This is a genomic window from Sessilibacter sp. MAH1 (genome assembly GCF_054658315.1).
The window spans coordinates 1-57671 of record NZ_BAAGIC010000005.1 but is presented as its reverse complement, the minus strand read 5'-3'; the positions used below and the strand labels follow the sequence as shown (position 1 = coordinate 57671).

Genomic DNA, 57671 nt, shown 5'->3' with positions numbered 1-57671 from the left:
GTTTTGCTGTGCATTAACGCGAATCACAAACGGTGGATGGGCATTATTCGCCGCAAACACTTCCTCGGCTTCATTCGGCCAAAATTTGGTAACGGCTTTTATTAACCAATTAGGATGCGCGTACAAACCCTGCTCGTTAAAGTCTATCGCCTGCTGGTTAAGCGCATCTTTTTCGCGCTGATAACGACGCAAAAGTGCGTTAATTAATTTAACCGCCCAATGTTTCTGCAATTTTTTAACAGCGTCCACCGTTTCGCTGATTGCTGCATGTTCGGCAATTTCGCTATAACCCAGCTGATAAATACCGATGTACATCAGCATTTCCAGATCGGTATCCTTTTCTTTGAAAGGCTTATCCATCATCTGTAAGTACACTTGCTTGATACGCGGATACCAGCGGCAAGTACCAAAACAGAGATCTTGTAATAAAGCACGATCAACGTCGGCAACTTGTTTGCTGGCATTAGGTAACAACTGGGCTAGCGTTTCTTGATCACGAGCGAGTCTGGTTAGAGTAAGCGCAGCGATTTGACGAACATTGGTCATTGGCGAAGTAATTTTATCAGTGGACTAAAACGGCAACCGCCAGAAATCACCGACGGTTGGTAAATGTTGAATTGGCTTATCAAAGCCTAGGTTAAAGCGCCGATTTAAAAACAAATCCCGGCTGAAATTTATCGCTGTAACCATTAAGTAGATCGGCAATTGCCATAGGTTTTTTGCCAGGAATCTGAATTCTCGATAACGCCAGCGCACCTTCACCGCAAGCTACGGTAATTCCAGACTTATCCACCGCAAGAATTTCCCCTGGGCTGTTGGCTTTTGACGAGGTAGCAACCGCAGCATCAAACAACTTAATACGGTCGCCGTTAAGATCGCTGAAGCACACCGGAAATGGATTAAACGCGCGGATTTTACGCTCGATAACGTCGGCTGATTCCTGCCAGTTTATATCCAAATCGGGCTTTTCAATTTTAGAAGCATAGTTGGCCGCATCGTGATCTTGAACCTCGGGCACAGCCTTACCTAACGCGAGGTCATCCAAAGCTTTAATTAACGCAGGAGATCCCATATTCATGAGTTTATCGTGCAAACTGCCGCCGGTTTCAGTCGCGGTTATCTCGCACTTAACCACTTCCAACATGGGACCGGTATCAAGCCCCTTCTCCATTTGCATAATGGTCACGCCGCTTTCTGCGTCACCGGCCTCAACCGCACGTTGAATCGGCGCAGCACCTCGCCAGCGCGGCAAAAGTGATGCGTGCACGTTTACACAACCTAAGCGTGGTGTTTCTAGTACCGCTACAGGGAGAATTAAACCGTAGGCCACAACCACCATAATATCGGCACTTAATGCCGCCAACTGATCGCGATCTTCTTGCGCTTTAAAATTCAGGGGCTGGTAAACCGGTAAATTGTAAGCTTCGGCGACTTGCTTAACCGCGCTCTTTTGCAACTTTTTACCACGTCCCGCCGGACGATCGGGTTGTGTGTAAACGGCAATAACCTTGTGATGGCTTTCTAGAAGAGCTTGCAAATGTGCAGCGGCAAAATCCGGTGTTCCGGCAAAAACAATATTCAAAGAAGATTGGGTCACGTTAGATCTCAGAAATTTTGTGTGTAAGCACTCACATCTTAGCTATGTTTGGCTTAAAAGCGGCGATTATAACGATTCACCAGGAAAGATGAAAAACGAGAAGTCTGAAAAAAGAAAACCAATTTAGCGCGGTAGTGATGTGTAAGGTATCGCAACCGAACCGCGACACCTAAAAACAAAACAGAGTCTTTGAATAAAAAACTCGTTAATGCAGAGCTCCGTTATATAAGAATCTTTGTGTTTAAGAAGCTTGCATGCGATGCTGTTTTTCGAGTTTTTTGCGAATGCGATCACGCTTCATGGGCGAAATGTAATCAACAAATAACTTACCCGACAAATGATCCATTTCATGCTGAATACACACCGCTAGCAAACCTTCTGGATGTATCTCGAAGGCTTCACCGTTACGATCAAGCGCTTTTACGGTCACATGCTTAGGGCGCTCAACGGTTTCGTAAAATCCCGGTACAGAAAGGCAACCTTCGTCGTAGCTGAACAAGTCTTGATCAACAACTTGAATTTCTGGATTGATAAATACCCGTGGTTCACTTTGGTCTTCTGAGACATCAATAACGATAATTTGGCGGTGAATATTGACCTGCGTCGCCGCAAGGCCGATGCCTGGCGCGTTGTACATGGTCTCGAACATATCATCAATGATTTTACGTATACCATCATCCACTTCTTTGACAGGTTCAGCCACCTTGCGCAAACGTGGATCTGGAAACTCTAAAATCTCTAACAATGCCATACTTTTATACCAATGATATTCAGGATTAAACGGATTTGACCGATGCCTTTGTGACAAACCTCTAGCAAATACGCAACAACCGCTGCTAACATTATGATCAGGCTCGGATTTTTACTGCAGAAAAGTCTCAGTTTTTAGTCTCGCGACTAAAAATACGCGGTGTCTCACCGCAAATTATCGACCAGAATGCAAAAAGCGTCGATTTTCTGCCGTATGTCAAAGCAAATATTGTGACTAAGTCTTGTTTTGCAACATTGGCCGATCAACCTGCTGGGTTATTTGGCTAAAATATCACAGTCGTTATAGATGCGGCTATTGCCAAAGGACTTTCGTGCTTAGAGACTTAGCTCTTTAAGCCCTTGCAAATACCCAAACGAACTTGGTTAAACCAAGTGCATAGGATCGCGTTCCATGAAAATTCGCTTCAAAAAGCTCGTTTTTTCAGCTATCACCAGTGCTATTTTAAGCTTTTCGTTCAGTGTTGATGCCCTAGCACAGGCGCAATTACGCCAGAACCACCCCGACGAATACATCGTTGTTGAAGGCGACACGCTCTGGGATATCTCAGCAACCTTCCTCGAAAATCCTTGGATGTGGCCAGAAATTTGGCATGTAAACCCGCAAATCAACAACCCTCACCTTATTTTCCCTGGTGATGTGGTTCGCTTGGTTTATCTCGATGGTCAACCTCGCCTAACTATCGACAAGCGCACGCAACGCCTAACCCCCAGACGCTCCGTTGGCGGCGATCCCAATACCGTTAAATTAGCGCCTGCGGTACGCGTAATTCCGCTGGAAGAAGCCATTCCTGCCATTCCGTTAGACGTTATCAACGCATTCTTAAATCAGAATCGTGTGTTAGAAAAGCCAACCTTTGAACACGCCCCATATGTGCTCGGCGGCCAAGAAAAACGCATCCTGCTCGGTGCTGGCGACAAGGTCTACGCTCGGGGTGAGTTTAATCCCGATATTTCTGCTTACAACCTTTACCGTCTGGGCGATGAATACGTCGATCCATTAACCAAAGAAGTATTGGGCTATCGATCTAAAGATGTTGGCAGCGCCCGGTTAAATGCCTTACAAGGCGAAGTTGCTACCATGCAGATTAACCGTATGGCCGCTGAAATTACCGTTGGTGATCGCTTATTACCCAACGAAGAACGCGCTATCGATCCAACCTTTTTCCCATCAGCTCCTGATGATGAGAACTTCCAGGGTCTAATCCTAGAAGTTCAAGACGGCCTAACCCACGCTGGTAAGTTTGATGTGTTAGTGCTGAATAAAGGCGTTCGCGAGCAACTTGAGCCCGGTGATGTGCTAGCCATCTATAAAGAAGGCGAAACCATTCGCGACCGCATCGCTGATTCCATTGTGCAATTGCCAGAAGAGCGTGTTGGTATCGCCATGGTGTTTAGAACCTTCGAGAAAGTCAGCTACGCATTAATTTTAGAGGCCGAGCGCCCCATTAACGTAAACGACAAGCTTTACAGCCCGGTACGCAACTTCTAAAAAACGCACCGCATATCGGAGCTTAACGCCAAGGAGGGCGTGTGATTCAACCAACTATCAATCTTCGCGATTACTTTCCTGAAAGCTCCTTTTCTAACTCGCAACTTGCGGCACTTTTGTTAGAGCAACTCTCGTTTAAATCGCCAACTGAGTTGATCAAACAACTTTGCGCTCACCAAAATGCCGAGCAGCTTCTCAAGCATCCCAATGACGTTTTTCAACTGCTAAAACCCGACTCTGCGGCCTTATTTAAGGCTTATATCAACCACCCAGAAAACTCAGAACTACTACAATGTTTGAGTAAAACCGCTCTGCGACTGCAAGATTTAAACGCCAATGTGATTGAATTTGGCAGTAATAATTACCCAAGATTATTAGCGCAGATATCCAGCCCTCCCCCGGTTCTTTACACCAAAGGTGACACCACCGCTTTGCATCTACCCAATCTCGCAATTGTTGGTGGTCGTAACTGCTCAGAACAAGGCACACAAAACGCACGCGCATTTGCCAAACACCTTGCCACCAATGGCTTTGTGATTACCAGCGGCTTAGCACTTGGAATCGATAGCGCCGCGCATCTTGGCGCGATGGATGGCTTGGGTAAAACCATTGCTGTTATGGCAACGGGAATTGACAAAATTTACCCGGCGTCTAACCGAGCATTGGCCGAACAAATTATTAACAGAGGTGGTTGTTTAATCACAGAATTCCCTCTCGGCGCCAAACCACTCAGATCGAGTTTTCCAAAACGCAACAGAATTATTTCCGGCTTAAGCCTCGGCACCTTGGTGGTAGAAGCAAAAATTCAAAGTGGCTCACTGATTACCGCCAACACCGCTCTCAAACAAAACCGCGAAGTTTTCGCCATACCTGGATCCATTCATAATCCACTTGCAAAAGGCTGCCACCAACTCATAAAACAAGGCGCAAAACTGGTTGAAAGCAGCCAAGACATTATTGATGAACTGAGCGGGTTATTAGCCGAAAAACACCAAGAATTAATCGAGCTACAGCAGCTAAATGGTAATGACCCAGCGCCTCAGCAGCCTCTAACACCCGAGCAAAAATTACTTCTCTACACCATCGGCTTCGAAAGCATTAGCATCGACCTATTGGCAGAAAAAACTCAAATCCCCGTTGAGCAACTATTAGTAGAAATTTTAAATCTAGAACTGGATGGATTAATTAGCCATATCGACGGAAGGGTAGAAAGAATAATTCTCTAATGAAATTATTCTTTCTAAAAAACTCTGATTAAATCAACTATTCTGCAATACCAATTTGGTAAATATTACTCAAACCAACTTCGGTGCAACCGTTTAATTCCGTTGTTCCGGGATTTTCAGCAGAGGCATACCAAATATTTATTTTTTTACCGGAAAGCTTAGTGGCAAGTAACATACTTAAAATATTTTTACCGCCATCGGTAGTTGCTACAAACCGAAAATTTCTTTTATGAAAAGAACAAGTATCTTCAGGCGGATTATCGATACCAAATTGAATTGAATTTGCGCCGTAAATATTTTTTGGTTCTACATTAGGAATAAATCCAGCATTCGCAGTTGCAGAAAAAATACCTAGCAGCAAAAATAAAGTCACACCTTTTTTCATAACACAACCTCTTAATAATTTTTCGAGATTGTAGACAATATATTTTTTTGATCCGTTATCTTTACCCAAATTTACCTGCAAAACAACTAAAGTGTTAGATTTATTAGTATAAAAAGGTTACAGCTCATCAACCACTCTATTCCATACATCCTCAAAACCTTGTTGCTCTATAAAGCCAGAAATAGACAACATTAATTTCTCATTCCAAAACTCGTTCGATTCTTCAAATAGTGAAGTTCCGGTATGGTTCTCTAGCTCAATAGACATATCAACCATGCGCCAAAAGAAACGGCTGAGGTATTCGGCATCTTCGTGCGAAATAGAATTATCCGCTGTAATTAACTCTATGATTTTTTGATCATTTAATAGGTTAGCGAAATGCAATAAATAATCATATTCGACCGGGAACTTAAACGTGATCGTAATACTTTTTCTCCGTCGTAAATAATCGTCACCTTTTGATTATTAATTTTTTGTCTATTAATATCTTAATTTTAAAATCAAGATATTCGCTAAAACTTGAAATTCAAAAGCAGTCGAAGTTTCCTGTAGTTTTTAACTTAATTTATAGAGACCTTTGATTAACTCTTCTAAAAATTAATCAAATGCGATTTCTAATTTGTCACAAATCTAATCACCTACAACTCGTAAAATTAATGACGTTTCTTTGTATCACGAGAAATTTCTAGGTAAATCAAAGTTTATTAAGCATTATTTCGCCGTTCTGCTTGTGCTATTATTTTTCATATTTTTGACGTTTATCAATTGAGCTTTTTATTGTGAATCAATGGCTTTTAAATTCTAAGGTTATTCAAGCAACCCAAGCCTTAAACCGTGGCGAGGTCATCGCCTACCCCACCGAGGCCGTTTGGGGTTTGGGTTGTGATCCGTTTGATGAGCAGGCGGTGTTTAAAATTCTGCATTTAAAACAAAGACCCTATAAAAAAGGTGTTATTTTAGTTGCCGCTAATATTGAGCAATTATTACCGTTTTTGAAAGGTCTTTCTAATGAACATTTACACACATTAGAGCAGTCTTGGCCGGGGCCAAATACTTGGGTGATTCCCCATAACGGTACTGCACCGCCTTGGGTTCGTGGTGTGCATCAGTCACTAGCTGTGCGCGTAAGCGATCACCCGGTTGTACAGGCGCTGTGTACTCGTTTTGGCGGGCCGATTGTGTCTACCTCCGCCAATCCCGGCGGCTTACCCGCGGCAAAAACCCAACTGCAAGTGCGTAAATATTTCCCCGCCGAACCTTTATATTATGCACCGGGCCAAGTTGGTAATTTGCAATCTCCCACTCAAATTCGCGACCTTTTAAGCGGTGCTGTCTTGCGTTGCGCTTGATTTATCTCATTTATTCCATACTCTTGCTTGTTACACTGCGCGCGTTCGGTTGGGATACCAACACGCAAGTTTTCTAACGTCTAGGGACGAAATAAAGAGGCATAAAACAATGAGCACCGTGGACAAAGCCGCTGTTAAAGCGTATTTACTTAAGGTACAAGACGAAATTTGCAGCGCTTTAGAAAAAGTAGATGGCAAGGCAAAATTTGTTGAAGAGAACTGGGAGCGCCCTGAGGGCGGCGGCGGTCGTACTCGTGTCATCGCCAACGGAGGTGTTATTGAAAAAGGCGGCGTTAACTTTTCTCATGTCACCGGTGCTCAAATGCCAGCCTCTGCTACGGCTCATCGCCCGGAACTTGCCGGGCGCAATTTTGAAGCCATGGGTGTGTCACTGGTTATTCATCCAGAAAACCCATTTGCACCTACGAGCCACGCAAACGTGCGTTTCTTTATTGCCGAAAAAGAAGGCGAAGAACCCGTTTGGTGGTTTGGCGGCGGTTATGACCTAACCCCTTATTACGGTTTTGAAGAAGACTGTGTTTATTGGCACCAAACCGCGAAAAACGCCTGTGAGCCTTTTGGCGAAGAAACCTTCCCACGCTTCAAAAAATGGTGTGATGAATATTTCCATTTAAAACATCGTGGCGAACCACGCGGTATTGGTGGTTTATTCTTTGATGATTTAAACGAGTGGGGTTTTGAGAAATCCTTCGCGTTTATGCAATCGGTAGGTAGCAGCTACGCCGAAGCCATTTGCCCTATTTTAGAAAAACGTAAAAACACACCTTACGAACAAAAACACAAAGACTTCCAATTATTCCGTCGCGGTCGCTACGTTGAATTTAACCTTGTGTTTGACCGAGGCACCTTGTTTGGTTTGCAAACCGGCGGCCGCACCGAATCTATTTTAATGTCTCTACCGCCTCTAGTACGCTGGGAATACAACTACTCTCCGGAGCCTGGTAGTGAAGAAGCACGCTTAACGGAATATTTTTTACAAGATCGCGACTGGGTTTGATATTGATTAAATGGTTAGACAAACAAATCCTTAAAATTTGTTTACGGTTAGATGGTAGTTAACTTGTGGTTCAACTAGATTGAAAGAGGCTTACGTTTTAATTAATGGGATTTATTCCTTTTAATTAAAACGTGTTTTTTAGTTGAACCCATTGCCCGAAGTTGACTTAGATTGCATATTGAAAATATACGATCGCTACCGTTTGATGTTTCTTTGTTGTAAAAACTGCCTAATCCATCATTAATAGCCCGGGCCCACCGGGCTTTTTTATTCCGGTTTATCAAAACAGCTCGTTGATATTTTCTAAAACCCGAAATCGATTTTGAGAAAAATAATTATTTTTCCAACACTTCAGACAAATCGTCTTAATTTTTAATACTAACGCAAGAATTATCTTTGACGACTAATTACCAGGCTAATTTATATAAAAATAACTAAATAATTCCTACAGTTCTTCTTAACAGATAATTTATTTGTATAGACCAGAAATAAAAAAACCAGGCATTACACCTGGTTTTTTATATTTATTGATTGAATATAGTTGGTTGGTCTGCGTATTCCTCTGGGTAGTCTATAGCAAGATCAATGACTTGAAGAACATTAATTCGAGGAGGAATTAAAACGTTACCGGACAAGCCGTCTGCCTCTAGAAAAACTCTTTCTAATACAACTGCTCGCTTTAATTCGGCATTATAGTTGATAATGTCCCATATCCGTTCTCTTCTTGTTATTCCAGATGGATCTATTGAATCCACTTCCGTTAATGTTATTCTATTGCCATCAACGTCAATTCTACGTCTATCTATTACCTCTATACACTGAAAATCATCTCTAGATAAACAACGATCTCGCTCTTCATTTGAAAAAATATTTGAAACCAATCTACTTACAAAATTATTTTCGTTAGTTGTAAATGCATATCCGAACAATCTTAGAAAGTTAATAACGTTCGTGTCACTAAAATCCTCCGGTGAAAATATAAAATGTCTACCAGAAAACCAAAACAAGCCCTGTGATTCCGTTATCTGCGGCAGTATAAAATCTTCACTAAAAGCATTTACATCACTGTCTATCTGTTTGGTTAAATATCCAGGCGTTACAGACCGAGTCCCATCAATTAACTCTCGTTCTGCAATAACATAGATATCATCTTGAGTTTCGATTAATGGCGTTAATTTTATGTTATTTTCTAAAGTGCTAAATTCTAGGCTGCCATCATTTATTGACCATCTAGCAGACTCTCCACCTAGTAACGAAAGATTCGTGGTACCATCCGCGTTGAAAAAATAAAGGTCGTGAGTTAAATCATCTAAACCTACCCCATTACCAATTAATTCACCAAAATTCTCCTGTGCAGGTATCACCCAACTTTGCTCTGAAAAATCAGATTCTGAGAAGTCTATCTTGGATTCTAGTATAGTATTAGTACCATTTAGATTTCCTATTCGATTAATTCTGGGCAAATCTCCAACATACCCGAAACTCAGTAACAAAGTATCAATGGCTACTGTCTGTGTATGAACAATATTGGTCGTTATTGATGCCTCGTTTATTGAAATTAATTCTAATTCTACAAATTCATCAATAAAATCAAGTTCAACAACAATATTCCCAAAGATTCCATTGTTCGCTAAGAAATTTTCTATTTCAGAATCTAATTCTAAATCTACCACTCTTAATCGAGCATTATCTACTATTGAGCCTCCCGCTCCGTTAATAATTAATCTGCCTTCGGATGTAAGTCTCCACTCAATGGGACTACTTTCGCTCTCACCGATGAATTTATTGTAAAAGACTCCTGTTCCGTCCGAATTGAAATCTGCAGCGCTGGCGGAAACACTTGGGTGACTGCCAACCACAAAAGGCGTTGTAAAGAGTACAGATCGATCTACAAATTTCGACATATTAGCTGAATTAAAAGATATAACGTTAATTCTGGATTGCTCTATTTCTTCAAGGAGATTTTTTATTTCTGGCAGCAAATTATTATCGCTATTTAGAAAACCATTAAATTGAAACACCTCATTTAATATATTTTCTATACTAGCTGCATCAACTGTAAAAGCTTCAAGTAATGTAGCACCACTCTCGTATAAAGCGTTTAATTCCGTCAACAAAAAAATATTATTTGCTAAACTTAAAATTTCTTCTGCACTTAAACCGAATTCCAACGCTTGAATTTCATCCCAATCTTGAGACAACACATTATTGTTTCTGTCTCTCGCCCTCAATGCTAATGCCGTGGAAAGTGGCGAGATATTAATTCTTGATAATTCATCTACAGTTAATTGAAAATCATCGCCAGCACTTTCTAATAAGAAGTCGATATCGCCAACTTGGCTTAACAGTTCGATATTATCTTGATCGCCTACACCACGAGCGGTTATTTCTACAAGTTCTTCACCGGTAAATTCACCGGAGATTAGTAAGACATCAAATTGGAAGTTACCATTCTCGTCGCTTGATGTAGTAATTGTGGTATCTACAATTTTTTCGGATGTTGCATCTTGAGAGGTTAATTTATTTTTTTGAGAAAAGCCGAGTTTCGTTGTAAGTTGCGACTTATTATTTTGTGGAGCTGCAAATTGCGGGACAACAAAACTAACTGAGATTTCTGCATTAGGTAAATCCACATTAGACACAGAACCAAACACCGTCAGGGTTTCGGTTTGGATTACCTCAAGATCTAAGCTGGTATTCGCGCTCGCCTCGCCATCGCTTACTGTTAAAGTAATACCTTGAGTTATACCAACATCTTGTCGCTCCGGTGTTCCGCTTAGTAAACCGGTAGAAGCGTTTATTGATAACCACTCCGGTAATCCTGTTGCCGAATAAGTAAGTGTATCGCCATCGGTATCTGTTGCCGACAAGGCTAGGCTAAACGCTTGGTCTTCTAGCGCTGTTGCGGGTGTTGGAGCTGAAAATACAGGCGCCGAGTTTTCACCGCCTGAGCCAGAACCACCACCCCCACCGCAGGCCGTTAACATCGCCGCAGTAAATAAAATACTAAAACTCGATAGCTTTAGATTTTTCATCCAAATTCTTCCCTAAGTATTGTTTTAAGTGACGTTGGATATTAGCAATACAGGTAGTAAACTTTTGGATGATCTGAACACAGACTGTGGATAATAATCATGCAATTGTGTCTGATGCGAATGCCGTTAACGTTATCTATTTAGTGGACACGCTGATTAGATTTATCGTGCCGTTTAAACTTAAGCTAAGCGTTGATATTCGGTTAGAATTACGACTTGAAATTGCTATCTACGCTCATGAAGAAAAGGCTTTCCAATGACAGACAATTACGCGGTTTTCGGCAATCCCATTGCTCATTCCAAATCTCCGGATATTCATCGCTTATTCGCCGAGCAAACACAGCAAGCTATGAGTTACACAAAGCAGTTGGTTGAGCTAGATGAGTTTGAAAAAACGGTTACTGAGTTTGCCAGTCAAGGTGGTTGTGGTTTAAACATTACGGTACCGTTTAAATTGGAAGCCTTTGACTTTGCCGATGAATTAACTTCACGAGCACAAAATGCTGGTGCCGTTAATACGCTGTTATTTAAAGACAATAAGGTGATTGGCGATAATACCGACGGTTTTGGCTTAGTTTACGATATTACCGAAAATTTGGGCTGGTCTTTTTCTGGTAAAAAGGTTTTGATTCTTGGCGCCGGAGGTGCGGTTCGCGGTATTTTGCAGCCCATATTGGAACAACATCCTAATAACGTTTGCGTCGCAAATCGTACCGCCAGCAAAGCGGTTGAATTAGCAGAGCATTTTTCTAAATTTGGTTCTATTACGGGTTGCGGTTTTTCTGAAATCGAAGACTCATCGTTTGATATTATTATTAATGGCACATCCGCAAGTATTTCTGGAGATTTACCGCCATTACCTGAAAAGGTCGCAGATAACACTACTCACGCTTACGATTTAATGTACGGCAAAGAACCTACGGTCTTTATGAAGTGGGCAGCCTCTAAAAATTGCACTGCAATTGCCGACGGTTTAGGAATGTTGGTTTGCCAAGCGGCGGAATCGTTTTATTTGTGGCGCGGTGTACGACCAGAAACAAAACCTGTGATTACTTATTTACGTAATGCGTTAAATAGTTGATTGAATAACTTGTTCCGTTGAATTAACAACTATAAATCGTATTGGTAATTTATAGTTGTTAATTTTAACCATTCTATTCGTTAGGTTCTGCTAAGTACTCGTCTTTCAATTTTGCGTAATTTCCGGCGGTATATTTAAAGAAGGCTTTTTCTTTATCTTTTAACGGTCTTACTTGTTTGGCTGGCGAGCCCATGTACATGTAGCCGCTCTCCAATCGTTTTCCCGGTGGTACCAAAGAACCGGCACCAATAATGACTTGGCTTTCAACTATGGCACCGTCTAACACGGTGCAACCAATACCAATTAAGACTTCGTTGTGAATGGTACAACCGTGCAGGGTTGCACCATGACCAATGGTTACGTCATCACCAATAATCAGTGGCCAGCCGTCTTCGTTAAAAGGCCCGGCGTGGGTGATGTGTAAGGTGCTGTTGTCTTGCACGCTGGTGCGCGCGCCAATGCGAATTCTGTGCATATCACCGCGAATAACGGCGCACGGCCAAACTGAGCTGTCGTCGCCCAGCTCTACATCGCCAATAACCACGGCGGAATCATCAACAAAAACGCGTTCACCCAATTTTGGCGTTTTTCCTGCCAGAGTACGGATTGATCTTGGCATAGGTCACCCCCAACTTAGTTACATTCGATCATGGACTTTGAACGCTAGCATACTTCGCACTTTAGATTGCGTCGATTACCGTATAGTCTTATTCGCAATGTCAATCTTGAGGATTCACAATGAATAACCCAGCCAATACTGACAACCCTTTACTCAGTAATGCCGTTTTGCCACCGTTTGCGGATATCAAAGCCGAACACGTAGTCGAGGCAATCGATACGCTCATCACCCGTAACAAGGCATGTTTAGAAGATTTGTTGGCCGCTAACGACACACCCACCTGGGAAGGTTTGTTCGCAAAAATTGAATCCTTTGAAGATGACTTGAGTAAGGCTTGGTCACCCATCAGTCACTTAAATGGTGTGAAAAACAGCGCCGAGCTGCGTGAGGTTTACAATCAAGCATTAATGAAGCTCACCGAATACGGTACCGAGCTGGGCCAACATCAAGGCTTGTACGACGCCTATAAAAAGTTATCCACAAGTGATGCTTTTAATGCTCTCTCTAAAGCTCATCAAAAAGCTGTAGAAAACAGCTTACGTGATTTTACTCTGTCTGGAATTGGTTTACCCAAGCAGCAACAAGAGGCATTTGCCAACAACAGCAAACGTCTTTCGGAGTTATCCACACAGTTTTCTAATAACGTCTTAGATGCCACCCAAGCGTGGTTTAAACAATTAACCTCGGCAGAACAGCTCGCGGGTTTACCTGAATCTGCACTGGAACTCGCCAAGCAGGCCGCCAGCAGTAAATCGTTGGAGGGCTATGTGATTACACTCGATATTCCTTCTTACCTAGCGGTAATGACCTACGCAGACGATCGCGCGTTGCGTGAAGAGATTTATACGGCCTACTGCACCCGTGCGTCGGAGCTGGGCAAAAAGGCCGATGGCACCAGCGCCGCCGAATTTGATAACACCAACCTTATTTTAGAGACCTTAAAGCTCCGCCAAGAACGCGCTGAACTTCTAGGTTTTAGCAACTACGCGGAGCTTTCTTTAGCGCGCAAAATGGCGCAAACGCCCGAACAGGTTGAAGCGTTTTTATTAGACTTGGCCGATCGCAGCAAAGCCATGGCCGAACAAGAACTGCAAGAGCTGCGCGACTATGCGAGCAAGTCCGGTGTGAGCGAGCTGAAGCCTTGGGATGCGCCCTACTACAGTGAAAAACTCAAGCACGAACAACACGAAATATCCCAAGAAGCCTTGCGTCCGTATTTTCCAGCAGAGAACGTTATTAAGGGACTGTTTACCGTCAGTCAAAAGCTGTTTGGCTTAGAAATTCAAGAAGATAATACTGTTGCAACTTGGCATCCAGATGCCCGGTTTTACCGTGTTTATCGCAACATTGATGGAAAACCGCAAAACATCGCTGGTTTTTACCTAGACATCTATGCCCGTGAAAATAAACGTGGCGGCGCTTGGATGGACGAATGCCGAGTGCGACGCCACACTGGCGATGGCGTGCAACTGCCGGTTGCTTATCTAACCTGTAACTTCAACCCGCCCACGGCTAAGTTGCCGTCTCTGCTCACCCACGACGAGGTAACAACTCTGTTCCATGAATTCGGCCACGGCTTACACCATATGCTGACCGAAATTGATGTGGCCGCAGTGAGCGGCATTAATGGTGTTGCTTGGGATGCCGTAGAATTACCCAGCCAATTTTTGGAAAACTGGTGCTGGCACCCAGAAGTTATCGGTTTATTATCGGGACACTATGAAACCGGCGAACCCTTACCCAAAGATTTGCTCGACAAGATGCTCGCTGCGAAAAACTTCCAATCGGGTATGCAAATGCTGCGTCAAATCGAGTTTGCGCTGTTCGATTTACGACTACACTGGCATTACCCCGAACTGAACCCAGTTGATGTCGCAAGCGTATTAAACGCTGTACGTGATCGTGTTGCGGTGATGAAACCACCAGCATTTAACCGCTTCGAAAACAGTTTTAGCCACATATTTGCAGGTGGCTACGCCGCTGGTTACTACAGCTACAAATGGGCCGAAGTATTATCGGCAGATGCCTTTAGCCTGTTTGAAGAAAACGGTATTTTCGACTTTGAAAGCGGCCAACGCTTTTTAACGGAAATTCTGCAAAAAGGTGGCAGCGAAGACGCCAATACTTTATTTGTGCAATTTAGAGGTCGCGAACCTAATACAGATGCATTATTGCGGCACAGTGGCATAAAATAATAACTCTAGGAACCTCGGATTGCCTCATCCATGACGTAATCCGAGGACAGAAATTGAAAATGCGATTTCCAATTTTTTCACAATTTCAATGATTTGCAGTTCTTGAAATTAACGACACATCCTTGTGTCGCGGGCAACTCTAGGTTAATCAGAGTTGCCTCTATCAAAACGTGGGTCACTAGTTTTAAACGCTCGCTCTATAAGCAATATTTTTTTGGATGTAACCGTGGAAGAAAAACCTGTAAAACGATTTATTGCTGGCGCCGTTTGCCCAAAATGCGCGCAAATGGATCGCATTGTTATGTATAAAAAAGACGGCGGAGATTTTCGTGAGTGTGTTGAGTGCGGCTTTAACGACGAGCTACACATTCAACCGCAAGTTAGAGAGCTGGAAACCCGCGTAAATATCAGTAAAGAAACCATCGAGGCCGAAACTCAAGTCCTACAGTTTAAGCCAATTGCAAAAAACAAAGACGACTAAAACTATTTAGATGTGATAAAAAACCTCGATAATGGTTTTATCAGTAACATTGCACATTTTATAAAAAGCAGCGCACGATAAAAAATCGTCGCTGCTTTTTTATAATGTTTTAGATAAACAACTTTTGAAAAGTTAAACGCTAACAATTTCAAAAGTTTCTATTTTAAATTTAAACGTATTAGAAAATATTCATTAACCTAAACTTTCTATCGACACCTGAATATATCGGCGATTTAAAGAACGTTAGGTGATTGAAATTGTGAAGAAGTCGGAAAAGACTTTGTCAATTTCCGTCCTCTGATTAAATTGCGAACGCATTAATCAGAGGTTCCTTTAGTACGTAGTGTGGATATTTAATTTAGTACAAATATTTAATTTGTACCGAAAGGTCATCACCAAGACGTGGCCATTTATCAACGGCTTCGGCCAAAATATCTACAGGTACCGGCTGTAGTCGAGACACCGCCTCGCGCTCCAACTCGTGTTTACTCTCAAGGGCATAGTGCACCGCAAAATCCAGCTCATTGGCAAAGTCTTCGCCTAATAAATGATGAACGATTAAATTCGCCATCATCGTATCGGCTGGAATTAAGGGCTGCCCAACGTAACCGCAACAGCGATCGTTTAATTCTTCGAGTGTGCGATACGCTAAATAAGTTTGTGCCAATACCGAAACTAATTTACTGTCGGGATCGGTTACAAAATCGTCTTGCGTTAAAAAGTCTACGGCGATATTTAATAAAATACCCGTATACTCGTACACGTTAATACTTGAACTGATGTCGATGAACGCTTCTATACAACTGGGTAAAAATTCAAAGTACTGATCAACAAATTCCACCAGAGCTCGCTGCTGTTGCCCCTTCGGAATGTGAATCATCTTGTGCAAATTCTTACTGTGCTCAATTACCCACTGACCGAAAATTTTATCCGAGCCGACCTCAGAGCGAGCTTCACTCAACTTTTTGCGAAGATGAATTAATTTATCTTGATCCATAACAGCAACTACATGACCACCTTCTTGCCCTAAAAATAAATCTCCCTTTACGACGTAAAAGGTACACCCGGAAATAGACTTCTTATGATAACCAGTTCTCTTTATTTTCAAAGTTAAAGTCTTTTTATATAATTAAGGTGTTACTAATAGATTTTTTGGATCGTTCCTAAATTTATAGTTCACAAATCCCAATAAAGATATGCCTCTGAACACATTGAATAATAAAAATGCTAACCACAATCCATGATTGCCCAGTTCCCGACTTAACCACCACGCTGGAATAAAAATACAAAACGTACAAAATAGCATGCTGTTACGCATGGCGCCTGTTTTCCCCCAACCAATTAAAATACCATCCAAATGATAGGCTAAGAAAGAAAAAACGGCGAACAACAACAGCCACTGGTAATATTCATCTAATAGAATTAACACATCATTAATATTCGTAAAAAAATGTACGATAGGAATTTTTAGCAGCCATAACATCAGCGAAAAGAATAAAGCGGTCGCCAGCGCCCAAAAACCTGTTTTTAAACAGGCTTCTTTAAAAAGCTTAAGATTATTAGCACCAGTGGCACGACCAACCAATGCTTGAGCAGCGTGTGCGAATCCATCCAAACCGTAAGAAATAATGGCTACAATTTGCATAAGAATTGCGTTAGCTGCTAGGTAATATTCACCGAGACGAGCTCCTTGCGAAGTGAAAAATGTTATTACACCGAGCAAACACGCTGTTCGTATAAACAATTGTGAGTTTATTTGAATCAACTCAAAATATTTTTTTTGCACCGATAAGGCTTTTATCGATACAAACAATCTATTTGATATATTTAACCGTTTTAATACCGTGTAAATATAAATCAGGCCGAGTAAAAACCCGAGCACATCAGCAATGACACTTGCCCAGGCTGCACCTGTACTTTTTAGATCGAAACCAATAACAAAAATGTAATCAAATAAAATATTGATTAGGTTGATAAACACCATCAAAACTAAAGGCGTTTTGGTATTTTGAAATCCAATAAACCAACCAACTATCACAAAATTCATTAAAGTAAACGGAGCTGCCAATAACCGAATACTGGTGTATTCGAAAGCCCATTGGTAACTGTCTGGATTGGGATTAATTAACAACAACGCTGTCGGTAAAAAAGCCCACTGTAGTATCCAAATTAAAACAGAAAGGCCAATTGCTAAAACCGAACTTTGTAGTAAACAATCTAAAGCTGAATTTAAATTTTTGCTGCCGACGCTACGGGCCACTATGCCCGTTGTTCCCATCTTTAAAAAGCCAAAGCTCCACAGCAAAAATGTCAACAAGGTGGTGCCGCCGGCTACCGCGGCTAAATAGACAGGATCACCCAAATGACCAAGGATTGCCGTATCAACCACACCCAGCATGGGAATAGTTAGGTTACTTAAAATCATCGGCCATGCCAGCGACATAACTTGCCGGTGAGTGATACCAGATTCTTTCTCATTTAGCATCGCTTAGTTTGCATCTCGGTCGGTTATTTGATCCACATCAGATAATTTATCAGACAAAGGAATAAGACCCTTCATTTTCACCCAATTGGTAGATGACTCATTATGAGGTAGGCTTTGAGAGTTATTATCAAGCAATATTTTTGATATTGGAAGAATGAACTATAAATTAAATTTTTAATATCTTAATGGTATTAAAATAATCAACGTCAAGGATCAGAGACGTTTTTAACACTCAGAATAGATCTATATTGCTGACGATTGATTAAAATAAATAGTCATTTTAAAAAAGATTGCTTATAGCAAAAAATGATATGGAGATTCTGTTGCATTGCCGACTATTACTTTTTTATCAATAAAATTCTCTATAACTTCTTGAATAATGTCGGCAAATCATCAATAGCAAGATGCCTTGGAATTCTGTGATTAGCCCTTTCAAGATGTAATCGCAAGTTCATTGATTCTTCGATCAAAAGCTCATCTTATGACACTCAGCCTAATACTTATTACGCTGATATAATACTGAGTTATCTTCAATATCGCGCGTAGAGTAAAACGTGTAAATATTTACAACACGATTGCTTTTACTCCTTTATTTTTACCGTAAAACCGTTACAGGAATCTAGGATTTATTTTTCTATAATTTAACCGGAACACAGAGATTGATAATGCGACTATTAATTTCTTCACAATTTCAATCACTTACCTTATTTAAAATTGATAATTCGCAGGGTGTTGTTAAAAACGCGGCGTTAATCGGCGCACTCTTTACTTATTGGATGCTTAGCAGGATAAATTAGAAAAATGCTTTTCTAATAAACGTCTATATTAGAAAAGCAAATAATAATTTTTCTTTAATTTTATGATCGTTCGTTACTGTGATGGAAATATTTGTAATCATCCAATTATGTAGTAATCTATTATTTGAAGTAAGCGGAACTAAAACTATAGAAACCTCGGATTAACGAATTTATTGATTATTTAATCTGAGCGTAAATTTTCTAATACCATTATTTGTGAATTCGTTTTACTTTGAGTCTAAGGGCTCCGTGTTGCGATAACAGAACGTCAGCTGCTAAAACTAATGTGCATCTTGTTATTTTTGATCACATTTTTTGAAGATTAAAGACCTGAACACCCTATAAATATAAAGTAGGTAAGATAGGCTTGTGCCAAATAACAACAAACCTACTAAGATATTTCATAAAGCTGACCAATAAAGCGAAAATCTACGATATATAAGATTGAATCGCCGACTCTTTTAACCATAAAGAGAGCAACATCCTGCCTGCATTCGACTCAGCGGTAGATCACCAAAACATTCGATAATAATCAATTATAAAGTTGATGGAGATCTTGGCATGTTGCACATCGGGCCAAATAATCCGGCAAAGGCTTTTCATGCTTTTTATTTAGGAATAGCCGTTTCCACTCTTTGTTTTACTCAAAATGCGTTTTCATCCTCCTTAAATATGACCGAAGGTGTGACGTCGGTTAGTAAAGAAATATATTCATTGCACATGAATATATTTTGGTGGTGTGTTGCAATTGGTGTGGTGGTTTTTGGGGTGATGTTTTACACCATGATTGCACATCGTAAAGAACATGGTGCCAAAGCATCGAATTTCCATGAAAGTACATTTTTAGAAGTTCTTTGGACTCTCATTCCTTTTGTCATATTAATTGCTATGGCGGTTCCGGCTACCAGTAGTTTGGTAAAAATTTACGATACCGAAGAAGCCGATATCGATATTTTAATTACTGGCTATCAATGGAAGTGGAAATACGAATATTTGGGCGAAGATCTGAGTTTTTTCTCTAACTTATCAACGCCTAACAACGAAATTTATAATCGCTTAGAAAAAAATCCCAATTATTTATTGGAAGTCGATAATCCTCTTGTAATACCTACCGGTAAAAAAGTTCGCTTCTTATTAACATCGAACGACGTCATTCATTCTTGGTGGGTTCCCGATTTTGCCGTAAAAAAGGACGCTATTCCTGGTTTTATTAACGAAGCTTGGACTATTGTTGACGCTCCCGGAATATTTCGCGGCCAGTGCGCAGAGTTATGCGGAAAAAATCACGGTTTTATGCCAATTGTTGTCGAGGTAAAACCAGAAAATGAATTCAATCAATGGTTGAGTGAGCAGAAAGCTGTCGCAGCTAAATTAGAGGAATTGAATTCCACCACATTTACTTTTGAAGATTTGGTAACGCGCGGCGAGCAAGTGTATTTGAATAATTGCGCCGCTTGTCATCAAGCCAATGGCAAAGGTGTTCCCGGTGCATTTCCATCAATTGCCGGAAGTAAAATCGCCACCGGTGCGTTATCCGATCATCTCAATATCGTTATTTTTGGTAGTCAAAAAAACCCGGCAATGCAAGCTTTTGGTGCGCAACTCTCAGAAGCCGATTTAGCCGCGGTTATTACTTATCAACGCAACGCCTTTGGTAACAACATGGGCGATTCCGTTCAGCCAAAAGAAATTTTAGCGTTTAAACAAAATAATAAATAACACGCAAAAAATTGGAGAAAGTTCATGTCTCACGGTCCCGCAAAAGGCATTGGGCGCTGGCTCTTTACCACTAATCACAAGGATATTGGCACACTTTATTTGTGGTTTAGCTTTTCGATGTTTTTTATCGGTGGTTTTTTTGCTCTGGTCATTCGCGCCGAATTATTTGAACCCGGTTTACAAATAGTCGAGCCAGAATTTTTTAATCAAATGACCACGCTTCATGGCTTAATCATGGTCTTTGGTGCGGTGATGCCAGCCTTTGTGGGACTCGCCAATTGGATGATTCCCATCATGATTGGTGCACCCGACATGGCGCTGCCCAGAATGAACAACTGGTCGTTCTGGATTTTACCCTTCGCGTTTGCCATCTTGTTATCAACGTTATTTATGGAAGGTGGCGGCCCCAATTTTGGTTGGACCTTTTACGCACCGCTTTCTACGACCTACGCGCCACCAAGTGTAACCTTCTTTATTTTCGCCATTCATATTATGGGCGCGAGCTCCATTATGGGTGCCATTAATATTATCGCGACCATTTTAAATATGCGCGCGCCAGGCATGACGTTAATGAAAATGCCGTTGTTTGTTTGGACTTGGTTAATTACGGCGTATTTATTAATTGCTGTTATGCCGGTGCTAGCGGCTGTGGTTACCATGATGTTGATGGATATTCATTTTGGTACCAGCTTTTTTGATGCTGCCGGTGGCGGCGATCCGGTATTGTTTCAACACGTCTTTTGGTTTTTTGGCCACCCAGAAGTGTACATTATGATTTTACCGGCCTTCGGTATTATCAGTGCCATTATTCCAACCTTTGCTCGCAAACCTCTTTTTGGCTATGCATCAATGGTGTATGCCACCGCGTCTATCGCGTTGTTGAGCTTTATCGTTTGGGCACACCACATGTTTACTGTTGGTATTCCATTGGTTGGCGAATTATTCTTTATGTACGCCACCATGCTGATTGCCGTTCCCACCGGTGTAAAAGTCTTTAACTGGGTGACGACCATGTTTCGCGGGTCATTAACCTTCGAAACGCCTATGCTGTTTGCCGTCGCCTTTGTGATTTTGTTTACCATTGGTGGATTTTCTGGATTGATGCTCGCCATCGCACCGGCGGATTTCCAATATCACGATACCTATTTTGTGGTGGCTCACTTCCACTATGTTTTAGTGCCCGGCGCTATTTTCTCAATAACCGCTGGCGTTTATTACTGGTTACCCAAATGGACCGGGCATATGTACAACGAGCTGATGGGCAAAACCCATTTCTGGTTGGCATTTATTGGTTTGAATTTAACGTTCTTTCCAATGCATTTTGTTGGTTTAGCGGGAATGCCACGTCGTATTCCCGATTACGCATTGCAATTTGCCGATTTTAATATGATATCGAGTTGCGGCGCGTTCTTGTTTGGTGCCGCGCAGGTGGTGTTTTTATTTAACGTTGTAAGAACCATCTTCAGTAAATCCAAAGCCAGCGCCGAAGTTTGGGAAAAACCCACCGGGTTGGAATGGCAGCTTCCGTCACCAGCGCCCTATCACACCTTTACTAAACCACCTGTTATTCAATAGTACTTGGAGGTGACCACGGTGGATACACGCACAAAAATACTACTACTAAAAATAAATACCGCTGTAGTGGCAAGTTTTGTTTTTGCGTTTTTTGTGCTGCCGCCTTTATACGATGTATTTTGTGATATTACCGGCTTAAATGGTAAAACTGCCGGTCGCTATACAGTTGAAGACGACCGTTTTAATCAAATTGAAGATGCCAGAAATATTCATGTGCAATTTATTGCTAATAACAATGAATCTATGCCGTGGATTTTTAAACCGAGAGATTTTCAGGTTGAAACCATTGTTGGTAAATCAAAAACGGTTTTTTATTTTGCACAAAACCCTACCCTTAACGATATGGTTGGTCAGGCAATTCCAAGTATTTCACCTGCCGAGGCCGCCCGCTATTTTCATAAAACAGAGTGCTTTTGTTTTAACAATCAACCATTAATTGCGGGTGAGTCCACAGACCTTGCTTTGCAGTTTATCGTTGATCCCGATCTGCCCAAACATATTAAAACCATTACCTTGTCTTACACGATGTTTGACATTACTCCCGAGAAAAGGACGCAACTAACGTACAACTCTAATTAAGTGAGATTCCTATGGCTGTCACTAGCGTGAATTCTCCGTCCGATATCTATTACGTTCCAGAGCAAAGTAAGCTTCCTATCTTTGCATCTATGGGTCTTGCCAGCAGTGTGATTGGCTTGGCCTTGATTCTCAACGGCCATTCGGCCGGAACCATGGTACTGATGTGCGGTTTTACCGTTTTTGCCTTCGTATTGTGGTGCTGGTTTCAAGCCGTCATCACAGAAAATCTGGCCGGGCTGAATAACGATCAACTGAAATCTTCTTACGTTTGGGGAATGGGTTGGTTTATTTTCAGTGAGGTTATGTTTTTTGCGGCTTTTTTTGGCACCTTGTTTTATGTTCGTAATTTCGCCGTACCTTGGCTAGCGGGCGATGGCACTCACGATAATTTCACGAATTCCATTCTCTGGCCCGGCTTTGAACACACTTGGCCGCTAATGCAAACCCCAGACAGCGCAGTAAATGGCGATGCCGCCGCTATGCAAGGGCCGGATCAAAACATGGGATTATCCAGCGCCGGATCTATTTGGGGTTGGTTACCTTTTTGGAATACGGTTGTACTTTTGACATCAAGCATTACCGTACACATGGCTCACACCGCCCTAAAGTTTGGGCATCGTAAACCTTTTTATTTATGGCTGGGCGCTACCGTTGTCTTGGGCGTAGTTTTTTTAATATTGCAAGCAGAGGAGTATATAGAAGCTTATCACCACATGGGTTTGACACTTAGTTCCGGTATTTATGGCGCCACCTTTTTTATGTTAACGGGGTTTCACGGCGCTCACGTCTTTTTAGGCACGTTTATGTTGTTGGTCATGTTTTTGCGTGCAACTCTAAAAAATCATTTTGACGCCAATAATTGTTTTGGTTTTGAAGCTGCAAGTTGGTATTGGCATTTTGTCGATGTGGTTTGGCTGTGTTTATTTATTTTTGTTTACGTGCTGGCTTAATTTTTGATGGTACTTTCATTAACCGGTTTAATTTCCCACGGAGCATGGCTATTTAAACGCCCCGTGTAATAACCAATAAATACTGTCACTAATAAAGCAATTGTTAATACTAATCGGATTGCCAAAGTAAAAAGTACTCGCTTTCTTTCGGGAAAATGACGATCGATGAAAAGCGACATCAAAGCTTTGGACAAGCTTAAAACAATAAGAAATAACAGCACAACGATGATTAACTTAAATGGATTCATTAGTAATTACTTTTCGTTAATTTTTAATATTTATCGTCAGAAATTGAAGTTCTTAGCATTTTTTTACGATTAATCGTTCAAAATAAAATAATTGATCTACGCTTAGTAAGCGATATCAAAAAATAGAATGAATATTGTATTTTATACATTTAATAGCTTTGTTTTTGGAATTAGTGCAATTGATTCAAACCAGAAGAACCTATTAACGTTTATGTGTTTGCGCTTTATAAATAGAATCTAAAATCTCTATCTATTTAATCTTTAAAAATTATTTATATCTATAAACAATTTATGCAAAACTGCTTATTGGATATATAGTAACCGCACAAACACATAATAATAAAGAAGTCGCCCGATAGCCTCCGAAATAAATTAGTAATAACTTAAGTTAGTTTTAGAGGTTTTTGGCGTCAAGAGAGAAGCATATGATTCATAGCCTCCATTTAGATCAAATTAAATTTAATACTAATTTTGCCTCCGTCGCTGTCTTTTCTGTCTTTGTTGTTCTATTTTTAATATTAGGAATTTGGCAAATAAATAGAGCCATCGAAAAGCAACATTTAGAAAACCAGTTCCAAAAATTCGACATGTTATCGCCGGATCATCCTTATTCATTAAAAGAGTTATCACCAACGGAATTTCAAAGCGTTTCTTTAGATGGATATTTCGATTTCGAATCTGCTTGGTTTTTAAAAAATCAGGTGATCCGCGGTGAATATGGGTACGACGCTTTAGTACCGTTTGTTACAAGAGATAAGATTTCAGTATTGGTAAATCTGGGTTGGATAGCGGGTCATCCGTCGCGAAATCCAAGTACAGAACAACTTTTAGCGCTCATGAATCAAAAAGGTTTGTTGAATACTAGCAACTTTAGTGTGAATAGAACGACCATCGAAGGTAAGTTTCGCGCACCGCTGAATTTACCTTTTGTAGATAACCTATATGCCGGTGAGCCTATGGCCACTGATTCATATACGATTAGTCCTACTACGTCGATTCTGGAAATTACACCAACAAGCTTTCCTTATCAGAACTTGTTGAGTAATTGGTACATTCAGATTTCACCACAGGATTCCCACGCGCTGAGAACACATTGGCAAGTGAGTAATATGCCTCCATCAAAACACATTGGTTATGCAATTCAATGGTTTGCGATGGCGATTACCGTTTTTATTGCCTTTACCCTAACACAGAGTAATTTCTCGCAATGGTGGCACAATGAATTCCATGGACATTTCCGTTGAACACGAACGTCGTTCCTACTTTACCGCGTTATTGTTAATTTTTACGGTGCTCGGTCCAATGGTCGGTGCTTACCTGATTTACAGCACCGGCTCGGGAATTCCTGAGGCTACTGTTAACAAAGGTGATTTGCTGTTTCCACCGGTTAACGTAAGTCATCTACCTATTGATAACTCTGGCACGGTTCAAACACTGCTGCCAAGTGAAGCCCAAGAAAAACGTAAATGGCGGCTCGTTATCCCTGTCAGCAGCAGTTGCGATGAAGCCTGTATGGGCAATTTGTACACAACCCAGCAGGTGCAAAAACGCCTAGGCAAAGATGCTAATCGTCTTGAGCGGATTTTGGTTTTGCTTGAACACGGTAAAACAACGGAAAACAATCTAAATACTGAATCTGACGCGAGTGTTGTCGATCAACTATCACTGCCACAACATTATTTTAATAATTTGCAGATTGGCTCTACCGAACTGAATGAATGGCATCGCTACTTTAGTGATACCAGTGCGCTCAACAGCTTTCAAAATGACTCGGTTATTTTGGTCGATCAAGAAGGTTTTGCCATGATGTCCTATGCAAAGGGTTTTCAAGGCAATGATTTGCTGGATGACTTAAAACGCTTATTGCGTTATTCCTACGAATAAAATCTGGCATTCAATAAAGTCCTTCCAATGCTGTAAGAAAATGACCAATAATTCACGCAAGACTAACTTTGAATAAATAATCGGTTTCAGTTCGTGCAAACAACTGTCGCCAATCTCAAGAGCAGTCAGTCATTGAAATTAAGAAGTAATTGGAAATCGCACGTTCGATTTCTTTCCTTCGGTTAAATGTCTATTGAGTTAATCGTAGGTTCGTTAATAAATGTACCATTAGAAGTTCAAATAGAAGTTCCTGTAAGAAGTTCCTGTAAGAAGCTCCTGTAATAGTTTCACTAAGCATTCTCCAACAATAACAATGATAAAGGCTTAGTCATGACATTCTCGTATAAGTCACAGAATTCCTCTTTTTTTCCAGCAGATTCGCATGACTTAAGTAAATCCGCTAATGCAGATATACGGTGGCAGTTATCTCAATCAAAACTGCTGCTACGAATTACATCGGCAGCATTATGTTTTGCTTTTGTGGTGGTGTGCTTGGGTGCGTTTACGCGATTAGTTCACGCAGGTTTAGGTTGTCCTGATTGGCCCGGTTGTTACGGTCATTTAACTTGGCCGGATAGTCACCACGAAATTGCCGCCGCAGAACAAGCTTTTCCGGAATCACCCGTAGATACGTCTAAAACCTGGCCGGAAATGGTTCATCGTTATGCAGCCAGTATTTTGGGCTTGCTGATTTTAATCATCGCCGTTGTGTCGGTAAGAGTCCGATTAAAAAAAATCGATTCGTCTCACCCTTTTTGGTTGCCACTGGGTTTGTTGGTTCTGGTTATTTGCCAAGCATTGTTTGGTATGTATACCGTAACGCTTAAACTCTGGCCGCAGGTCGTAACGCTGCATCTTTTGGGCGGTTTTGCCACGGTGAGTTTGTTGTGGTTGCTAGCGTTGCGTCTAAGAACGCTTGTGTACATTGGTAGGCAAAAAACCGCAGAAAAACCTATAGAGAACACGATCACCTCGACTTCAAAATCTTTACAGCCTCGTTCGCTTGGGTTTATAAAATCCTTGTCTTGGTGCGCTGTTGCAGTGGTTTCTTTTCAAATTGCACTCGGCGGTTGGACTGCCTCAAATTACGCGGGCTTTGCATGTCACGATTTTCCGACCTGTCAAAACCAAATTATTCCGAACATGAATTTCTCAGAAGGTTTTAATCTTACGCAATCTATCGGCCCAAATTATTTGGGTGGCTTGTTGGAAGGCCCAGCGCGTACGGCCATTCATGTTACCCATCGCATCGGCGCCGCAGTTACATTATTTATTGTTTTGGCTCTGGCAATTACGTTATTACGAAACACGTCATTAAAAAAATCGTCTTATTTTTTAATGACTGTTTTAACGATTCAACTTGTTCTTGGAATCAGCAATGTTCTTCTGGCAATTCCCTTAACAATCGCGTTACTGCATAACCTTTTTGGCGCAATACTGTTACTAACCGTGATTTATGTGAGTTATCAATTAATTTCTATAAACAAACAGACGCTAATCTCTAAAAGCATCAATAATTAAATTCGTAAAAAATAGACAACAGCGGTTTAACTTTAGGCAAAATACTTTTTAAAACTGCATGTCTTAAAACTTTGCCAACAAGAACATAATAAATAGAGGCATATAGATGAGAGTTACTAGCACACGCGCGGGCTTTTTATTTACGTCACTTAATTGGCGTGACTATCTAGCGCTTTGCAAAATAAAAGTGGTTATTGTGATGTTAATAACTTCTGTCATTGGAATGTTATTAGCGTCAACGTCGTTTGTGGGTCTTTCGGTACTTTTTTGGGGAAATTTAGGTATAGCCCTGTGCGCTTGTGCAGCGGCTGCGGTAAATCACGTAGTGGATCGCGAAATTGATGCAAAGATGTCACGTACTCACAAGCGTCCCGTTGCCAGCGGTAAGGTTCCCGCACTGAACGCGTTATTATTTGCCGCTTTATTAACGTTGATTGGCCAAACCGTATTGGTGGTTTTTGTCAACGAGCTAACCGCTTATCTTACATTGGCATCGTTACTTGGTTATGCCCTCGTTTATACTCTATTCTTAAAGCGAGCAACACCGCAAAACATTGTTATTGGCGGTATTGCTGGTGCCGCGCCTCCGCTTTTGGGTTGGACGGCCGTTACTAATTCTGTTGATGGCGGCGCGCTTTTATTAGTACTGATTATATTTGCCTGGACACCACCACATTTTTGGGCTTTAGCTGTTTATAAACGCGATGAATATGCCAAAGCCGGTGTTCCTATGTTGCCGGTAACCCATGGCATTCGTTACACCAAATTGCATATTTTATTTTATACCTTGATTTTATTTGCGGTGTCTTTACTACCGTTTAGTACACAAATGTTTTCTTGGATTTATTTATTTGGTGCTGTTATTTTAGGACTTGGCTTTTTACTCTATGCGCTAAAATTATTATTTACTACAGACAATAAAATAGCGCTGTCTACTTTTAAGTATTCAATTAATTATTTGCTTATTTTGTTTGTGTTTATGTTGCTGGATCATTACCTACTCATCTAATTTTAGAGGTGTGTCATGGTGAGTCGTACTATTTCTTCCGAATCAAAGATTACTTTTGATAAAAATTCTGTCACCCAGAATAAAAACATCGAAGATTTGGAGGTAGAAATAAATTCTTATAACGAAGAAAACCCGTTTTCAGAAGAAGGCAACGGCGTACAAAACCGAATCTGGTTTAATGTATTTTTATCGTTTTTTTTTATGGCATTGGTGCTGCTGCTTTTTTTAAACAAATTCGCCATGTCGCGAGACAGTGCCTCGACACCGGTTTTGAATTTGGATATAGAAGGTTTAGTGCTAACTCAATCGCCCAAGCTTTTAGCCATGAATCCGTTAGTCGATAAACACGGTGCGGTAGTAACCGCGGATATTTGGCAGGGACAATGGGATTTATTATTTTTTGGTTTTACTCATTGCCCGCACATTTGCCCAACGACCTTGGCCGAGTTAAACAGAGCCAATAACAATTTACCCAGTACAATTCAATCGCAAGTGAATGTTCATTTCGTTAGTGTTGATCCAAAACGCGATACGCCGGAGCGAATTAACACTTATCTTGATCAGTTTAATCCTAATTTTTACGGATTAACCGGAGATTTTATTGACCTGAAAATTTTTGCCGACAACGTCTTTGTACCATTTTTGAAAAGTCCACAAGATGTCGGCGAACCGGACTCGAATGTGTACAACATCGATCACGGTGGTCAGGTTATTGTTGTTGATCCCAAAGGGCGTTACGTGGGCTATTTTCAAACGCCCATTAAATCGAACATTATTGAAGAGTCGTTACCTAAACTGATCGCTGCTTATCGCTAGGATTAAAACTGGTACGGCCGCGGCAGGCCTTCTGGTTGGCGACGGTAACGCTTGTATTCCCATTGATATTGTTCGGGCACCACGTTTACACACAGCTCTACAGATTTATTCAAACCCGCTACGGCCACGGCGGGATCTTCACTGTAAATATCGGTGTGGGGTTCTTTAAAGATAATTCGGTAGCCACCTTTTATACGCTTAGCAAAGGCCATCATCACCGCTGCGCCGGTTTTCTGTTGCAGCTGGCGTATTAAGGTCATAGTTAGGGCCGGTTTACCAAAGAAGTCGGCAAATTCACCGCCGCCATCGAGTGGTAATTGATCGGGTAAAATACCCACGGTTTCGTTGTTCTTCAGCGCCTTCATTACCTGCATAACACCACGGCGATCGGTGGGCGCCATTTTCATATTAATGCTGCGCGCACTTTTGATCATGGCATCCATGGCCGGAAGTTGAACCGGTTGATACATGGCCGTAACTACTGGGCAAAAAATTCCCAAACAACGCCCCATAACCTCCCAATTACCAAGATGCGGGCCCAGAATAATCAGGCCGCGCTCATCATTAACGTGCTGTAAAAATCTTTCTTTGTTTTCGACTTCTATAAAGTGCTTTTCGAGCCAAACGTCGTCTCGCGTCCAAATTTTGGCAAGTTCGGTAAAGGTGCGCGCCGATTCAATCACACTCTGTTTAGATAAGGCCAGTTGCTCTTGGCTTGATAACCCAGGGTACGCATAACCAATGTTTTCTCGTGTGACCTTGGCCGCCGAACCGTTAGTTGCCCATAAAAACTTACCGACCAAACCGCCTAGCGCGCGCAAGGTTGATAACGGCAAGATGCTCAATGACTTATAAAGAGCCACAGCGATATTGCCTTTAAGATCAATAGCGGCTGAATCATCTGTGGCGCGGTTGCGGCGATTACGACGGCGATTCGAATCTGCCTTGGTATCCGACGATTTGATGTTCGACGACTGAGCTTCGGATGACGGGTTTTCGGGCCCTTGGGCCATAGGAATTCCTTAATCAACTGACTTATAGGTGAATGAACGCGTTTCGCGAGCAGTATTTCGCGCGAAGACTAGCGCAAATGCCTAATTTGACTCAAATTTTAATGCTTTTACGGCAAATTTTAATTGCTGGGTGAGAAATCAGCCTAGGACGTCTATAATCCGCCCTCAACTTTTTTTGCCAATAACCAGTTTCAGTGGAGCAAGATCACCGTGGCCGAATCTAACGCCGCGTCCGGGCCCGACGTCAGCACCTTTCAAGGGCTCATTTTCGCATTACAGCAGTACTGGGCCGAACAGGGCTGCGTAATATTACAACCTCTTGATATGGAAGTCGGCGCCGGTACTTTCCATCCAGCCACGGTTTTACGTGCGCTTGGCCCTGAGACCTGGAATGCCGCCTATGTGCAACCCAGCCGTCGTCCTACCGATGGTCGCTTTGGTGAAAACCCCAACCGCTTACAGCACTACTATCAATTCCAAGTCGTGATGAAACCATCGCCCGACAACATTCAAGAATTGTATTTGAATTCGCTGAAGCATTTGGGAATTGATCCGCTGATTCACGACATTCGCTTTGTTGAAGACAACTGGGAATCGCCAACTCTTGGTGCATGGGGTTTAGGCTGGGAAGTGTGGCTAAACGGTATGGAAGTCACCCAGTTTACCTATTTCCAACAGGTTGGCGGCCTAGAGTGTTATCCCGTTACCGGTGAAATCACTTACGGTTTAGAGCGTATCGCCATGTATTTGCAAGGCGTGAACACCGTTTACGATCTAGTCTGGGCGAAAAACCCAAATGGCGACATAGTCACCTACGGCGATGTTTTCCATCAAAACGAAGTCGAAATGTCGCACTTTAACTACGAAGAAGCCGACGTTCCGTTTTTATTTCAGTGCTTCGACAAATACGAAAGCGAAAGCCAACGTTTGGTTGAAAAAGGCTTGCCATTACCGGCTTACGAAATGGTTATGAAAGCTTCGCACACCTTTAATTTATTGGATGCCCGCCACGCGATCTCGGTGACCGAGCGCCAGCGCTACATTTTGCGCGTACGCACCCTTGCCCGCGCCGTTGCTCAAGCTTACTTTGAGCGTCGCCGTGCTTTGGGCTTCCCACTTGCTCCAGAATCGTTACGCAATGAAGTATTAGCCGCGTGTGAAGCACAAGATGCCGCGGGAGAAAAAGCATGAGCCAAGATTTTCTAGTAGAACTCGGAACCGAAGAGTTACCACCCAAAGCCCTTAAAACCCTCGCCAATGCCTTCAAAGAAGGAATTGAGCAGGGTTTAAAAGCCGCCGATCTTGAATTCGCCAGCATTAAAGCACTGGCAGCACCGCGTCGTTTGGCAGTTATCGTTACCGATCTCGCCGACACCACGCCTAAGAAAGAAAGCTTAATGTTTGGCCCACCGGCAAAGATCGCATTCGATGCTGAAGGCAAGCCAACCAAAGCCGCAGAAGCCTTTGCCCAGAAAAACGGTTTGAGCCTTGATCAGTTAACCACTCAAAACGATGGCAAGGTAGAGAAGTTAGCGTTCACTCAGGTTAGCGGCGGAGAACCTACCACAGATCTATTGGCTGATTTGGTAAGCAAATCTTTAGCGGCCTTACCCATTCCAAAACGCATGCGTTGGGGTGCAACACGTACCGAGTTTGTGCGTCCTGCGCACTGGTTAGTCATGTTGTTCGGCAAAGAGGTTGTTAGCGGCCAAGTACTTGGCTTGAACGCCGGTAACCTAACCCGCGGTCATCGCTTTCACTGCAATCAAACTCTCGAAATTACCGAGCCAAGCCAGTATGTAAGCACTCTCTTACAAGACGGTTTTGTGCAAGTAGACTTCGAACAACGCCAGGCTGAAATTCGCAAACAAGTAAAAGCAGAAGCCGAAAAAATCGACGGTATTGCGGTTATTGAAGACGATCTTTTAGATGAGGTTACCGCTCTTGTGGAATGGCCAGTCGCTCTAACCGGCAAATTCGACGAAGCCTTCTTAGAAGTACCAGCCGAAGCCTTAATCTCGTCCATGTCGGAGCATCAAAAATACTTCCACGTCGTCGATAGCAACGGCAAGCTGTTACCGAACTTCATTACCGTCGCCAATATCGTCAGCCAAAATCCAGACGCGGTTATCGACGGTAACGAGCGCGTCATTCGTCCTCGCCTTGCCGACGCGGCGTTCTTCTTTGAAACCGATAAGAAGCACACCTTGGATGAATATCGCGATCGTTTAAAAACCATCGTCTTCCAAGCCAAGCTCGGCACCCTATTCGAAAAGACCGAACGAGTGGCGGGTTTAGCCAGTGCTATCGCCGCTAAATTGGGCTACGACGCCACAAAAGCAGCGCGCGCCGGTGAATTGTGTAAGAGCGATCTTGCCTCTGAGATGGTGTTGGAATTCGACAAGATGCAAGGTATCGCCGGTCGTTACTACGCATTGAATCAACAAGAAGACGGCGAAGTTGCCGAAGCATTGGCCGAGCAATACTTGCCAAAATTCGCCGGCGATAAGTTGCCTAAAACCAACATTGGCACTGTGCTGGCGTTGGCCGATCGCCTAGATACCTTGGCGGGTATTTTTGGCATTGGCGAGCAACCTACCGGTTCGAAAGACCCGTTTGCGCTGCGTCGCGCCAGCCTTGCAGTATTAAGATTACTGGTCGAGAACAAACTCGATCTTGATCTTAACGAGTTGCTTGGTCTTGCCATCGCTCAGTATTCGCAGTTACCAAAGGCCGAAGGTCTGCAAGCAACGGTTGTGAACTACATGATCGAGCGCTTAAAAGCCTGGTACGAAGACGCCAACATCAGCGCCGAGATCTTCCAATCGGTGAATGCTAAAGGCTTGTCTACACCCACGGATATCGACGCACGTATCGCGGCGGTAGCGGAGTTCACCAAGCTTGAAGCCGCAACTGCTTTGGCGGCTGCAAACAAGCGTGTATCGAATATTTTGGCGAAAAACGAAACCGAAATCGTGCCAATGAAAACCGATTTATTGGTTGAAGACGCCGAGATCGCGCTGGCTAATGCTCTGGCCGATATCACTCGTGAGACCGCGCCACTGTTTGCCGAGCAGCAATACACCCAAGCGCTTACAGTACTTGCGGCACTGCGCGCGCCGGTGGATCGCTTCTTTGACGAGGTAATGGTTATGGCCGAGGACGATAATCTTCGCAACAACCGTATGGCCTTGTTACAGAGCTTGCGTGATCTATTCTTGCAAGTGGCGGATATCTCTTATCTGGTTCCGGCAAAGTAAGTTAAATTTATAGAATAGGTTTAAGCGTGCAATTATTGGTCTTAAATCGGGATGGTTTAATCAACCATTTCCGAGTAGGTGGTGTAACCGAGTTGTCGCAGTGGCAACCGGTCTCCGGGGCTGCTGACCAATTAGCACGCCTAAATCAAGCTGGATTTAACATTGTTATTGCCACCAACCAACCCGCCATTGGCAGCGGTGAAATGGAGTTGGATCAGCTTGAGGCAATACACACCAAGCTTAATGAGTTGGTAGAAAATCGCGGCGCAACCATCGCCGGAATTTTTTATTGCCCGCATACGCCCGACGACAATTGCTTTTGTCGCAAACCCAAAACCGGCTTGATTGATGCCATCGAGCTGGAATTTGGCGTGCCTGCCGATGAAATCGTATTTGTCACCAGTCAAAAAGACGATGTGATTTTGGCCGAAACCGTGGGCGCCCAAGCTATTTTCGTGACACCGGTACTGGCTGAGGGTGTTGATGGGAATACAAGTACCCTTGAAAACGACGCAATTATTGCTCGCTTTAATCTGTTGTCCGATGCCTGTGATTACATTCTGCGGCATTTTTAACGAACTCTTCACTGACTTAATATCACTGGTTTATCGCTATGCGTTTAACAGCTCGCACACAGCTGGATGATTTAATTCTTTACCGTAAATTTATCCGTCTACACGGTTTTAAGTACGCGTATTTATGATCAATTATTTTCGCTCGGTTGTTTTTCATATCTTGTATGCAACCTCCGCCATTTTAGCCGGTACGTTTGCAATTACCTTCTATTATGTTTTTCCTAAACCTCTGGCTCGAAAAATTATCAACCGCTGGAATTTTTTCGTTGTTGCTGCGGCAAACGCAGTCTGTGGTATTCGCTACCGGATTGAATTTCCTGAGGGCGAACCGGATTTATCGAAAAATTACGTTATCATGGCAAAGCATCAAAGTGCCTGGGAAACGTTTTATTTACAGACGTTATTCAGACCCATGAGCACCATTTTGAAAAAGGAATTATTGAAGTTGCCTTTTTTCGGCTGGGGCCTTGCGCGGTTAAATCCTGTGGCAATTGATCGCGCTAATCCACTAAAAGCCTTAAAACAGGTAAAAAGTGACGGTGTTGCGCGTATTCGCTCGGGCCGTAATTTATTGGTATTCCCCGAAGGCACGCGCGTAGAGCCAAAACAAACCGGCAAATACGCACGCAGCGGTGCCGAAATTGCGCTGGCCTGTAATGTCGATGTAATTCCTGTCGCTCACAATGCCGGTAGCTTTTGGCTAAATAAACAGTTTGTGAAAAAGCCCGGCGTGATTACCGTAGTGGTTGGTAAACCCATTTCTACCGTCGGCAAAACCTCGCGCGAAGTAACCGAGTTGGTTCAAAATTGGATTGAAACCCAGCAGGCACGCATTGAACCGTAAAACAAGTAATGCGGAAAACACACAATCTGTAAAACCAGCAATTCCTGAAAAATAATCTCTAAAAATAGTCCCTAAAAATAGATTGCATTTATTAAAGGAAACTCTGATTAACCCAGAGTTTCTCGCAACACAAGGATGAGTCGCCAATTTCAAAAACGGTAAACTGAAATTGTGAGGAGATTGGAAATCGCATTATCAATTTCTGCCCTCTGATTAAATAAAAAAAGCCACGCTGATAAACGTGGCTTTTTTGTTTAAAAACACAACCGTAACCTACTGCACAAACACTGGTGTTAACTCCGCTGGGTTTATGCAACTTCGCTGTAGTTTAAAAGATCGATACGCCATCACCCCAAACCAAATCATCAAGGCCATTAAGAACAGCTCACCGCCTATGGCTGCGGACGCTAAAATACTCGAACCAAAACTCACCACGTATACGATTAAAAGCACCAGCGTTAAAATTGCATTCAGTACCAGTAGTTGTGTTTTCAGGGCTTGAGTGTTTTTAACCCACACGCTGGCAACTAATAAAAACGCCAAAGGCAACCAAAACCAAAAGGCCGTAGGATTTTTTAACAGTAACGATAAACTTCCGCACAGTAACATTACCGCCGGTGTACCCCACACTAAGCTCGTCCACAACGGATTAACAAAGGTTTCGTGTTTGCGTTTTAACAGCCAAATATTAACACCGGAGACGCAAATGACCGTTAAACTCAAACCCAATAGCGCGTAAATTATTTTTACGCTTAAACCTGCGAAATCACCAAAATGCAATCGATAGGTTGAATAGGCAATTTGCTTTCCGACCGCGCCATCAATGTAATCACCTGTGGAAATAAATTCGCCTTGAATCGAAAAACGAAAAGTCTCTGAATACAATAATCGCTCGGGCTGTTGCACAAAAAAATCTAAGAATTGTTTATCGGTACCGGCTTCGTGCAGAATCGCGAATAAGGGCTTACCACCGGGATTCATAGCTTCTACTTGCCGATAAGCGTTAGCAAATTCAACATGACCTAATTGTTGCGTTAATTGCGGTTCGGCACCGTAAATTTCTTCCAGTAATCCAGCGCGATCACCGTTGTGAGCAAATTCCGCGTAAGCAGCAAATAACAAACCCACAAAACCAAAATACACTCCGGTCATGGCAATCATCAAATAAAAAGGTAAGCCCCAAACACTTAGGCGATTGTGAATATCCACTTGATAAATGCGCTCGCTGTTATTTTTTCGCCATTTAAAGGCGTCTCTAATAATGCTTGGATGGGACAAGATACCGGAAATAATTAGCGCTGCTAAAAATACGCCGGTAATACTTACAACGTACAAGGCAAAGGATTCTGGCAATAACAGCGAAGTGTGTAGGCGTGTGAGAAATTCTGCGTAAGGCGCTGCGGCCGATTGTGCAAATTCGCCTTCAGAGTCTAAATACCACGAGTCTTTTTTATTGCCAATTTTATAACGTGGTGACGCATCTGACGGAAAAAATACGTATTCGTGATCGGATAATTCTGTATTCTCATCTAAGTAGCGATTAAGAGACGCTTCTACCTGCTCGATACTGGCGATATTACCTTCTGGTGCTAGGGGTTGTTCCCAACGACCTATTTCGCTGTGAAATACGGCAACGGTTCCACTGATGCAAACCAAATATAAAATTGCAGCGACAAAAAGCCCGCTCAAGGAATGGCTACTTGTGCAGGCTTTAACGAGAGATTGGTTTTCCGTAGGGTTCAACATAAAAAACTACATAATAAAATTAATAGAAAATAAACCAACACCGGCGCACAGAGTTAATGCAGGTTTAATTAATGACGGCTTGGTGTAACACCAAACGCACAAACAGGCCCACATTATGGGTAACAAGATAAAACCCAAAGCTAAACGATTAGCCGACTGCCAGGGTAAAAATTCAATCACTGTCGCCATAAATAAAATACTTACTACGCCACTGAGTAATACGCCTACTAAAAATCGTGCGGTGTGTTGCCAAACTTTTTTGGCACTCGGTGTTGCTGGCTGCCAAGGTCTTGCCTGAATTTTTATATTTTTACTGCTAAGGTTTTGCACAAAAATAATTAACCAAGCGTAAAACCCAAAGCATAAAAATCCGAGTGTTAACCCGTATTCAACGCCAATGCCATGGGTCCAAGCTATCAACGCTAATGCCTGTAAAACCCAGCCGAGCACGGTATAAATGGCGGTAAGTCTAATAATTTTTCGCCACGACAAATACAAACACACTACACCGGCAAACTGAATAATAATTCCAGCCAAAATTGAACCGTTCATAAATTCCTCTGTGTTCAACAATAATGTACCAAACACCTGTAAATACTTTAAAAAACCCTGCCTAATTTAACGATGGGAAACTCTGATTAACCCAGAGTTTCCCTCAACACAAGGATGTGTCGCCAATTTCAAGAACGGTAAGTGATTGAAATTGAGAAGAAATTGGAAATCGCATTGTCAATTTCTGTCCTCTGATTACATCATGGATGAATTAATTAGCGGTCCCGATGTTTTCACCAGCGTCTTAAAACTTCGTTAAAAACGGTAACTTACCTTGGCAACCGCTGTTCTTCTTACACCCGGAAAACAATCACCACGAGTTAAGCACGACGTTAAATATTCTTTATCTTCTAAATTACGAATATTTAAGGTTAGATCTATCTTTTCAAATTCATAGCCAATCATAAAATCGGCCAAGGTGTAACTGGGTGTTTTATAACTTAATAAAGCCCCGTTACCTAAATCAGCTTCGGACACCGACTCACCAAAATAACGCAAACCAAATCCGGTTTTAAAACCATGTAAGTGATCAAAAATGGTGGGTCGCCAAGTAAGCCAAGTGCTGGCTTGTTTTTCTGCAATTGCAGGTAACGCCAAATCGTTAGGATCTTTGGCATTTAATAACGATGCCGCAAATTGCCAATAAAAATCTTGCCAATAACCACGACCTTCTAGCTCGACGCCCTTAATGCTTCCCTCGCCTTGTTGTTGTGCCGCGTCTCCGGGCAAACCATTTGGGTTGGGCAAATTGGTAATTTTAATATCGTAGGCAGCTAGGGTAATTAATGAACGACCATCATCGGGCGAATATTTTACGCCGACTTCGTATTGCTCGGCCTCTTCGGGATCTAGCTGATTACCGGCAAGATCGGTTCCGACGACCGTTTCAAAAGACTCTGCATAGTTAACGTATGGCGCCAAGCCATTCTCAAAACTGTATAAGGCACCCACACTGGTGGATATCGCTTTGTCGTTTTGCGTTACCGCACCGTCATCGTTATCGACTTCATCGGAGCGAAGACCCAGAGTAAAACGCCATTGATTCCACGCAATTTGATCGGAAAAATAAAAACCGATGTCTTCTACGGTTTGCTCCGGAGTATCCACAAAACCTGCGGCAAAATCGGCGTCGCTTGGAACCAAGCCGTTGTAGGTTGGATTGGCTAAGTCCAAAATAAAGCTAAAGTCGCCTTCTAAAACACCGGCGGCGCGTATTCTCGATGACTCGTCATCGGTACGTACATCTTGATATTGCACACCCAATAAAACGTTGTGCTCAAGTGCGCCGGTATTAAAGTCCAGTAGAAACCGAACGTCTAAGGCATTTTGATCAAACGTATTTTTCGCCTGAAAAAATGTTCGCGCGACGGCTGCATCTGGGAAAATATCGGTATTTAAAAACTGATTTAAATATCTGCTAGCGCCGGTAAAGGTTGGCCAAGATTGACGATAATCGGCCTCACCACTGCGGTACAATGCTGTCGCTTCGACGCTGGCAATGCTGTTAATTTGATGTTTCGCTAAAAACGTAAACTGCTCTGACTCGGTATCGTAGCGATCAAAACCCGGCACACCGGTAAAGACATCTTGATCAATAAAACCCACGCCCTCTAGCGGAAACAAGGTTCCTTCGACTGGAACAAATTGCGCTGCGGCAAGGCTGTCGGTTTTGTGGTATTCGTAAAACGCGGTCAATTCCGTGCTTTCACTAGGTCGGTAAGTAATAGACGGTAAAAATAATACTGTATCGTCATTAACAAAATCGACCTGTGTGTCGGATTCGCGGGAATATGCCACAAACCGGCCCAGCCATTGGCCGCTCTCGCTTAATACCGAATTAACATCGGCACCAAATACTTGGCGATCGTTATTCCCGAATTCGGCAAATATTTCCTTAAACGATTCTGCCTTTGGGGTTTTAGTCACCGCGTTAACGAGGCCGCCCGGCGTACCTTGACCGTACAAAACCGACGCAGGGCCTTTGAGGATTTCAACTTGCTCTAGCGCGTAGGTCTCGATACGTGTGCTGTTAAAACTGCCAAACAGTTCTTGAATCGAGTCGCGATAGCGTGGCACCGAAAGCCCACGCACGTAAATAGCATCGCCACGGGTGGCAAAACCAAAGGTTTCCCCGGATACACCGGCTGAATAGGTCGCCACCTGGGATAGATTTAGCGCGCCCTTATCAATGAATAAGTCCGCCGATTCAATGGTTACCGAACGCGAGGTTTCTACCACCGGTGCCGACGATTTAGTCGCGCCAAACTCGCTAAGTTTACCCACGACTCGCACCTCTTCTAAGGTGTCGCCTTGGTCGGCAAAGACGTTGTGTGCAGCACAGGCGACTGCGACGGCCAGAAAACAGTGGGTAAAGCGTTGGTACATCATTAAAATACTCGTTTGATTAATATCTGTTAATGATATTAATTATCATTTGCAAATGATACAAGTAATTAAGTGTTAATCATTTCTAAAAATATTTTTATGGATAATTCAATAACCCCTAGCAGTTTATCCGTATCCCAAAAAACGTTAGCAGAGTCTTATAACCACTATAAATATGAGGGTACTCGATCTATTTCTCTTAAGATTACGGGGTTACTTGTATAAACATCTCTAATTAACTTATCGGCGATTTAACTGGAGCACAGAAATAAAAGACGCGATTTCTAATTCCTGTACCCTTTCAATCACTTACCGTTCTAGAAACTACCAACCCGTCCTTGTGAAGCTGGAAACTCTCTGTTAACCGAGGTTTCCTGTGGTTTAATTTCGTGAATGAGCGTGATTTATTCGTCAATAGATAGCAAAGATGTTTTTTAAATAAAGCGAGCTTTGTCTATGGGTGAGATTACAAATTTAGATTGGTGGGTCATTGGCCTGTATTTATTCGGCCTAATGGCACTGGCGGTTTGGTTATCTCGTTCGCAATCTAATCGCGCCGACTATTACGTTGGTGGTCGCGACATTGGCAGCTGGCCGGTTGCTATTTCAATACTCGCTACACAATGTTCTACCAACAGTATTTTAGGCGCACCCGCGTTTGTGGCATTTACTCTTGGCGGCGGTTTGGTGTGGCTGCAATACGAGCTGGCACTGCCCTTAGCCATGATCGTTTTAATTTTATTTTTTATGCCGTTATTTAGGCATCTACGCTTGGTGTCTGTGTATGAATTTATCGAGCAACGCTACGATTTAAAAACGCGATTATTACTGAGTGGTTTATTTTTGTGGGTTCGAGCCTTTGCCACGGCAGTAACGGTTTACAGTATCGCCATTGTTATTGATTTAATTACCGGAATTGGATTTTTAGGTTCCGTTATTATGCTCGGTGTTTTTACGGTTATTTACGACGTATTTGGCGGAATAAAAGGTGTTATTTATTCCGATGTTATTCAGATGTTTATTTTGGTCGCCGTATTAATTTTAGTCTTTGTTTACCTGATTAATGGCATTGGTGGCTTTGGGCAATTATTTCAACTCGTCGATAGCGAACGCATTAACGCCATCGATTTTTCTCATCACGGTTTAGGTGACCAACATACCTTTGCTTTTTGGCCGATGTTATTTGGTGGCTTATTTTTGTATTTAGCCTATTACGGCTGCGACCAGAGCCAAGTACAGCGTGAGCTGAGCACTAAAAATATCGATACCACCAACCAATCCTTAATGATTAACGGCTTTTTACGGTTTCCGTTGGTGTTGCTCTATTGCTTTGTGGGCGTGGGTATTGCGGCCTACACTCAACTCGAACCCACGTTTTTAAGTCATCTTCCTACGACTAGCTCGGGTCAGCCTCAATACAATTTAGCCGTACCCGCCTATATGATTTCGGCACTGCCTTCAGGTCTGGTGGGTCTTGCATTAGTGGCACTGTTTGCCGCCGCCATGTCGTCGCTGGATTCTGTACTAAATTCACTCAGTGCGACGACCATGGAAGACTTTGTGGTTCGTTTTAGACAGTCGCCGTTGTCTTCGATACAAGAATTGTGGATTTCTCGACTTGTTACAGTGATTTGGGGAACTATTACGCTGGCTATGGCGTTTTTTGTTGGCGATATTGCGCCAACCGTTCTTGAAGCCATCAATAAGATTGGCTCCCTTGCCAATGGCTCTATTTTAGCGGTTTTTACCGCTACACTCTTTATAAGAATGCCCAGCGTGCTCGGTGCGTGTTTTGGCTTAATATTGGGTATTTTTGTAAATGCTCTGTTTTGGAAATTTATACCCAGTGTTTCTTGGCTTTGGTGGAATCCGCTTGGTTTTACGGTGACCTTATTGGTGATTCTGCTGGGTGGTTCAATAAACCAATTAACCAAAACCAACGTCCGAACTCCAAAGGCAGTATTTGCAACAGAATCCCGTATGACTGCTCTTCAGTTGCTGGCAGAACAAAGCGATTTAAACTGGCCACGCCGTTGCGGTTATTTAGTGCTGTGGTTTTTCGTGTTATTAGTATTTTTGTTGATGTTGTCGTATTACTAAAAAAGGTCCTCTGAGTAACTGTTGTGTAATCTATTCAGAGGTTCCTAAATATTTAACCTTCGTCTACTAGAGGTTAGCTAAATTATTATGGATAAATACGAAAAAATATCTTATTCCTTATTAGGATTTGTTGCTGTTATTTATGTATTGCTGTTGATTTTTGGACTGGTCGCCGCATTTCCATTTGGCATTATCGGCTTTATTGCTATTGCCGGGGTTGGCCTATTAATCATTAAAGTCATTAAAGAACGATTAAATAATAAAGAAGACGATTACTACTCTAAAAACGTGGATCAATAACTAATGCTTATTACTACTCAAGACGAATTAGCGGGCTTTGAAATCGTAGAAACACTGGGCTTGGTACGCGGCAACACCATACGCGCCCGTCACATTGGCAAAGATTTATTGGCGAGTTTACGTACCATTGTTGGTGGCGAAATTACCGAGTACACCAAAATGCTCGCCGAGGCACGCGAGCAATCATTAGATCGCATGATTGCGCAGGCAAAAATTAAAGGCGCCGATGCTATTGTGGGAATGCGCTTTGTAACCTCGCCGGTTATGCAAGGTGCCGCAGAACTTCTCGCCTACGGCACCGCAGTTAAGGTTATTCCAAAGCGCGACTGAATATTCTTTACTATCGGTTTATTTGTTGACGAACTCTTATTAAATCACAGAGAAATTAATCGGCGCTTCTGGCAGTGACTTTTTCTAGGAATTCACCAAAACGCTGCCAAGATTTTTTGTCGGCGTCTTCGCGATAATTATTACCGCCAAACACCGTAAAGGCATGGGGCGCACCGCTGTAGGTGATCATTTCGTGGTGAATGCCCGCGCCTTCTAATTCATTGGCCAAACCGGCAAATTGATCCATGGTAATGGCTTTATCGGCTGTACCGTGCATGATTAACAGATCACCCTTAGTCGCCGAATAATTTTGCCCTTCCGGCGTTTTTAAACCACCGTGAAAGGTCGCAAAGCCGTCCATATCCATACCGGCGCGCGCCATTTCTAAAACCACGGCGCCACCAAAACAATACCCCATGGCAACGGCCTTGTCGGTATTAGCGCCTTTCGCCTTCGCGGTTTTTAAAGCACCTTCGGCAAGGGCGCGCATTTTTTCGCGATCGGTATACAACTCACCGGTATGTTGACGACGGTCTTCAACCTTGGTTGGGCGAATTCCAGCTCCGAACATATCGGCGGCAAACACCGCATAACCCATATCCGCAAGCATTTGCGCACGTTGAATTTCGTAATCGGTTAAACCATCCCAGTCGTGCATTAACAAAACCAAAGGTGCGTCTTTTTTTGCCGCTTCAACAAAATAACCTTCGTATTTATTACCGTTAACCTCATAGGTCACGGCCCGCCCTTCGGCAAAACTCAATGCAGAATAAAATAACCCCAAACCTAACAGCGTTTTTCGTAACATAGTGCCCACCTAAATTTGTTATTGTGATCAAGACGTTAATTTATGGTTGAGTTAAAACTGGTTACCTAAACATTTATAAGAACCTCTGATTAACTTATCCGTCATTTAATCAGAGGACAGAAATTGAAAATGCGATTTCCAATTTCTTCACAATTTCCATCACTTACCGTTCTCGAAATTGGCGACACCTCCTCGTGTCGCGAGAAACTCTGGGTTAAGCAGAGTTTCCTATACTGATTTTTCTTTCAGGTTATGCAAAACCGAATAAACGTATTCGCAAAAAAAGCCGTGCATTAAAAAGCGTTGGCTTAGGTTCCAGGGTCCAACGAGATAATGCGGGAATTTATTGTAGGCCATTTCTACCAAGCTTTTATCGCCAATAATTTCGCCCACACGAATCGCCATGGATTGGTCGAGATTAAAACCATTAATGGCATCGCGGTATTCGTCACGTGTTAGCAGTAAACAAAATAAACACATAAATAACGCGTGTGAGGTTTCAAAATCGAAGACTTGGGTTTTCTTTTTCGTAACTTGCAAGGCTTGCATATCAATGGTTTGCCAGTGCTGCCAGTTGATTGATGATTCTGACGCTTTGTTGTAACGCCAATGTCCCATTTCTTTAAAACAACGAAATAACTCTTGATCGTGTTTTACAAAGGAGTCGTCCATCATGTCGTTTATTTTTACGGGATAAAGCATGATGGGTTGAACCGGTAGATCACCCTCTTTTAAATACTGATTATCGATTAAAAAATTAATAATATTCGATTCACAACCATAGTGACGCAAAATTAACAGATTCGCTTCTAGACTAACGAAGTTTTTGCAAAACCAACAAATGGTTTTTTGCAGAAAATTATGAGCAGAAAACTGCGGTAAGGGTAAACGTTTAATAAACCACGTTAAATGCAAAAGCACAGCGAATAACGCTTGAAATAACGGTCTTAACGTCCAACGAAAAGGATTCTCTAAATCTTTTAACCAAAGCTTAAGCGCGTCTTTTTCAATGGGAAGACTGTCGTCGTATTCTAAGGCTTGTAAAAACGGGCTTTTACTCATAATCGATAACTTCTAACTGTAAAGCGTAAAGGCGCGCTACCACCTTCGCGGTGGTGGTAATTTCTTCGATAACGCTCTCGTCGATGCAAACTCGATTTAACATGGTGTACAACTTTTCCATGTGTGAATCGTCGTTCTCACCATGGTACTGCATAAATTTTGTCGCGGTTTTTGGCAAGGCTAAAAGTTCATCGATGCGCGACGCCCACTCGTTCGCCATTTTTTCGCCAAGACCTTCGATGATCCACATAGCACCGATAAGCCCTACTGGGTTTTTCTCACTGGATTTATGCATCATGTAACCGTGCAAGGCTTCGCTGCCGATATTTTTTGGCTGTTGTTGAATAAGACTAATATCGCCACCGGCGGCTTCAAAGTCTTTTTCTAGCAATAAATAATCGAGATGCTCTTCTTTGGCGTGACCAATAACGATAGAACGAATATCGGAAAATTCACGATCAAAACTCGATGCCGCTCGACTGATCCAGCGTGAACCTTCGATTACTTGTTGGCGAAGATTTAATAGCAGGATTTTGTAGTCGTCATTGGTTAACGAACCTGCATTAAGTTTGCGAATAATATCGGTGCGATTTAATTGTTTTTCAAAATTCAGCCAAACACTAATTAATGATTGCAAACAATTCTGTGCATGGGGAGTTAATGTTTCTTTTGTTGCGGTTTCTTTACTTGATGTCTGCATAATTAATTAACAGTTAATAGCATGTAGGCGGTATTAAAACGACCACTTTCGGGCACCATGCAAAATATGGTGTCGCCGCTTTGGTAGGTTTGCGTTTTTAGAAATTCGTCGAGCATAATAAATAGTGACGCACAGCCGGTATTGCCTCGGGTATAAAGGTTGGTGTACCACTTGTGTTCGGGAATCATCGCGCCGGCGTCGGTTAATAATTCAAATATTTTGCCGCGAAAGTGATCGGATGAATAATGGCACAATACGTGATCAATTTTATCAACATGCACCACGCCTTCTCGGATAAGCCGTAAAAATCCATCCACACCTAATTTAACAATATTGTCGAGCAGCCGAACGTCTTGTTTAAGCAACAATGCTCCCGCCTGTTCTGCCTGTGCGTAGGTTGCGAAATCTTGCCAGGTTTTACCCACTTCGGGATTGGTCGATCCCTGTTGCATACCCACGGACATGCACACGGGTAAGGTATCGGCGTGAGAAAAACTGCGTTGCCATTCAATTTTTACGCCGCCACTTTTGGGGTGGTCTTCTAACAGTAATGCACCGGCGCCGTCGGATAACATCCAACGTAAAAACTCGGCATTAAAATCTACGGCATCGCTACAGGCTTCGTAACGACTGGCCTTGAATAAACGCGACGGTAATTCGCTGGCAACAACTAATGCACGTTTGTGTTCGCCTAGTCGTATTAAACTGGCGGCATTTTTTAACGCCATCATGCTGCACGAACAGATTCCGTGGCTGCTAAATAACTCCACGTCTTCCATACCCAGCTCAGCTTGCACCTGTGATGCAAAACCCGGTAACACCAAATCGCCCTGACTGGTGGCAACACTTAAGAGCTTTATTTTATTGGCACTGATACCTGCTTTGTCTAAACAGGTATGTGCGGCGCTCGCTGCGAGCTGTTGATTTAAATAAACGGTATTTTGTTTGTTATCTATTGCGTAATGACGGGTTTTAATGCCGTTAGCTTTGAGTATTTTATTTTTTAATCGACTGGGTTTGCCGTTAACCATTCCTAGATGCGCTTCGATATTGTCGTTATCGATCGCCTCGCCCGGCAAAAAACTTCCTGTGTAATTTATATAAGCGTGCATTATTTAGATCGACTCAAGATGTAATTCGCATTTTTTGCGCATTTCTGCTTTTAATACAGCGAATTAATTCTTCTAAATAAGGAAATACGCAAGCGACTGCCATAAAGGTTAAATATACGGGTAGGTAACCATTGCCGCCGGGTTTTTCCTGTAATTTTTCGAAGTGTAATTGGCCTTGCCAATTTAATTGGATTAAATCTACCAACACCTGCCAGTTAATGACCAAAATAATAATCAATAAATACAGCGGTAAAGTGGCTAGATAACTGTGGGCGTGCATTTCCCAGATGGATATTTTGCGAAGATTTTGCGCGTAATTGACATCCCAGTGCGCGACCAGCTCGTGGAGTATTAACGCGGCGAAACAGATCAATAATATTAATACGTTTACGCGATAACTTAGGCACAAAATAATGGGAATCCCTATTTGTATTCCCATTACGCAATGCATCAAACTTTCTTTTATACCGGAGGTAACTTCAATATTAGTGGCTTTGTGACAACACCAATCCACAAAACCTGCGATTCCCCATAGGGGCAAAAATAAAAACAATAATAAATTAATCAGCAGGTCTGTGGTTTCCACTATGTTGCATTACCTTTGCGTTTAGAGAGCCGTTTTCTTTACATCGAATAATAAACTATAGAACACCGGTACTAGAATGAGTGTTAACAGGGTTGCGAAACTTAAGCCCGCCATAATGGTAATGGCCATACCAATAAAGAAGTCGTCGTCCAGCAGCGGAATCATACCCAAAACCGTTGTTGCCGCGGCCATTAACACCGGCCTGCTACGCGAGATGGCTGAATCCACAATGGCTTTATAAACCGGCTTACCTTCGGCTTCATCAAGGCCAATTTGCTCGATTAACACAATCGCATTTTTGATTAGCATGCCCGATAAGCTCAAAAAGCCCAGTAACGACATAAAGCCAAATGGTTCGCCAGTGGCGAGCAATCCGAAGCTTACGCCGATTACAGCAAAGGGTACGACCAGCCAAATAATGACGGGTTTACGAATGGAGTTAAATAACACCACTGAAATTATTACCATCAATATAAAGGAGCTGATAATCCCACCTTTTAATGCACCTTGTGCATTACCGGACGATTCGAATTCACCACCCCATTCCAAAAAATAACCTTCGGGTAATTCTAGAGCTTCTACCTTGGCCTTGACTCGTGCGTGTAATTCGCTGGCAAGTTCGCCATCTACGGGTTCTGCGCCGGTAGTAATGGTTAGGTGACGGTTTCTGCGATGAATCTGCGGATTTTGCCAAAGGGTTTCAAAACTGTTCACCACCTGCCCAATGGGAATGTAGGCGTTGGCACTGACACTCCATACTTGGATATTTTTAATTTGCGAAATATCTTGGCGTTCCACTTCTGTGGCACGTGAAACAATGGGAATTAACTCGTCGTCTTCACGATAAACGCCAATGCGTTTGCCGACGAAGTTGGTTTGCAATGCACCGTTTAGATCATCGCGAGAAACTCCCGCCAATTGCGCTTGATTGGGCGCATATACGGGATTGATGGTTTTAACCGGTTGACGCCAATCGTCGCGTACTACTATTGCCCCTTCTGACTCAAAGATTTGTTTGGTTTGCTGGGAGAGCTTACGCAATACTTCGGCATCGTCGCCGCTAAATCGCGCTTCTATCGAATTCTTAGGTGCTGGTCCTAAATTAAAGCGCTGCACCTTGGGTTGGGCGTCTGGGAAGTTCGCCGCTAAATAGTCGCTGATTTTTGGAAATAAACTGTTTATCTCGGGATATTTATTCACTTCAATTAATAAAAAGCCGTAGCTGGAATTATTAATTTCGGGTGCGTAGGTCAAAATAAATCTTGGTGCACCCTGGCCAATAAAACTCGATACCGATTTTACTTCGGTTTGGTTGCGAATAAATGCTTCGATTTGTTCGACGTCGGCTCGGGTTTCACGAACATCAGAGCCTTCTGGCAACCAATAGTGAACCATCATAAAGGGCATGGTTGATTTTGGGAAAAACGAACCTTTAATTTGCCCAAATCCGTAAACCGCCACACCCATTAATAAAACAGAGGCAATGGTGGTTAGCGCACGTTGATTTAAGCAGCCCACTAAAAACTTTTTATAGGCGGTGAATAAAAAGCCTGAGTACACATCTTTTTGATTATCGGTGACGTCTGTTTCTGGAATTAACCAATAACACAGCAGCGGCGTTAAGGTTAAAGCCAATACCCAGCTGGTTATGAGTGAAAACAACATCACTTGGAAGAGACTGCGACAAAATTCTCCGGTCGAGTCATCCGACAAGCCGATGGCAGCAAACGCTAAAATGGCGATGAAGGTTGCACCTAATAACGGCCATGCGTTTTGTTCCACCACTATCTTTGCGGCGGCCAGACGCTTTTCACCCTGCTGAATTCTTACCAGCATGCCTTCGCAAATAACGATGGCGTTATCGACTAGCATACCCAAGGCAATAATTAAGGCACCCAGAGAAATTCGCTCTAGGGCAACACCTTCGAAATCCATCAGTAAAAAAGTCGAAACGACCGTTACCAACAAAACAATGCCGATAATTAAACCCGAGCGCCAGCCCATAAAAATCAGCAACACTAAAATAACGATGCCAATGGCTTGTACTAGGCTCCAGACAAAACCATCGATTGCACGGGTAACTGAGTCGGCTTGTTTTATAACGGGTTCGGCTTCTAAACCAATCGGCACTTGTGTTTGCAATTGATTAAGCCGCTCTTCGATATTTTCAGCCAGTGTAATTACGTTACCGCCAGACGCTGTAGAAATCGCCAAACCGATTGCGCGCTTACCGTTAAAGATCATTTGTGCCGTGGCGGGATTTACGTATTCGCGTTTTACGGTTGCGATGTCTTTTAAAACAATTAAGCGCCCGGCGCCGCTTTGGCCGGGAATAATTAAATTCTCGATGTCTTTTACGGCGTTAATGCCGTTGGCGGAATTAATGCGAATATAATCGCGACCAATTTTTACCTGACCAGCCTGTGCCACGGAGTTTTGCGTGGTAAATAATTGCGCGATGGCTTGCGGTGTAATTTTAAGTTGATTCATGGTATTGCGTGAGAATTCGACGTAGATCGCTTCTTGTTGCACACCCCACAAATCCACCTTGGCGACGTCTTTTACCAAGGACAATTCTTTGCGCAGAAATTTTGCGTATTCATACAATTCTTTATCGCTATACCCGTCGCCGGTTAGCGCGTAAACAATGCCAAATACATCGCCATAGTCATCGAAAATTTGCGGCTCGCCTGCGCCCGGCGGTAGATTTTGTTTAACGTCATTTATTTTGCTGCGTAATTGCTGCCAAATCGCCGGTAGGGTTTTTTTATCGTATTGATCTTTCATCGATACGGTAATGGTCGATAAGCCCGCCTTAGAAACCGAGGTAACACGCTTGAGTTGCGGTATGCGTTGGATTTCGGTTTCTAACACATCGGTGACTTGTTGTTCGACCTGCTCCGGCGTAGCACCCGGATAACGGGTAATAATAAGCGCGTCTTTAACGGTAAATTCCGGGTCTTCTAATCTCGATAAATTAAAAAAGGCGATCACACCGCCAATTAATAAAGCGATGGCAAGTACCAAGGTAACGGTTTTTTTCTCGATGGCGTATTGAGCGATATTCATATTATTGTCTCGCTCTTACAAGGTGTCGCCGACATAGAGTTTTACCTTGTCGCCTTCGTGCAGGTAATTTGCTCCGGCGGTAACAATTCTTTCGCCTTTATTTAATCCCGAAATAATTTCGATATTTTCTTTCGATAATTCTTTTGCCTCTACCACTCGCGACTGAGCTTGCCACAATTCGTTATCGATCTGAGTTAATACCCAGACTTTGCTTTCTTGTAAATTATCGATATTCGCAATAACAGCGCTTTCTGGAATCCAATAGCTTTGTGCAGTTTTGTCGTCTGTTTCAAGCAACACCTCTACACTCATACCCGCGAATATTTTATCGGTTTCATTTTTGGTTAAATTTAAAATCACTTCAAAAGTTTGCGTAACAGGATCTACCTCACTGGAATATTCCCGCAAATCCAGCGCGTATTTTTTATCGGGTTCATTGCTGGTTTTTGCAAAGGCTTGTATTTGGTCGCGTTGGTTTTCAATTGCAACGATTCTATTTTCGGGAATATTAATCGTGACTTCTAAGGTGTTCGGATTTTGTAAGCTGAGAATTGCCTGCTTTGCTGTGATGTCTTCGAAATTCTCGACGAAACGACCAGCGATAACACCGGAAAACGGCGCCGTTAATTCGGTGTCTTCTAGGGCTTTTTGAGCTTGATCTAGATTTGCCTCGGCAATATCACGCTGGGCTTTCTTCTGATCGTATTCCGATTGTGATACCAGCTGTTTTTCTAGCAGCGGCTCCATACGACTGAACTCTGCCGATGATCGATCTAACTCTGCCTGGGCGGCTTTGACTTCGGCGGCGTAATTACGCTGGTCTAGCTTCGCTAGGACCTCGCCTTTTTTAACACTCTGCCCGGCTAACACATTCAGCATTTTTAATTGGCCCGAGACCTGAAATGATAAATCGACCTTTTCGAAAGCCTGGACTTTTCCTGGAAAAGTCCAGCGCGGACCACTCACAGACTCACCCACCACAATGGATTTTACCGGCCTAATTTGCTCGGTTTTACCAACCTCTTTTTGGTCGTTGCAGGCCGAAACGCCAGTAATGGTTATTAGGATAAAAAGGTACTTAAGGGGGTTTTTGAAAACAGACATGAGATTTGCTCAATCCAAATGGGGTCTTTACGATGCTTTTTAAATTTTTGGCCGAGAGCCAAATAAATTTGGTTTAGTGTAAGGGATCGCAACAATGCTATCACTGACCAATTACCGCAATTTGTATGATGTTTTTACGCAAACAGGACAGCTTTTTATTACTAAGATGTTTTAGCAGCGTTTACATGATTGGTCTTGATATTTATCTACAGCTACTTGGGGATTATTTGTTTATAAACTGAGTGTAAGGTGTTTTTAACTTAAACGATAAGATCTTAAATAATTACTAATGCCTTAAATAAAAAACCCGGAGTTAAATCCGGGTTTTTATTCAAATCTCTGCATCAACAGCTATTTTTACACATCCAAATTCGAAACCGCCAATGCGTTAGTTTCGATAAATTCGCGACGCGGTTCCACTTGGTCACCCATCAGTGTTGCAAACATTTGGTCGGCACCAATGGCGTCTTCGATGGTAACTTGCAGCATACGGCGGGTTTCTTGGTTCATGGTGGTTTCCCAAAGTTGCTCTGGGTTCATTTCACCAAGACCTTTGTAGCGCTGAATTGCGTAACCACGTTTGGATTCATTCATTAGCCATTCTAAGGCCTGTTTGAAACTGGTGGCCGCTTCTTGCTTTTCGCCGCGTGCGATAAATGCGCTCTCTTCCAATAAGCCATCAAGCTTTTGGCCTAATTCACAGATAGAACGGTACTCGGCACTTTTGAAGAAATCTAAGCCAAATCGGTAATCGGTAGGCACTCCGTGGGCGGTGATGGTTACCTTTGGTAGGTAAATGTTACGTTCCACATTGTGTTCTGCGGTAATTACATAGCTGGCGCTGCCCGAACGGTTATCGACGAGCATTTTGCCTTCGAGTTCTGCACACCATTTGGTTACTTCGCTTTCTTGGTTTAGATCTTCTGCGGCGAGTTTAGAGATGTAGATGGTTTGCTCTAGAACATCGGACGGGAAGACTTTATCCAGGCGTGCAATGGTCGCCATAACAGCTCTGTATTCGTTGACCAATGCTTCTAATGCGGAGCCTTGAATCGGTGGTGCATCGGCATTAACGTGTAATGCCGCGCTGTCCATGGCCGCTTGCAACAAGAACTTAGTCATAGCGTCGTCATCTTTGAGATATTGCTCTTGTTTACCTTTGGAGATTTTGTACAAAGGTGGTTGAGCAATATAAACGTGACCACGCTCGATTAGCTCGCGCATGTGGCGGAAGAAAAAGGTCAGCAATAAGGTGCGAATGTGCGATCCGTCCACATCGGCGTCGGTCATGATGATAATGCTGTGGTAGCGGAGTTTATCGGCGTTGAATTCTGAGTTACCGATGCCGCAACCTAAAGCGGTAATAAGCGTACCAACTTCGGCGCTGGATAGCATCTTGTCGAAGCGGGCTTTCTCTACGTTAAGAATCTTACCCTTCAACGGCAGAATTGCTTGGGTTCTACGGTCGCGACCTTGTTTAGCAGAACCACCCGCCGAATCACCTTCCACAAGGTAAATTTCAGAGAGTGATGGGTCTTTCTCTTGGCAGTCGGCGAGCTTACCCGGTAAGCCTGCGATGTCTAAAGCACCTTTACGGCGGGTCATTTCACGCGCCTTACGTGCGGCTTCACGAGCGCGAGCCGCGTCTATCATTTTAGAGACGATGGCTTTTGAGTCGGCTGGGTTTTCCAATAGGTAATCATTCAAGGCGTTACCCATTTCTTGTTCAACCGCCGCTTTTACTTCTGAAGACACGAGCTTATCTTTGGTTTGGGAGCTGAATTTTGGATCAGGAACTTTCACGGAAATGATCGCAGTCAGACCTTCACGGGCATCATCACCGGTGGTGTTTACCTTCTGTTTTTTCGCAAAACCTTCGTTTTCGATGTAGTTGTTCAAGCATCTAGTTAGCGCACCACGAAAGCCCGCAAGGTGAGTACCACCGTCTCGTTGAGGAATATTGTTGGTATAACAAAAGATATTCTCTTGGAAACTATCATTCCACTGAAGCGCAACTTCTACGCCGATGCCATCTTCGCGAGTAGTGGTAAAGTGTAAGACGTTGTTGATTGGAGTTTTCGCTTGGTTTAAGTGCTGAACAAATGCTCTTAGACCACCTTCGTATTCAAAGACTTCTTGTTTACCACTGCGCTCGTCACTCAACACAATACGCACACCTGCGTTTAGGAAAGATAATTCGCGCAGACGTTTCGCCAAATAATCAAAGTGGAACTCGATATTGGTGAAGGTAGCTGGTGATGGCTTGAAGGTCACCGTGGTGCCGGTGGAAGACGTTTCGCCAATGATACTCAGTGGCGCTTGCGGTACACCGTGATAGTAAACCTGTTCGTGTACTTTTTTATCGCGACGAATGGTTAGGGTGAGCTTTTCTGACAATGCATTAACTACGGACACACCCACGCCGTGCAAGCCACCAGATACCTTGTAGGTGTTGTCGTCAAATTTACCACCGGCGTGTAACACCGTCATGATTACTTCGGCTGCCGATACACCTTCTTCGTGCATTTCGGTTGGAATTCCACGGCCATTGTCGCTGACTGTGACGGATTCATCAGTGTGAATAACAACATTGATTTCGGAACAGTGGCCAGCTAAGGCTTCATCGATGGAGTTATCGACAATCTCGAAAACCATGTGATGGAGGCCTGAGCCGTCATCGGTGTCACCTATGTACATACCAGGACGCTTTCTTACCGCATCCAAACCTTTTAATACTTTGATACTGGATGAGTTATAGTTGTTTTCTTCTGTCATTTCATTTTCTCCGTCAGACAGCAGCGAGATTAATGGCGCTGTCTTTTTCCAATTCTTTGAATATTCCATGTTCCACGTGAAACACTTTTATATTCTGTTCTGTGGCGATGATATCGCTGAAATATGGTAGATCTACTCCGGTAACAAACAATTGACTACCCAAATTCAAAAACTGTCGCAGCAGTATCTTGGCTCTATTCTTATCAAGCTCCGCCGGTAAGTCATCGATCAATATAATCGGCGCATTACCGAAAATATCCTTGTAGCAATTAGCCAACGCTAAAAAGAAGCGGCAGACTACCGTTTTTAACTGGCCTCGGGAAAGCACGTCCGTTACTTTTTTACCGCCAGTGGTAAAAAGCAGGTCCGCACGATGAGGGCCTTTCTTTGTGGTCTGATAGCGTCTGTCTTGATCAAAGGATTCCAACAAACATTCTTTTAGACTTTGATCGTGCTTCCATCCTTGATCAAATCTGAAATCCAACTCGAAGTCTTTCTCGTGCGTAGATAGTTCGTTAAGTTGCGTCGCCAAGATTTCAAAAACCTTAGCTCGATAGTCGGTAATCTTTTCGCCAAAATCGGAAAGCTGAGGTGCCCAGATATTCACATCGCGGGCTTGGGTTTCCTTCAGCTTCAATAGAGCATTGCGTTGTTTAAGCACCTCACGGTACGACAACCAGTTAACGTGAAAATTTTGTTCCACGTGAAACACTAACCAATCTAACAAACTTCTACGAAACTTAGAGCCACCCGTTAACAACTCAAAAGACTGGTGATCAATCACCAACAAAGGAATTAATCGAGCCAGTGCTGAATTATTCTGGAGAGGTTTTTGATTCAACCGAATAGAGCTACCCTTGCCTATCGATTTCTCCACACCTATTTTGTAGAGCGTATTACCGTCGCTGGCTTCACCAAAAACGGTCGCTGCCTTTTGATCACGAGCTATGACGGGCGTTGTTAAATGGGATCGAAAAGATTTACCGCTGGAAAGTATCGAAAGAGATTCGAGAAAAGATGTTTTGCCGCTGCCATTTAAGCCGCAGATCACGTTCACCGAAGGTGAAAAGGTTAGATCTAACGGCTCAAGATTTCTAACGTTGCTGACTAACAAACGCTTGTAGTACAAAAATTTTATCCAAGATAAGTTACATACGCATTGGCATAACAACGTACATCGAATCACCACCTTCTGGCTCTTCAATTAACGCGCTGGCGTTAGAGTTAGAAAGCGTAAATTTAATGGTTTCACTCTCCAATACGTTAGTGACGTCTTGGAGATAACTGACGTTAAAACCAATTTCGAGCTCTTCACCGTGGTAGTCCACAACCACTTCCTCGTTAGCTTCTTCTTGCTCCGGATTATTTGCGGTGATGGTCAGTAAGCCATCGTTAAGAAGCAGTCGAACACCACGATATTTAACATTGGATAAGATGGCAGCCCGAGAAAACGCTTCGCGCAACTCAGCTCGTGGGCCAAATACAATCTTATCGCCACCACGGGGAAGCACACGTTCGTATTCGGGAAACTTGCCGTCAACCAATTTAGACGTGAAGGTAAAAAACTCGGAGCTGACTTGGATATGACTGGGACCAATACCTATGTCTACGCTGTCTTCGTTGTCGTCAAGCAAACGGGCCAATTCCGAAATACCCTTGCGAGGCACAATGCAGCTGTAAACATCGTTAATACCGGTTTGTAGTTCGGTATTTTCCGATAACGCAAGTCGATGACCGTCAGTCGCAACCACGCGAAAGCGGTTGGCACTGATTTCCCACAGCATACCGTTCAAATAATACCGAACATCTTGCTGGGCCATGGCAAAGCCGGTTTTCTCGATCAGCCGCTTTATCGTGTGTTTGGTACACTGAAAGCTGATCTCGTTTTGACGAGAATCTGAAGCGGGAAAATCACTGGCAGGCAAGGCAGATAACTGAAATCGGCTGCGGCCGGATTTCACCAAAACGCGCTCGTCTTTTAGCTCAAGAGTAATTTCAGATTCGTCGGGTAATGATCGGCAAATATCGGTAAGCTTTTTGGCGGGCACCGTAATTTCACCAGGTGTGAAGTCATCGTCCAAAACTACCCGAACAATCATTTCAACTTCCATATCTGTGCCAGTCAACGACAAGGTGCCGTCTTTGTGCAATGACATGTATACGTTTGCCAAAATAGGCATGGTTTGGCGTTTTTCTATAACGCCCGCAACTAGTTGCAGCGGCTTAAGTAGCTGCTCACGAAACACCTTAAACTTCATTACAAAAACTCTAAAAACCTTATTCGCAAAAAGATAGACTGCACAGATTTAGGTCTTTAATGATACCTTAAAACGCCGCTAAAGCTGAGTAAAAACTACCAAGAATCAGCGCTTTATCGATGTTTTTTAACGCCTAGAAAAGACCAGGAACAAACTCCTTATTAATAACCCTCAGGTTGTTAATAAGCGAGTTAGGTTTTTAACGTCGGTTTGAATATCGGAATCCAGCTCGCGCAGCTCTTTAATTTTTCGGCACGCATGCAAAACCGTAGTGTGGTCACGACCACCAAAGGCATCTCCTATTTCAGGTAGGCTGTGATTGGTTAACTCCTTTGACAGCGCCATAGCGACCTGACGCGGCCGAGCCACGGACCGGCTGCGACGCTTGGAGTGCAAATCACTGATTTTAATTTTGTAATACTCCGCCACCACGCGCTGAATATTCTCAATGCTAACCTGTTTATCTTGCAAGGCCAGAAGGTCTTTAAGAGCCTCGGTGACCAAAGGAACATCAATAGAGCGACCGGTAAAGTGGGCATTGGCAATAACCCGCTTTAAAGCGCCTTCCAATTCGCGAACATTCGAGCGAATACGTTGAGCAATAAAAAACGCCGCATCATTGGGTAAATCAATATTCGACTGCACCGCCTTTTTCTTCAAAATAGCCACGCGAGTTTCAAGCTCCGGCGGCTCAACGGCAACGGTTAATCCCCAGCCGAACCGTGATTTCAAGCGCTCTTCTACACCTTTAATTTCTTTCGGATAACGATCACAGGTAAGAATGATTTGCTGGCCACCTTCTAACAATGCGTTAAACGTGTGGAAAAACTCTTCTTGAGAGCGCTCCTTACCAGAAAAGAACTGAATATCATCAATCAACAAGGCATCAACAGAGCGGTAGTACCGCTTAAAGTCATTAATAACGTTAAGCTGTAGGGCTTTTACCATATCAGCCACAAAGCGTTCAGAATGCAAGTAAACAATCTTAGCGTTAGGGTTACGCTCAAGCATGGCGTTACCGACCGCGTGCATCAAGTGAGTTTTACCCAAACCAACACCGCCGTAGATAAACAACGGATTGTAAGCACCCCCTGGATTTTCTGAGACCTGTTGAGCCGCAGCCAAGCCAAGCTGGTTAGATTTACCTTCGACGAAACTTTTAAACGTAAAGTTAGGATTTAAACTACCAACGTGCTTAATGGCACCTTCGACCTGTACGTCTTTTTTGCCGTGGTTATTTACCAAAGGCTTAGGCGTATTTTGGGTGTGCGCAGTAAAAGGAGAACCTTGAAAAGTTGCCGTGTTTCGACCTGGACGCTTATTAAAAATACGCGGATCCAGATTTAAACTACTGGCCGCCGAACGAGGTACGGAGCCATTTTGTCTGGAGAAATTCTCAGGTGTAAAAACACCAGCATCACCACGATTAAAACCGGATTGATCATCCGAGCGGGTATTTTCTTCAGAATCTCTACCCCACCCGTTATCCTGAGACGAATGATCAACGGCGGTTGAATAACCACCGCCACCAAACGCAGAGTCCAAATCACGCTCTTCAGGTATGGCCTGAGAATTAAAACCGTGATCGGAAAAAACATCACCACCACCGTAATTACCGATGGCAGAACTATTGCGCGCAGAGCCGCCAAAGCCGCTTTCCCGGACGATATCATTAACATTGGCAGAGGATTCGTCAGCCCACTGGTTGGCATCTAAACCGAGATCACTACCGTTAGTGTGAAAGCCATTAGAACGCTGACCAAAACCAACAGATCCGCCATTACGATCGGCAAACCCAGACGGGGACGCAGTGGAATTATCGTCGAAACCGTGCGAACGAGAGTTATGTTGGGCTGGCGGACGATTAGCCGTATAGGAAGCGCGACCGCCAGCTCCACGGGCCGCACGACTGATGCGTGCCACAGAAAGATTTATGCGCTGAATCTGCCCGTCGTTAAACTCGCTGACAAGCTCTTCGATCCTGTTTAAGAACTTAGAGTTTACCCAATCTAAAACGAAGCGATTGGGAGCAACGACGTTCAACACCCCCTGCTCAAGGTTGTCGTCCGATAACACCAAAGGTCTGATCCAGGTGTTAAATTGCTGTTTAGGCAGCTCTTTTTCAAGACTGGAAACACATTCATTCCAAACTGACTGTGGCAAAACTAGCTCCGATATTTAAACAAAAGCAAACCCAAAAACCCCAACGATAATGAATATCAGAGAGTCTCAAGCGCCATGGAAAAGATTTTTATTTAAACGA

Annotated in this window: 48 protein-coding genes and 1 pseudogene (1 of these 49 running past the window's edge); 23 read left to right on the top strand and 26 right to left on the bottom strand. The window is 43.0% G+C overall.

The window, feature by feature from the left end:
- The 3 genes from rsmB to def form a co-directional block, all read right to left on the bottom strand.
- Window positions 1–546, bottom strand: the 5' portion of a protein-coding gene (rsmB, locus tag ACYQ28_RS06735) for a 16S rRNA (cytosine(967)-C(5))-methyltransferase RsmB (protein ID WP_460049001.1). It extends 819 nt beyond the left edge of the window; only the first 546 of its 1365 coding nucleotides appear in the window; its start codon is at window positions 544–546; its stop codon lies off the left edge, out of view.
- A 91-nt stretch (window positions 547–637) separates the two neighbouring features.
- Window positions 638–1597 (bottom strand): methionyl-tRNA formyltransferase, encoded by a 960-nt coding sequence (fmt, locus tag ACYQ28_RS06730; protein WP_460049000.1) that lies wholly within the window; start codon window positions 1595–1597, stop codon window positions 638–640.
- 241 nt (window positions 1598–1838) lie between these two features.
- Window positions 1839–2348, bottom strand: coding sequence for a peptide deformylase (def, locus tag ACYQ28_RS06725; protein ID WP_460048999.1), 510 nt, complete (start codon window positions 2346–2348; stop codon window positions 1839–1841).
- Between the two features lie 411 nt (window positions 2349–2759).
- Between def and ACYQ28_RS06720 the strand changes: the two genes are divergently transcribed.
- Together ACYQ28_RS06720 and dprA are read left to right on the top strand one after the other, a co-directional pair.
- Window positions 2760–3857 carry a LysM peptidoglycan-binding domain-containing protein gene (locus tag ACYQ28_RS06720; RefSeq protein WP_460048998.1) on the top strand — a complete coding sequence of 366 codons (1098 nt, stop codon included), beginning with the start codon at window positions 2760–2762 and terminating at the stop codon, window positions 3855–3857.
- A 41-nt stretch (window positions 3858–3898) separates the two neighbouring features.
- Window positions 3899–5083 carry a DNA-processing protein DprA gene (gene dprA / locus ACYQ28_RS06715; RefSeq protein ID WP_460048997.1) on the top strand — a complete coding sequence of 395 codons (1185 nt, stop codon included), beginning with the start codon at window positions 3899–3901 and terminating at the stop codon, window positions 5081–5083.
- Between the two features lie 37 nt (window positions 5084–5120).
- Here dprA and ACYQ28_RS06710 read toward each other — a convergent pair whose 3' ends face one another.
- Both ACYQ28_RS06710 and ACYQ28_RS06705 read right to left on the bottom strand, forming a co-directional pair.
- Window positions 5121–5468, bottom strand: a complete 348-nt coding sequence (locus tag ACYQ28_RS06710) for a hypothetical protein (protein WP_460048996.1) — start codon at window positions 5466–5468, stop codon at window positions 5121–5123.
- 117 nt (window positions 5469–5585) lie between these two features.
- Entirely contained in the window at window positions 5586–5852 is a 267-nt protein-coding gene (locus ACYQ28_RS06705) for a hypothetical protein (protein ID WP_460048995.1), read from the bottom strand.
- 395 nt (window positions 5853–6247) lie between these two features.
- Here ACYQ28_RS06705 and ACYQ28_RS06700 point away from each other — a divergent pair, with 395 nt between their 5' ends.
- Window positions 6248–6817: an L-threonylcarbamoyladenylate synthase gene (locus ACYQ28_RS06700; protein ID WP_460048994.1), complete on the top strand. Its 570-nt coding sequence runs from the start codon at window positions 6248–6250 to the stop codon at window positions 6815–6817.
- A 109-nt stretch (window positions 6818–6926) separates the two neighbouring features.
- On the top strand, window positions 6927–7835 hold the full coding sequence (gene hemF / locus ACYQ28_RS06695) for an oxygen-dependent coproporphyrinogen oxidase (protein ID WP_460048993.1): 909 nt from the start codon (window positions 6927–6929) through the stop codon (window positions 7833–7835).
- A 524-nt stretch (window positions 7836–8359) separates the two neighbouring features.
- Here hemF and ACYQ28_RS06690 read toward each other — a convergent pair.
- Window positions 8360–10870, bottom strand: coding sequence for a putative Ig domain-containing protein (locus ACYQ28_RS06690; protein ID WP_460048992.1), 2511 nt, complete (start codon window positions 10868–10870; stop codon window positions 8360–8362).
- Window positions 10871–11126: 256 nt separating this feature from the next.
- On the opposite strand from ACYQ28_RS06690, the gene aroE reads away from it, so the two are divergent.
- Window positions 11127–11951 carry a shikimate dehydrogenase gene (gene aroE, locus ACYQ28_RS06685; RefSeq protein ID WP_460048991.1) on the top strand — a complete coding sequence of 275 codons (825 nt, stop codon included), beginning with the start codon at window positions 11127–11129 and terminating at the stop codon, window positions 11949–11951.
- Between the two features lie 73 nt (window positions 11952–12024).
- Here the strand turns inward: aroE and ACYQ28_RS06680 are convergent, their stop codons facing one another.
- The gene (locus ACYQ28_RS06680) at window positions 12025–12570 is read right to left on the bottom strand and encodes a gamma carbonic anhydrase family protein (RefSeq protein WP_460048990.1); all 546 of its coding nucleotides are present in this window, start codon (window positions 12568–12570) and stop codon (window positions 12025–12027) included.
- Window positions 12571–12689: 119 nt separating this feature from the next.
- Here ACYQ28_RS06680 and prlC point away from each other — a divergent pair, with 119 nt between their 5' ends.
- Window positions 12690–14765 carry an oligopeptidase A gene (gene prlC, locus ACYQ28_RS06675; protein WP_460048989.1) on the top strand — a complete coding sequence of 692 codons (2076 nt, stop codon included), beginning with the start codon at window positions 12690–12692 and terminating at the stop codon, window positions 14763–14765.
- A gap of 226 nt (window positions 14766–14991) precedes the next feature.
- The gene (locus ACYQ28_RS06670; RefSeq protein ID WP_460048988.1) at window positions 14992–15246 is read left to right on the top strand and encodes a YheV family putative zinc ribbon protein; all 255 of its coding nucleotides are present in this window, start codon (window positions 14992–14994) and stop codon (window positions 15244–15246) included.
- 358 nt (window positions 15247–15604) lie between these two features.
- Here ACYQ28_RS06670 and ACYQ28_RS06665 read toward each other — a convergent pair whose 3' ends face one another.
- Window positions 15605–16354: a hypothetical protein gene (locus ACYQ28_RS06665; RefSeq protein WP_460048987.1), complete on the bottom strand. Its 750-nt coding sequence runs from the start codon at window positions 16352–16354 to the stop codon at window positions 15605–15607.
- Between the two features lie 21 nt (window positions 16355–16375).
- Entirely contained in the window at window positions 16376–17731 is a 1356-nt protein-coding gene (locus ACYQ28_RS06660) for an MATE family efflux transporter (protein ID WP_460048986.1), read from the bottom strand.
- 1358 nt (window positions 17732–19089) lie between these two features.
- On the opposite strand from ACYQ28_RS06660, the gene coxB reads away from it, so the two are divergent.
- The 4 genes from coxB to ACYQ28_RS06640 are packed head-to-tail and all read left to right on the top strand — an operon-like array spanning window position 19090 to window position 23351.
- Window positions 19090–20247 (top strand): cytochrome c oxidase subunit II, encoded by a 1158-nt coding sequence (coxB, locus tag ACYQ28_RS06655; protein ID WP_460048985.1) that lies wholly within the window; start codon window positions 19090–19092, stop codon window positions 20245–20247.
- A 24-nt stretch (window positions 20248–20271) separates the two neighbouring features.
- Window positions 20272–21822 (top strand): cytochrome c oxidase subunit I, encoded by a 1551-nt coding sequence (ctaD, locus tag ACYQ28_RS06650; RefSeq protein ID WP_460048984.1) that lies wholly within the window; start codon window positions 20272–20274, stop codon window positions 21820–21822.
- 18 nt (window positions 21823–21840) lie between these two features.
- Entirely contained in the window at window positions 21841–22401 is a 561-nt protein-coding gene (locus ACYQ28_RS06645) for a cytochrome c oxidase assembly protein (RefSeq protein WP_460048983.1), read from the top strand.
- An 11-nt stretch (window positions 22402–22412) separates the two neighbouring features.
- Complete coding sequence (locus tag ACYQ28_RS06640; RefSeq protein ID WP_460048981.1) at window positions 22413–23351, top strand: cytochrome c oxidase subunit 3; 939 nt, start codon at window positions 22413–22415, stop codon at window positions 23349–23351.
- Here the strand turns inward: ACYQ28_RS06640 and ACYQ28_RS06635 are convergent.
- Complete coding sequence (locus tag ACYQ28_RS06635) at window positions 23348–23599, bottom strand: DUF2909 domain-containing protein (protein WP_460048979.1); 252 nt, start codon at window positions 23597–23599, stop codon at window positions 23348–23350. The genes ACYQ28_RS06640 and ACYQ28_RS06635 overlap by 4 nt on opposite strands.
- Window positions 23600–24024: 425 nt before the next feature.
- Here ACYQ28_RS06635 and ACYQ28_RS06630 point away from each other — a divergent pair, with 425 nt between their 5' ends.
- The 5 genes from ACYQ28_RS06630 to ACYQ28_RS06610 all read left to right on the top strand — a co-directional run bounded on the left by ACYQ28_RS06630 (window position 24025) and on the right by ACYQ28_RS06610 (window position 28829).
- Window positions 24025–24843, top strand: a complete 819-nt coding sequence (locus tag ACYQ28_RS06630) for an SURF1 family protein (RefSeq protein ID WP_460048977.1) — start codon at window positions 24025–24027, stop codon at window positions 24841–24843.
- On the top strand, window positions 24818–25483 hold the full coding sequence (locus ACYQ28_RS06625; RefSeq protein WP_460048976.1) for a hypothetical protein: 666 nt from the start codon (window positions 24818–24820) through the stop codon (window positions 25481–25483). Before ACYQ28_RS06630 ends, ACYQ28_RS06625 begins: the two co-directional genes overlap by 26 nt.
- A gap of 330 nt (window positions 25484–25813) precedes the next feature.
- Window positions 25814–27004, top strand: a complete 1191-nt coding sequence (locus ACYQ28_RS06620) for a COX15/CtaA family protein (RefSeq protein WP_460048975.1) — start codon at window positions 25814–25816, stop codon at window positions 27002–27004.
- A gap of 106 nt (window positions 27005–27110) precedes the next feature.
- Window positions 27111–28013 carry a heme o synthase gene (gene cyoE / locus ACYQ28_RS06615; RefSeq protein WP_460048973.1) on the top strand — a complete coding sequence of 301 codons (903 nt, stop codon included), beginning with the start codon at window positions 27111–27113 and terminating at the stop codon, window positions 28011–28013.
- A 15-nt stretch (window positions 28014–28028) separates the two neighbouring features.
- A complete protein-coding gene (locus tag ACYQ28_RS06610) occupies window positions 28029–28829 on the top strand; it encodes an SCO family protein (protein WP_460048971.1) in 801 nt (266 codons plus the stop codon).
- Window positions 28830–28831: 2 nt separating this feature from the next.
- Here the strand turns inward: ACYQ28_RS06610 and ACYQ28_RS06605 are convergent, their stop codons facing one another.
- The gene (locus ACYQ28_RS06605) at window positions 28832–29842 is read right to left on the bottom strand and encodes a lysophospholipid acyltransferase family protein (protein ID WP_460048969.1); all 1011 of its coding nucleotides are present in this window, start codon (window positions 29840–29842) and stop codon (window positions 28832–28834) included.
- Window positions 29843–30052: 210 nt separating this feature from the next.
- On the opposite strand from ACYQ28_RS06605, the gene glyQ reads away from it, so the two are divergent.
- The 4 genes from glyQ to ACYQ28_RS06585 all read left to right on the top strand — a co-directional run bounded on the left by glyQ (window position 30053) and on the right by ACYQ28_RS06585 (window position 34521).
- On the top strand, window positions 30053–31033 hold the full coding sequence (glyQ, locus tag ACYQ28_RS06600) for a glycine--tRNA ligase subunit alpha (protein ID WP_460048968.1): 981 nt from the start codon (window positions 30053–30055) through the stop codon (window positions 31031–31033).
- Entirely contained in the window at window positions 31030–33102 is a 2073-nt protein-coding gene (glyS, locus tag ACYQ28_RS06595; protein ID WP_460048966.1) for a glycine--tRNA ligase subunit beta, read from the top strand. The genes glyQ and glyS overlap by 4 nt, the downstream gene beginning before the upstream one ends.
- 26 nt (window positions 33103–33128) lie before the next feature.
- On the top strand, window positions 33129–33677 hold the full coding sequence (locus tag ACYQ28_RS06590; RefSeq protein ID WP_460048965.1) for a D-glycero-alpha-D-manno-heptose-1,7-bisphosphate 7-phosphatase: 549 nt from the start codon (window positions 33129–33131) through the stop codon (window positions 33675–33677).
- 124 nt (window positions 33678–33801) lie between these two features.
- Complete coding sequence (locus tag ACYQ28_RS06585; RefSeq protein WP_460048964.1) at window positions 33802–34521, top strand: lysophospholipid acyltransferase family protein; 720 nt, start codon at window positions 33802–33804, stop codon at window positions 34519–34521.
- Window positions 34522–34794: 273 nt separating this feature from the next.
- Here the strand turns inward: ACYQ28_RS06585 and ACYQ28_RS06580 are convergent, their stop codons facing one another.
- The 3 genes from ACYQ28_RS06580 to ACYQ28_RS06570 form a co-directional block, all read right to left on the bottom strand.
- Window positions 34795–36267: a PepSY-associated TM helix domain-containing protein gene (locus ACYQ28_RS06580; protein ID WP_460048963.1), complete on the bottom strand. Its 1473-nt coding sequence runs from the start codon at window positions 36265–36267 to the stop codon at window positions 34795–34797.
- A gap of 6 nt (window positions 36268–36273) precedes the next feature.
- The gene (locus ACYQ28_RS06575; RefSeq protein WP_460048961.1) at window positions 36274–36819 is read right to left on the bottom strand and encodes a hypothetical protein; all 546 of its coding nucleotides are present in this window, start codon (window positions 36817–36819) and stop codon (window positions 36274–36276) included.
- 255 nt (window positions 36820–37074) lie between these two features.
- Window positions 37075–39207 carry a TonB-dependent siderophore receptor gene (locus tag ACYQ28_RS06570; protein ID WP_460048960.1) on the bottom strand — a complete coding sequence of 711 codons (2133 nt, stop codon included), beginning with the start codon at window positions 39205–39207 and terminating at the stop codon, window positions 37075–37077.
- Between the two features lie 453 nt (window positions 39208–39660).
- On the opposite strand from ACYQ28_RS06570, the gene ACYQ28_RS06565 reads away from it, so the two are divergent.
- The 3 genes from ACYQ28_RS06565 to ACYQ28_RS06555 all read left to right on the top strand — a co-directional run bounded on the left by ACYQ28_RS06565 (window position 39661) and on the right by ACYQ28_RS06555 (window position 41934).
- Window positions 39661–41304 (top strand): sodium:solute symporter family transporter, encoded by a 1644-nt coding sequence (locus ACYQ28_RS06565; protein WP_460048959.1) that lies wholly within the window; start codon window positions 39661–39663, stop codon window positions 41302–41304.
- Between the two features lie 87 nt (window positions 41305–41391).
- Window positions 41392–41604 carry a hypothetical protein gene (locus ACYQ28_RS06560; RefSeq protein WP_460048957.1) on the top strand — a complete coding sequence of 71 codons (213 nt, stop codon included), beginning with the start codon at window positions 41392–41394 and terminating at the stop codon, window positions 41602–41604.
- A gap of 3 nt (window positions 41605–41607) precedes the next feature.
- Window positions 41608–41934: a YbjQ family protein gene (locus tag ACYQ28_RS06555; protein WP_460048955.1), complete on the top strand. Its 327-nt coding sequence runs from the start codon at window positions 41608–41610 to the stop codon at window positions 41932–41934.
- 55 nt (window positions 41935–41989) lie between these two features.
- Here the strand turns inward: ACYQ28_RS06555 and ACYQ28_RS06550 are convergent, their stop codons facing one another.
- From ACYQ28_RS06550 to ACYQ28_RS06495, 12 genes and pseudogenes are all read right to left on the bottom strand, one after another.
- Window positions 41990–42742, bottom strand: a complete 753-nt coding sequence (locus tag ACYQ28_RS06550; RefSeq protein ID WP_460048953.1) for a dienelactone hydrolase family protein — start codon at window positions 42740–42742, stop codon at window positions 41990–41992.
- 228 nt (window positions 42743–42970) lie between these two features.
- Window positions 42971–43804 carry a DUF6999 family protein gene (locus ACYQ28_RS06545; protein ID WP_460048951.1) on the bottom strand — a complete coding sequence of 278 codons (834 nt, stop codon included), beginning with the start codon at window positions 43802–43804 and terminating at the stop codon, window positions 42971–42973.
- Window positions 43797–44504: an iron-containing redox enzyme family protein gene (locus tag ACYQ28_RS06540; protein ID WP_460048950.1), complete on the bottom strand. Its 708-nt coding sequence runs from the start codon at window positions 44502–44504 to the stop codon at window positions 43797–43799. Before ACYQ28_RS06540 ends, ACYQ28_RS06545 begins: the two co-directional genes overlap by 8 nt.
- Before the next feature lie 2 nt (window positions 44505–44506).
- Entirely contained in the window at window positions 44507–45616 is a 1110-nt protein-coding gene (locus ACYQ28_RS06535; protein WP_460048949.1) for a beta-ketoacyl-ACP synthase III, read from the bottom strand.
- Between the two features lie 13 nt (window positions 45617–45629).
- The gene (locus ACYQ28_RS06530; protein WP_460048947.1) at window positions 45630–46202 is read right to left on the bottom strand and encodes a diguanylate cyclase; all 573 of its coding nucleotides are present in this window, start codon (window positions 46200–46202) and stop codon (window positions 45630–45632) included.
- A 21-nt stretch (window positions 46203–46223) separates the two neighbouring features.
- Window positions 46224–49271, bottom strand: coding sequence for an efflux RND transporter permease subunit (locus ACYQ28_RS06525; protein ID WP_460048946.1), 3048 nt, complete (start codon window positions 49269–49271; stop codon window positions 46224–46226).
- Window positions 49272–49286: 15 nt separating this feature from the next.
- Window positions 49287–50375 (bottom strand): efflux RND transporter periplasmic adaptor subunit, encoded by a 1089-nt coding sequence (locus ACYQ28_RS06520; RefSeq protein ID WP_460048945.1) that lies wholly within the window; start codon window positions 50373–50375, stop codon window positions 49287–49289.
- A gap of 357 nt (window positions 50376–50732) precedes the next feature.
- Complete coding sequence (gene gyrB, locus ACYQ28_RS06515) at window positions 50733–53150, bottom strand: DNA topoisomerase (ATP-hydrolyzing) subunit B (RefSeq protein WP_460048944.1); 2418 nt, start codon at window positions 53148–53150, stop codon at window positions 50733–50735.
- 13 nt (window positions 53151–53163) lie between these two features.
- Window positions 53164–54279 carry a DNA replication/repair protein RecF gene (gene recF, locus ACYQ28_RS06510; RefSeq protein ID WP_460048943.1) on the bottom strand — a complete coding sequence of 372 codons (1116 nt, stop codon included), beginning with the start codon at window positions 54277–54279 and terminating at the stop codon, window positions 53164–53166.
- A 19-nt stretch (window positions 54280–54298) separates the two neighbouring features.
- Window positions 54299–55408: a DNA polymerase III subunit beta gene (gene dnaN, locus ACYQ28_RS06505; protein WP_460048942.1), complete on the bottom strand. Its 1110-nt coding sequence runs from the start codon at window positions 55406–55408 to the stop codon at window positions 54299–54301.
- A gap of 171 nt (window positions 55409–55579) precedes the next feature.
- On the bottom strand, window positions 55580–57331 hold the full coding sequence (gene dnaA / locus ACYQ28_RS06500) for a chromosomal replication initiator protein DnaA (RefSeq protein WP_460049262.1): 1752 nt from the start codon (window positions 57329–57331) through the stop codon (window positions 55580–55582).
- Between the two features lie 51 nt (window positions 57332–57382).
- A pseudogene (locus tag ACYQ28_RS06495) lies at window positions 57383–57571 on the bottom strand (DnaA N-terminal domain-containing protein); the annotation flags it as partial.
- Between the last annotated feature and the right edge of the window lie 100 nt (window positions 57572–57671).

Excerpts from the sequence above, each read along its gene's own strand:
- def (WP_460048999.1), bottom strand. The coding sequence starts at position 2,348 with ATGGCATTGTTAGAGATTTTAGAGTTTCCAGATCCACGTTTGCGCAAG.
- ACYQ28_RS06720 (WP_460048998.1), top strand. The coding sequence starts at position 2,760 with ATGAAAATTCGCTTCAAAAAGCTCGTTTTTTCAGCTATCACCAGTGCT.
- ACYQ28_RS06710 (WP_460048996.1), bottom strand. The coding sequence starts at position 5,468 with ATGAAAAAAGGTGTGACTTTATTTTTGCTGCTAGGTATTTTTTCTGCA.
- hemF (WP_460048993.1), top strand. The coding sequence starts at position 6,927 with ATGAGCACCGTGGACAAAGCCGCTGTTAAAGCGTATTTACTTAAGGTA.
- ACYQ28_RS06690 (WP_460048992.1), bottom strand. The coding sequence starts at position 10,870 with ATGAAAAATCTAAAGCTATCGAGTTTTAGTATTTTATTTACTGCGGCG.
- aroE (WP_460048991.1), top strand. The coding sequence starts at position 11,127 with ATGACAGACAATTACGCGGTTTTCGGCAATCCCATTGCTCATTCCAAA.
- ACYQ28_RS06680 (WP_460048990.1), bottom strand. The coding sequence starts at position 12,570 with ATGCCAAGATCAATCCGTACTCTGGCAGGAAAAACGCCAAAATTGGGT.
- prlC (WP_460048989.1), top strand. The coding sequence starts at position 12,690 with ATGAATAACCCAGCCAATACTGACAACCCTTTACTCAGTAATGCCGTT.
- ACYQ28_RS06660 (WP_460048986.1), bottom strand. The coding sequence starts at position 17,731 with ATGCTAAATGAGAAAGAATCTGGTATCACTCACCGGCAAGTTATGTCG.
- coxB (WP_460048985.1), top strand. The coding sequence starts at position 19,090 with ATGTTGCACATCGGGCCAAATAATCCGGCAAAGGCTTTTCATGCTTTT.
- ctaD (WP_460048984.1), top strand. The coding sequence starts at position 20,272 with ATGTCTCACGGTCCCGCAAAAGGCATTGGGCGCTGGCTCTTTACCACT.
- ACYQ28_RS06640 (WP_460048981.1), top strand. The coding sequence starts at position 22,413 with ATGGCTGTCACTAGCGTGAATTCTCCGTCCGATATCTATTACGTTCCA.
- ACYQ28_RS06635 (WP_460048979.1), bottom strand. The coding sequence starts at position 23,599 with ATGAATCCATTTAAGTTAATCATCGTTGTGCTGTTATTTCTTATTGTT.
- ACYQ28_RS06630 (WP_460048977.1), top strand. The coding sequence starts at position 24,025 with ATGATTCATAGCCTCCATTTAGATCAAATTAAATTTAATACTAATTTT.
- ACYQ28_RS06625 (WP_460048976.1), top strand. The coding sequence starts at position 24,818 with ATGAATTCCATGGACATTTCCGTTGAACACGAACGTCGTTCCTACTTT.
- ACYQ28_RS06620 (WP_460048975.1), top strand. The coding sequence starts at position 25,814 with ATGACATTCTCGTATAAGTCACAGAATTCCTCTTTTTTTCCAGCAGAT.
- cyoE (WP_460048973.1), top strand. The coding sequence starts at position 27,111 with ATGAGAGTTACTAGCACACGCGCGGGCTTTTTATTTACGTCACTTAAT.
- ACYQ28_RS06610 (WP_460048971.1), top strand. The coding sequence starts at position 28,029 with ATGGTGAGTCGTACTATTTCTTCCGAATCAAAGATTACTTTTGATAAA.
- ACYQ28_RS06605 (WP_460048969.1), bottom strand. The coding sequence starts at position 29,842 with ATGGCCCAAGGGCCCGAAAACCCGTCATCCGAAGCTCAGTCGTCGAAC.
- glyS (WP_460048966.1), top strand. The coding sequence starts at position 31,030 with ATGAGCCAAGATTTTCTAGTAGAACTCGGAACCGAAGAGTTACCACCC.
- ACYQ28_RS06585 (WP_460048964.1), top strand. The coding sequence starts at position 33,802 with ATGATCAATTATTTTCGCTCGGTTGTTTTTCATATCTTGTATGCAACC.
- ACYQ28_RS06580 (WP_460048963.1), bottom strand. The coding sequence starts at position 36,267 with ATGTTGAACCCTACGGAAAACCAATCTCTCGTTAAAGCCTGCACAAGT.
- ACYQ28_RS06575 (WP_460048961.1), bottom strand. The coding sequence starts at position 36,819 with ATGAACGGTTCAATTTTGGCTGGAATTATTATTCAGTTTGCCGGTGTA.
- ACYQ28_RS06570 (WP_460048960.1), bottom strand. The coding sequence starts at position 39,207 with ATGATGTACCAACGCTTTACCCACTGTTTTCTGGCCGTCGCAGTCGCC.
- ACYQ28_RS06565 (WP_460048959.1), top strand. The coding sequence starts at position 39,661 with ATGGGTGAGATTACAAATTTAGATTGGTGGGTCATTGGCCTGTATTTA.
- ACYQ28_RS06560 (WP_460048957.1), top strand. The coding sequence starts at position 41,392 with ATGGATAAATACGAAAAAATATCTTATTCCTTATTAGGATTTGTTGCT.
- ACYQ28_RS06555 (WP_460048955.1), top strand. The coding sequence starts at position 41,608 with ATGCTTATTACTACTCAAGACGAATTAGCGGGCTTTGAAATCGTAGAA.
- ACYQ28_RS06550 (WP_460048953.1), bottom strand. The coding sequence starts at position 42,742 with ATGTTACGAAAAACGCTGTTAGGTTTGGGGTTATTTTATTCTGCATTG.
- ACYQ28_RS06545 (WP_460048951.1), bottom strand. The coding sequence starts at position 43,804 with ATGAGTAAAAGCCCGTTTTTACAAGCCTTAGAATACGACGACAGTCTT.
- ACYQ28_RS06540 (WP_460048950.1), bottom strand. The coding sequence starts at position 44,504 with ATGCAGACATCAAGTAAAGAAACCGCAACAAAAGAAACATTAACTCCC.
- ACYQ28_RS06535 (WP_460048949.1), bottom strand. The coding sequence starts at position 45,616 with ATGCACGCTTATATAAATTACACAGGAAGTTTTTTGCCGGGCGAGGCG.
- ACYQ28_RS06525 (WP_460048946.1), bottom strand. The coding sequence starts at position 49,271 with ATGAATATCGCTCAATACGCCATCGAGAAAAAAACCGTTACCTTGGTA.
- ACYQ28_RS06520 (WP_460048945.1), bottom strand. The coding sequence starts at position 50,375 with ATGTCTGTTTTCAAAAACCCCCTTAAGTACCTTTTTATCCTAATAACC.
- gyrB (WP_460048944.1), bottom strand. The coding sequence starts at position 53,150 with ATGACAGAAGAAAACAACTATAACTCATCCAGTATCAAAGTATTAAAA.
- dnaN (WP_460048942.1), bottom strand. The coding sequence starts at position 55,408 with ATGAAGTTTAAGGTGTTTCGTGAGCAGCTACTTAAGCCGCTGCAACTA.